55 protein-coding genes and 1 pseudogene (2 of these 56 cut by a window edge) are annotated in these 57,128 nt (G+C 62.1%); 22 read left to right on the top strand and 34 right to left on the bottom strand.

What is annotated here, in order from left to right; translation table 11 throughout:
• The 7 genes from LB541_RS03570 to LB541_RS03540 all read left to right on the top strand — a co-directional run.
• On the top strand, positions 1–1,173 hold the 3' portion of the coding sequence (locus LB541_RS03570; RefSeq protein ID WP_140896942.1) for an amidohydrolase. The gene continues 453 nt to the left of window position 1, outside the view; the window shows 1,173 of its 1,626 coding nt (coding positions 454–1,626); its start codon lies beyond the left edge, outside the window; it ends in the stop codon at positions 1,171–1,173.
• Positions 1,174–1,240: 67 nt separating this feature from the next.
• On the top strand, positions 1,241–2,833 hold the full coding sequence (locus LB541_RS03565) for an ABC transporter substrate-binding protein (RefSeq protein WP_224617850.1): 1,593 nt from the start codon (positions 1,241–1,243) through the stop codon (positions 2,831–2,833).
• A gap of 111 nt (positions 2,834–2,944) precedes the next feature.
• Positions 2,945–3,880: an ABC transporter permease gene (locus tag LB541_RS03560; protein WP_224617848.1), complete on the top strand. Its 936-nt coding sequence runs from the start codon at positions 2,945–2,947 to the stop codon at positions 3,878–3,880.
• Positions 3,881–3,883: 3 nt separating this feature from the next.
• Positions 3,884–4,705 (top strand): ABC transporter permease, encoded by an 822-nt coding sequence (locus tag LB541_RS03555; protein WP_140497347.1) that lies wholly within the window; start codon positions 3,884–3,886, stop codon positions 4,703–4,705.
• 5 nt (positions 4,706–4,710) lie between these two features.
• Positions 4,711–5,619: an ABC transporter ATP-binding protein gene (locus LB541_RS03550; protein ID WP_411969765.1), complete on the top strand. Its 909-nt coding sequence runs from the start codon at positions 4,711–4,713 to the stop codon at positions 5,617–5,619.
• A complete protein-coding gene (locus LB541_RS03545) occupies positions 5,616–6,566 on the top strand; it encodes an ABC transporter ATP-binding protein (protein WP_224617844.1) in 951 nt (316 codons plus the stop codon). The genes LB541_RS03550 and LB541_RS03545 overlap by 4 nt, the downstream gene beginning before the upstream one ends.
• A 9-nt stretch (positions 6,567–6,575) precedes the next feature.
• Positions 6,576–8,102 carry a M81 family metallopeptidase gene (locus LB541_RS03540; RefSeq protein WP_140825658.1) on the top strand — a complete coding sequence of 509 codons (1,527 nt, stop codon included), beginning with the start codon at positions 6,576–6,578 and terminating at the stop codon, positions 8,100–8,102.
• A gap of 143 nt (positions 8,103–8,245) precedes the next feature.
• Here the strand turns inward: LB541_RS03540 and LB541_RS03535 are convergent, their stop codons facing one another.
• The 3 genes from LB541_RS03535 to LB541_RS03525 form a co-directional block, all read right to left on the bottom strand.
• Complete coding sequence (locus tag LB541_RS03535; protein ID WP_140561700.1) at positions 8,246–9,157, bottom strand: alpha/beta fold hydrolase; 912 nt, start codon at positions 9,155–9,157, stop codon at positions 8,246–8,248.
• 395 nt (positions 9,158–9,552) lie between these two features.
• Positions 9,553–10,293: an SDR family oxidoreductase gene (locus tag LB541_RS03530; protein WP_224617842.1), complete on the bottom strand. Its 741-nt coding sequence runs from the start codon at positions 10,291–10,293 to the stop codon at positions 9,553–9,555.
• A 34-nt stretch (positions 10,294–10,327) separates the two neighbouring features.
• Positions 10,328–10,540, bottom strand: coding sequence for a tautomerase family protein (locus tag LB541_RS03525; protein WP_224617840.1), 213 nt, complete (start codon positions 10,538–10,540; stop codon positions 10,328–10,330).
• 133 nt (positions 10,541–10,673) lie between these two features.
• Here LB541_RS03525 and LB541_RS03520 point away from each other — a divergent pair, with 133 nt between their 5' ends.
• A complete protein-coding gene (locus LB541_RS03520) occupies positions 10,674–11,612 on the top strand; it encodes a LysR family transcriptional regulator (RefSeq protein WP_224617837.1) in 939 nt (312 codons plus the stop codon).
• A 52-nt stretch (positions 11,613–11,664) separates the two neighbouring features.
• Here the strand turns inward: LB541_RS03520 and LB541_RS03515 are convergent, their stop codons facing one another.
• From LB541_RS03515 to coxB, 5 genes are all read right to left on the bottom strand, one after another.
• Entirely contained in the window at positions 11,665–13,035 is a 1,371-nt protein-coding gene (locus tag LB541_RS03515; RefSeq protein WP_224617836.1) for a c-type cytochrome, read from the bottom strand.
• Positions 13,036–13,142: 107 nt separating this feature from the next.
• Positions 13,143–13,484, bottom strand: coding sequence for a hypothetical protein (locus LB541_RS03510; RefSeq protein ID WP_140497365.1), 342 nt, complete (start codon positions 13,482–13,484; stop codon positions 13,143–13,145).
• A 1-nt stretch (position 13,485) separates the two neighbouring features.
• Entirely contained in the window at positions 13,486–14,088 is a 603-nt protein-coding gene (locus LB541_RS03505; RefSeq protein ID WP_140497367.1) for a heme-copper oxidase subunit III, read from the bottom strand.
• Complete coding sequence (ctaD, locus tag LB541_RS03500; protein WP_140515192.1) at positions 14,085–16,028, bottom strand: cytochrome c oxidase subunit I; 1,944 nt, start codon at positions 16,026–16,028, stop codon at positions 14,085–14,087. The genes LB541_RS03505 and ctaD overlap by 4 nt, the downstream gene beginning before the upstream one ends.
• Complete coding sequence (gene coxB / locus LB541_RS03495; RefSeq protein ID WP_224617835.1) at positions 16,025–17,239, bottom strand: cytochrome c oxidase subunit II; 1,215 nt, start codon at positions 17,237–17,239, stop codon at positions 16,025–16,027. The genes ctaD and coxB overlap by 4 nt, the downstream gene beginning before the upstream one ends.
• A gap of 128 nt (positions 17,240–17,367) precedes the next feature.
• On the opposite strand from coxB, the gene LB541_RS03490 reads away from it, so the two are divergent.
• The 3 genes from LB541_RS03490 (at position 17,368) to LB541_RS03480 (ending at position 19,956) form a co-directional block, all read left to right on the top strand.
• The gene (locus tag LB541_RS03490; protein WP_140878747.1) at positions 17,368–17,679 is read left to right on the top strand and encodes a hypothetical protein; all 312 of its coding nucleotides are present in this window, start codon (positions 17,368–17,370) and stop codon (positions 17,677–17,679) included.
• Positions 17,680–18,086: 407 nt separating this feature from the next.
• Positions 18,087–19,382: an Nramp family divalent metal transporter gene (locus LB541_RS03485; RefSeq protein ID WP_224617833.1), complete on the top strand. Its 1,296-nt coding sequence runs from the start codon at positions 18,087–18,089 to the stop codon at positions 19,380–19,382.
• 85 nt (positions 19,383–19,467) lie between these two features.
• Positions 19,468–19,956 (top strand): hypothetical protein, encoded by a 489-nt coding sequence (locus tag LB541_RS03480; RefSeq protein WP_140497376.1) that lies wholly within the window; start codon positions 19,468–19,470, stop codon positions 19,954–19,956.
• Between the two features lie 69 nt (positions 19,957–20,025).
• Here LB541_RS03480 and LB541_RS03475 read toward each other — a convergent pair whose 3' ends face one another.
• Positions 20,026–22,137, bottom strand: coding sequence for a catalase (locus LB541_RS03475; protein ID WP_224617832.1), 2,112 nt, complete (start codon positions 22,135–22,137; stop codon positions 20,026–20,028).
• A gap of 293 nt (positions 22,138–22,430) precedes the next feature.
• Here LB541_RS03475 and LB541_RS03470 point away from each other — a divergent pair, with 293 nt between their 5' ends.
• Complete coding sequence (locus tag LB541_RS03470; protein ID WP_140498076.1) at positions 22,431–22,994, top strand: sigma-70 family RNA polymerase sigma factor; 564 nt, start codon at positions 22,431–22,433, stop codon at positions 22,992–22,994.
• On the opposite strand, the gene LB541_RS03465 is transcribed toward LB541_RS03470, so the two are convergent.
• From LB541_RS03465 to LB541_RS03410, 12 genes and pseudogenes are all read right to left on the bottom strand, one after another.
• Entirely contained in the window at positions 22,995–23,147 is a 153-nt protein-coding gene (locus LB541_RS03465) for a hypothetical protein (protein WP_181165412.1), read from the bottom strand.
• Positions 23,148–23,332: 185 nt separating this feature from the next.
• Positions 23,333–23,551, bottom strand: a complete 219-nt coding sequence (locus tag LB541_RS03460; RefSeq protein WP_224519089.1) for a hypothetical protein — start codon at positions 23,549–23,551, stop codon at positions 23,333–23,335.
• A gap of 213 nt (positions 23,552–23,764) precedes the next feature.
• A pseudogene (locus LB541_RS03455) lies at positions 23,765–24,481 on the bottom strand (class I SAM-dependent methyltransferase); the annotation flags it as partial.
• 70 nt (positions 24,482–24,551) lie between these two features.
• The gene (locus tag LB541_RS03450) at positions 24,552–25,532 is read right to left on the bottom strand and encodes a GNAT family N-acetyltransferase (RefSeq protein ID WP_181165408.1); all 981 of its coding nucleotides are present in this window, start codon (positions 25,530–25,532) and stop codon (positions 24,552–24,554) included.
• Positions 25,533–25,540: 8 nt separating this feature from the next.
• Entirely contained in the window at positions 25,541–26,605 is a 1,065-nt protein-coding gene (locus LB541_RS03445) for a glycosyltransferase family 4 protein (RefSeq protein ID WP_140525135.1), read from the bottom strand.
• The gene (locus LB541_RS03440) at positions 26,602–27,438 is read right to left on the bottom strand and encodes a PIG-L deacetylase family protein (RefSeq protein ID WP_140525134.1); all 837 of its coding nucleotides are present in this window, start codon (positions 27,436–27,438) and stop codon (positions 26,602–26,604) included. The genes LB541_RS03445 and LB541_RS03440 overlap by 4 nt, the downstream gene beginning before the upstream one ends.
• Before the next feature lie 7 nt (positions 27,439–27,445).
• Positions 27,446–28,372, bottom strand: a complete 927-nt coding sequence (locus tag LB541_RS03435; protein ID WP_140729449.1) for a beta-xylosidase — start codon at positions 28,370–28,372, stop codon at positions 27,446–27,448.
• Positions 28,365–29,126 (bottom strand): TIGR04290 family methyltransferase, encoded by a 762-nt coding sequence (locus LB541_RS03430; protein WP_140497392.1) that lies wholly within the window; start codon positions 29,124–29,126, stop codon positions 28,365–28,367. The genes LB541_RS03435 and LB541_RS03430 overlap by 8 nt, the downstream gene beginning before the upstream one ends.
• Positions 29,127–29,128: 2 nt before the next feature.
• The gene (locus LB541_RS03425; RefSeq protein ID WP_140497394.1) at positions 29,129–29,926 is read right to left on the bottom strand and encodes a sugar phosphate nucleotidyltransferase; all 798 of its coding nucleotides are present in this window, start codon (positions 29,924–29,926) and stop codon (positions 29,129–29,131) included.
• A complete protein-coding gene (locus LB541_RS03420; protein WP_140497396.1) occupies positions 29,926–31,026 on the bottom strand; it encodes a glycosyltransferase in 1,101 nt (366 codons plus the stop codon). The genes LB541_RS03425 and LB541_RS03420 overlap by 1 nt, the downstream gene beginning before the upstream one ends.
• Positions 31,027–31,040: 14 nt before the next feature.
• A complete protein-coding gene (locus LB541_RS03415) occupies positions 31,041–31,637 on the bottom strand; it encodes a histidine phosphatase family protein (protein ID WP_140515201.1) in 597 nt (198 codons plus the stop codon).
• On the bottom strand, positions 31,634–32,737 hold the full coding sequence (locus LB541_RS03410) for an inositol-3-phosphate synthase (RefSeq protein WP_140515202.1): 1,104 nt from the start codon (positions 32,735–32,737) through the stop codon (positions 31,634–31,636). Before LB541_RS03410 ends, LB541_RS03415 begins: the two co-directional genes overlap by 4 nt.
• Positions 32,738–32,889: 152 nt before the next feature.
• Between LB541_RS03410 and LB541_RS03405 the strand changes: the two genes are divergently transcribed.
• The gene (locus LB541_RS03405) at positions 32,890–34,644 is read left to right on the top strand and encodes a hypothetical protein (RefSeq protein ID WP_140671953.1); all 1,755 of its coding nucleotides are present in this window, start codon (positions 32,890–32,892) and stop codon (positions 34,642–34,644) included.
• Between the two features lie 3 nt (positions 34,645–34,647).
• On the opposite strand, the gene LB541_RS03400 is transcribed toward LB541_RS03405, so the two are convergent.
• The 9 genes from LB541_RS03400 to LB541_RS03360 all read right to left on the bottom strand — a co-directional run bounded on the left by LB541_RS03400 (position 34,648) and on the right by LB541_RS03360 (position 43,917).
• The gene (locus LB541_RS03400) at positions 34,648–34,833 is read right to left on the bottom strand and encodes a hypothetical protein (protein ID WP_140497402.1); all 186 of its coding nucleotides are present in this window, start codon (positions 34,831–34,833) and stop codon (positions 34,648–34,650) included.
• 139 nt (positions 34,834–34,972) lie between these two features.
• A complete protein-coding gene (locus LB541_RS03395; RefSeq protein ID WP_140525130.1) occupies positions 34,973–36,013 on the bottom strand; it encodes a UDP-glucuronic acid decarboxylase family protein in 1,041 nt (346 codons plus the stop codon).
• 23 nt (positions 36,014–36,036) lie between these two features.
• On the bottom strand, positions 36,037–37,140 hold the full coding sequence (locus tag LB541_RS03390) for a glycosyltransferase (RefSeq protein ID WP_140497406.1): 1,104 nt from the start codon (positions 37,138–37,140) through the stop codon (positions 36,037–36,039).
• Complete coding sequence (locus LB541_RS03385) at positions 37,140–38,231, bottom strand: glycosyltransferase (protein ID WP_140555679.1); 1,092 nt, start codon at positions 38,229–38,231, stop codon at positions 37,140–37,142. Before LB541_RS03385 ends, LB541_RS03390 begins: the two co-directional genes overlap by 1 nt.
• A complete protein-coding gene (locus LB541_RS03380) occupies positions 38,228–39,358 on the bottom strand; it encodes a glycosyltransferase (protein WP_140555677.1) in 1,131 nt (376 codons plus the stop codon). Before LB541_RS03380 ends, LB541_RS03385 begins: the two co-directional genes overlap by 4 nt.
• Before the next feature lie 2 nt (positions 39,359–39,360).
• A complete protein-coding gene (locus LB541_RS03375; RefSeq protein ID WP_140564416.1) occupies positions 39,361–40,461 on the bottom strand; it encodes a glycosyltransferase family 4 protein in 1,101 nt (366 codons plus the stop codon).
• Positions 40,446–41,738 (bottom strand): TIGR04295 family B12-binding domain-containing radical SAM protein, encoded by a 1,293-nt coding sequence (locus LB541_RS03370; RefSeq protein ID WP_140497414.1) that lies wholly within the window; start codon positions 41,736–41,738, stop codon positions 40,446–40,448. Before LB541_RS03370 ends, LB541_RS03375 begins: the two co-directional genes overlap by 16 nt.
• Complete coding sequence (locus tag LB541_RS03365) at positions 41,735–42,814, bottom strand: NAD-dependent epimerase/dehydratase family protein (RefSeq protein ID WP_140497416.1); 1,080 nt, start codon at positions 42,812–42,814, stop codon at positions 41,735–41,737. Before LB541_RS03365 ends, LB541_RS03370 begins: the two co-directional genes overlap by 4 nt.
• Positions 42,811–43,917 carry an NAD-dependent epimerase/dehydratase family protein gene (locus LB541_RS03360; protein WP_140497418.1) on the bottom strand — a complete coding sequence of 369 codons (1,107 nt, stop codon included), beginning with the start codon at positions 43,915–43,917 and terminating at the stop codon, positions 42,811–42,813. Before LB541_RS03360 ends, LB541_RS03365 begins: the two co-directional genes overlap by 4 nt.
• Before the next feature lie 216 nt (positions 43,918–44,133).
• Between LB541_RS03360 and LB541_RS03355 the strand changes: the two genes are divergently transcribed.
• Entirely contained in the window at positions 44,134–44,406 is a 273-nt protein-coding gene (locus tag LB541_RS03355; protein ID WP_140497420.1) for a hypothetical protein, read from the top strand.
• A 40-nt stretch (positions 44,407–44,446) separates the two neighbouring features.
• Here the strand turns inward: LB541_RS03355 and LB541_RS03350 are convergent, their stop codons facing one another.
• Positions 44,447–45,145, bottom strand: a complete 699-nt coding sequence (locus LB541_RS03350) for a response regulator (RefSeq protein WP_224617831.1) — start codon at positions 45,143–45,145, stop codon at positions 44,447–44,449.
• Between the two features lie 185 nt (positions 45,146–45,330).
• Between LB541_RS03350 and LB541_RS03345 the strand changes: the two genes are divergently transcribed.
• Together LB541_RS03345 and LB541_RS03340 are read left to right on the top strand one after the other, a co-directional pair.
• Positions 45,331–48,438 (top strand): CheR family methyltransferase, encoded by a 3,108-nt coding sequence (locus LB541_RS03345; RefSeq protein WP_140650290.1) that lies wholly within the window; start codon positions 45,331–45,333, stop codon positions 48,436–48,438.
• Positions 48,435–48,806, top strand: coding sequence for a response regulator (locus tag LB541_RS03340; RefSeq protein WP_140515210.1), 372 nt, complete (start codon positions 48,435–48,437; stop codon positions 48,804–48,806). The genes LB541_RS03345 and LB541_RS03340 overlap by 4 nt, the downstream gene beginning before the upstream one ends.
• A 404-nt stretch (positions 48,807–49,210) precedes the next feature.
• Here LB541_RS03340 and LB541_RS03335 read toward each other — a convergent pair whose 3' ends face one another.
• From LB541_RS03335 to LB541_RS03325, 3 genes are all read right to left on the bottom strand, one after another.
• On the bottom strand, positions 49,211–50,389 hold the full coding sequence (locus LB541_RS03335) for a zinc-dependent alcohol dehydrogenase (RefSeq protein ID WP_140497428.1): 1,179 nt from the start codon (positions 50,387–50,389) through the stop codon (positions 49,211–49,213).
• 80 nt (positions 50,390–50,469) lie between these two features.
• Positions 50,470–51,255, bottom strand: a complete 786-nt coding sequence (locus LB541_RS03330) for an SDR family NAD(P)-dependent oxidoreductase (RefSeq protein ID WP_140497430.1) — start codon at positions 51,253–51,255, stop codon at positions 50,470–50,472.
• An 805-nt stretch (positions 51,256–52,060) separates the two neighbouring features.
• Complete coding sequence (locus LB541_RS03325) at positions 52,061–54,394, bottom strand: FdhF/YdeP family oxidoreductase (protein ID WP_224617830.1); 2,334 nt, start codon at positions 54,392–54,394, stop codon at positions 52,061–52,063.
• Between the two features lie 178 nt (positions 54,395–54,572).
• Here LB541_RS03325 and LB541_RS03320 point away from each other — a divergent pair, with 178 nt between their 5' ends.
• From LB541_RS03320 to LB541_RS03300, 6 genes are all read left to right on the top strand, one after another.
• Positions 54,573–54,791, top strand: coding sequence for a hypothetical protein (locus tag LB541_RS03320; RefSeq protein WP_140555671.1), 219 nt, complete (start codon positions 54,573–54,575; stop codon positions 54,789–54,791).
• Between the two features lie 52 nt (positions 54,792–54,843).
• Positions 54,844–55,308, top strand: coding sequence for a hypothetical protein (locus tag LB541_RS03315; RefSeq protein ID WP_318012593.1), 465 nt, complete (start codon positions 54,844–54,846; stop codon positions 55,306–55,308).
• Positions 55,305–55,457, top strand: coding sequence for a hypothetical protein (locus LB541_RS28600; RefSeq protein WP_318012592.1), 153 nt, complete (start codon positions 55,305–55,307; stop codon positions 55,455–55,457). The genes LB541_RS03315 and LB541_RS28600 overlap by 4 nt, the downstream gene beginning before the upstream one ends.
• A gap of 137 nt (positions 55,458–55,594) precedes the next feature.
• Positions 55,595–55,831, top strand: coding sequence for a hypothetical protein (locus LB541_RS03310; RefSeq protein ID WP_140497440.1), 237 nt, complete (start codon positions 55,595–55,597; stop codon positions 55,829–55,831).
• Between the two features lie 401 nt (positions 55,832–56,232).
• Positions 56,233–56,694 carry a hypothetical protein gene (locus LB541_RS03305; protein WP_224617828.1) on the top strand — a complete coding sequence of 154 codons (462 nt, stop codon included), beginning with the start codon at positions 56,233–56,235 and terminating at the stop codon, positions 56,692–56,694.
• Positions 56,691–57,128, top strand: partial view of an Nramp family divalent metal transporter gene (locus LB541_RS03300; RefSeq protein ID WP_140515217.1) — the beginning only. The gene runs 783 nt beyond the window's last position; 438 of the gene's 1,221 nt are visible here — the first part of the coding sequence; the start codon lies at positions 56,691–56,693; the stop codon falls past the right edge of the window. Before LB541_RS03305 ends, LB541_RS03300 begins: the two co-directional genes overlap by 4 nt.

Genomic DNA, 57,128 nt, shown 5'->3' with positions numbered 1-57,128 from the left:
GTCACTGTCGTGAATTCGCTGGCGCTGGCGCTGGCGGGAATCGATATCGACACGCCCGATCCGGATGGTGGCGTCATTGGGCGCGAGGCCGGGCAACTGACCGGAATGCTGGCTGAGAACGCCCAGAACCTCGTCTACGACGTCCAGCCGACAGCCTCTTTCGCCGAGATACTCGATGCTATCGAAGCGGGGGGCCGTGATCTCCTGCGGTTCGGCATAACGTCCTGCATGGACGCGGCCACTGGCCAGATCGACGGTATGATCGAGATCGAGGCTTATCATGAGGCCGAGCGCAGCGGCCGGCTCCCGGTACGGGTCTGGGCAACACTTCTGGGCGACCCCGGTTCGTCCATCGTCGAGCCTTGCCATGCCGCGGGTCTCGTTACCGGGGTCGGCAGCGACATGTTCCGCATAGGCGGCGTGAAGATATTCACGGACGGCTCGGCCGGCGGACGCACGGCCTGGATGCGCCAGCCATATATTGGCCAGCCTGACAATTTCGGTGTCCGGATGCTGCCAGACGCTCAATTGTTCGAACTGGTCGACCGCTACACCGCAATGGGCTACACCATGGTCTGCCATGGCATTGGCGATGCCGCCATCGACCAGCTCGTGCGCGCTTATGAACGTGTGCGCGCCGCCAGGCCGGATCACAAGCACCGGCACCGGATCGAGCATTGCGGTTATGTCGATGATGCCATCAATCAGCGGATGTTGAAGGCAGGCATCCTGCCTGCGCCGCAGCAGGCCTTCATCTATGATTTCGGCGACGCCTACGTCTCGGTTCTCGGGCCGGAGCGCGGGTTGCGCTCCTATCCGATCGGAACCTGGGATCGCCTCGGCATGAAGCCGTCCACCGGCAGCGACTCGCCGGTCTGTTCGCCCAATCCCTTCCCGGACCTCTACGCCATGCTGACGCGCAAGACGCACAAGGGCACGGTAATGGACGCTTCCGAAATACTGACGTCCGAACAGGCGTTGCGCGCCTATACCGAACATGGTGCCTACTCCCAGGGCGCGGAAATGGTGAAGGGCCGGTTGGAGCCTGGAATGCTCGCGGACATCGCCGTGTTCTCCAACGACCTCCTGACGGCCACACCGGAGACAATCCTGCGTGAAACGCGCTGTGAGATGACAATTCTGGATGGGCGCATCGTCTATGAAGGAAGTTGAGGCGGGATGCCGGTTGGGCCCGTCTCTGACAGGAAATCAACAACGAACCACAGGGAGGAATTGAGGGATGTTGAACAGACTTGGCTTGATCGCGGCGCTTGCGCTTGGAACGGCGACCGCCGCGCTGGCGCAGGACGCCACACCGAAGGATGGGGGGAAATTGGTGTTCACCGCGCCCTATGGCAACTCCATCACATCGCTGGACATCACGGCGACACCGCATACGCAAGACGAGATCGTGGCCAAAGCGATCAACCGCTCCCTCTACAAATGGAACCCGGAAAGCGGCAAGCCTGAGCTCGACCTCGCCGAAACGGTAGAGAAGTCGGCGGATGGCAAGACCTATACCTACAAGCTCCGGGAAGCGACCTTTCACAATGGCGACAAGCTCGACGCCGATGACGTGATCTGGTCCTACAACCGTCTGGCCGATCCCAAGAAGGCCCTGCCGGGCGCCGAGCAGATGTTGCAGATCGCCGGCGTCGCCGAATTTCAGGCAGGCAAGGCCGATCATATTTCCGGGTTGAAGAAGATCGACGACAGGACCATCGAAATCACCTTCATCAACCTGGCCGATCCGGGCTGGAACCTGATGTCCAACTATGCGCCGATCTACTCCAAGGACTATCCGGAGGATCAGCTCGCCTCCAAGCCGAACGGCCTTGGCCCGTTCAAGCTCGCCAATTACGTTGCGGGCTCGAAGGTCGAACTGGAGAAGTTCGACGGCTACTATGAGAAGGGCAAGCCGCATCTCGACAAGCTCGACATCATGCTGATGGGCGAAGCTTCGGCTCGCGACGTTGCCTTCCGCAACGCGGAGATCGATACCAACGTTCTCGGCCCTGTGCAGTACGAGGCCTACAGCCAGGATCCGGCGCTGAAGGATCACATCCTTGAGGTGGCCGAAGTCTACACCCGCAATATCGGCTTCAATCCGAAGGTCGAGGCATTCAAGGACAAGCGCGTCCGGCAGGCGATCAATTATGCGATCAACAAGGACCTGATTGTCGAGAAGCTCTTGAAGAACAAGGCTTATCCTGCGGTCTCTTGGCTGCCGATTTCATCGCCGGCCTTCGACAAGGACGCCAAGCCCTATGCCTATGATCCGGAAAAGGCCAAGGAACTGCTGAAGGAGGCAGGGTTCGAGACCGGTCTGAAGTTCTCGGTCACCGCGACCTCGAACGAAAGCTGGGGCCTGCCGATCGTCGAGGCGATCATCCCGATGCTGGCCAAGGTGGGCGTCACCGTGACGACCGACCCGGTGGAAAGCTCGGTCCTGTCCGACAAGATCCTGTCCGACAATTTTGATGCCTTTATCTGGTCGAACTCGTCGGGCCCGGATCCGCTGAAATATCTGAACTGCTTCTATTCGAAGACATCGCAAACCGCCTGCAACTACGTCAAGTTCAACAATGCCGACTTCGACAAGCTGATCGAGCAGGCAGGCAACGAAACCGATCCGGCCAAACAGAACGATCTTCTGAGGCAAGCCAACAACCTGCTGCAGGACGAGGCTCCGATCTGGTTCTTCAATTACAACAAGGCCGTCATGGCCTACCAGCCATGGGTCCACGGGCTGAAGCCGAACGGCGCGGAACTGGCTATCCAGGATTACGAGGACATCTGGATCGACGACAGCGCACCCGCATCACGCAAGTAGCGCGATGGCATGGCTGGCGGGCGGGACCGGTTTGTACGGCCCCGCCCACCGCATGGCGCCCACTCCTCGCCCGCCGCATGGCGCCCAGTTGTTGAAAGGCAGGATTCGCGGATGTCGCGCTTCATCTTTCGTCGCACGCTGCAGATGATCCCGACCCTGCTGGCGGTCGTGCTGATCATTTTCGTGATATTCAGCGTCGTCCCCGGCAGCTTCATATCGAGCCTGATGTCGGAGGGGCGCAACGCCACGAATGCCGATGTGATGGCGCATCTGAACGAGCAGTTCGGGCTGGACAAGCCTCTGCCGGTCCGCCTGTGGGACTATCTGTGGGGGCTGGCGCATTTCGACCTTGGAATTTCCTACCGCACCCGCGAACCGGTGTGGAACGTGATCGAGCCGCGGCTCTGGCCTTCGATCAAACTGGCGCTGGCGGCGATGGGCTTTGCCGCGGCAGTCGGTATTCCTCTGGGATTTCTGGCCGCGCTGAAGCCCGGCAGCGTGTTGGACACCGGCACGATGATGCTGGCGGTTTCCGGCCTGTCGGTTCCCGAATTCTGGCTAGGCTTGCTGCTAATGTACGTCTTTGCGCTGCAGCTCGGTCTGCTGCCGAGCTTCGGCTACCAGCCCGGCGGCATCCGCTACATCATATTGCCTGCCATCGCGCTCGGCGTATCGCCGATGGCGCTCTTGGCGCGAACCACCCGCGCTGGCGTTCTGGACGTGATGAACGCGGATTTCGTGCGAACGGCGCGAGCCAAAGGGTTGACCGAACCGCGTCTGGTGCGCAGTCACGTCACCCGCAACGTGCTGGTGTTGATCCTGACCACGCTTGGCCTTCAGATCGGTTCGCTCATGGGGCAGGCGATCGTGATCGAGAAACTGTTTTCCTGGCCAGGGATCGGGTCGCTTCTGGTCGACAGCGTGTTGGCACGCGACATTCCCGTGGTTCAGGGTACGGTCATCGTGATCGTGTTGTGGTTCCTTGTCATCAACATGCTGGTCGATATCGCCTATGCCATGATCGACCCGCGCATCAAGGTGGCCTGATCCATGCGGTTGCGTTTCAATTTCGCCCTTGGCCTGGCGCTGGCGTTGCTCGTGGTCGCCGCAGCCGTCAGCGCCGGCTGGATTGCCCCGTACAACCCGATATTCGACGCCGACCTGATGAATTCTGAAATGCCGCCGAGCTGGGACCATCTTTTGGGCACGGACGGGCAGGGTCGCGACGTCTTTTCCCGTATCCTCTACGGCGCCAGGGTGTCGCTGACCGTCGGCCTCGTTTCGCAGTTGATCAACTCGTGCATCGGTATGGCGCTTGGGGTTTCGGCCGGTTATTTCGGAGGCTGGTGGGACGACCTGGTGAACGGGCTGACCAACGTCATGCTGGCGATCCCATCCCTGGTCTTCGCGCTCGCCATCATGGCGGTGTTGGGACCCGGCTTGCCAAGTCTCCTGATCGCATTGGGCCTGACCAACTGGTCCTGGACCTGCCGCATCGCCCGCAGCTCCACCTTGTCGCTCAAGAATCAGGGCTTCGTGCAGGCCGCCAGGGCGGCCGGCTTCAGCGACGCCAACATCATGCGCACGCAGATACTGCCGAATATCGTCGGTCCGGTGCTGGTCATCGCGACACTTGGTATCGGCGGCGCGGTTCTGGCGGAAGCTGCACTGTCTTTCCTCGGCGTCGGCATCCGGCCACCGCAGCCGAGCTGGGGGAACATGCTGACCGACGCGCGCGAACTGATCCGCACCGCCCCCTGGGCCTCGCTGTTCCCCGGCCTCGCAATCTTCGCCACGGTCCTTGGCTTCAATCTGCTCGGTGACGGGCTGCGCGACATGCTGGATCCGCATATGAGGATAAGGCAGGCATGAGCGGCATTCTTCCCGACCCTGTTCTGTCCATCCGCGACTTGCGCATCGGCGTCGGCAAGCGGAACGAAATCCTTCACGGCGTGTCTTTCGATATCCTGCCTGGGGAAACTTACGGACTTGTCGGCGAATCCGGTTCGGGCAAAAGCATCACCGGCCTTTCGGTGATGGGGTTGCTTAAACGCCCGCTGGAGGTGACCGGCGGCTCGATCTTCTTCCGGAGCCAGGACGTGTTGAAGCTTGGCAGCCGCGCCAGGCGCCGTCTGCGCGGCGACCGTATGGCGATGGTGTTTCAAGAGCCCATGACGGCGCTCAATCCGCTGATGGCGATTGGCCGTCAGATCGCGGAAATGTTCGTCGTTCACAGGGGCTTCGGGTGGTCGGATGCGCGCAGGAAAGCCGTCGAGGCACTGGAAAGCGTTCGTGTGCCGGCGCCCGAGGAACGCGCCCTGTCCTACCCCCATCAGCTGTCGGGAGGGATGCGCCAGCGCGTCATGGTCGCCATTGCACTGGCCTGCCGTCCCGACCTGCTGATTGCGGACGAGCCGACCACCGCACTTGATGTGACGGTCCAGGCAGGCGTCCTGGAATTGCTTGCCGAGCTTTGCACGGCTGAAGGAACGGCCGTGCTGCTGGTCAGTCACGATTTGGGCGTGATCGCCAATATGTGCCGGCGCGTCGGGGTCATGGACCGGGGGCGGCTCGTCGAGGAGCAGGACACCAAGGCTCTGTTCGAAAATCCGCTGCATCCCTATACCCGCGGCCTGCTCGCGGCGCGCCCGCGCCTGGGGTCGCGAACGCTGGTGGGACGCGCCCGCCTGACCGAACTGGACCAGGTCGTGACCAGCGAGGAGCGTGGACATGACGCACCGACGCTGATCACGCCGCGCGGCCTTGGTCTGGAGGCGACCGCATGAACCAGCCTCTTCTGGAAATCCGCGACCTCAACGTCCATTTCCCGCTGCCGCGTCGCTCGCTGTTGGGGCCAAAGCGGACGCTTCGTGCCGTTCAGAGCGTGAACCTGACCCTGAACGAAGGAGAGTGCCTGTCCATCGTCGGTGAATCCGGCTGCGGAAAATCCACCACCGCGCTGACCGTGATGGGCCTGCAGGAGCCGACTTCGGGAAAGATACTGTTCCAGGGCAAGCCGTTGGCAGGCCCTGGCGCTCCCGCCCGCAAGGAGCGCGCGCGCATCGCTCAGATGGTGTTTCAGGACCCGTATGCGTCGCTGAATCCGCGCCAGACCATCGGCCGCATGCTGTCCTCGCAGCTTTCCCTTCATGGAATCGCCAAGGGAAGCGAGGCCAGCCACCGCGTCGCCGAGATGCTGACCCGCGTCGGCCTGACGCCCGATCACGCCGACCGTTATCCGCATGAATTCTCCGGTGGACAGCGCCAGCGGATCGGCATCGCGCGGGCGTTGATGCTCGATCCGAAGATCCTGGTGCTGGACGAGCCGGTGTCGGCGTTGGACGTGTCCATCCAGGCGCAGATCATCAACCTGCTGATGGACCTGCAGGAAACGCTGGGCTTGAGCTACATCATGATTTCCCATGATCTGAGCGTGGTCGAGCATGTCAGCGACAGGGTTGCCGTCATGTATTTCGGCCGCGTGGTGGAAGAGGGTGACTGGCATTCGATTTTTAGTCGCCCGACGCATCCCTACACGCGTCGCCTGATCGGTTCGGTTCCCGATCCCGACGCGATCCTGACCGGGGCACGCACCTTGCCGGATGCCGCCTTCGTTCCAGACGCCGCCCGCTTTTCGCCCGACATTTCGCGCCGTCCGGATCCCGACGAAGAACACGAGCCAAGCGAGCTTGTCGAGATCGGCCGCGGTCATCGCGTCCGCCTCGCGCAATAGGAATTGCCGATGACCTTCACCGTCCTTACCTGCGAATTCATGCACGAGAGCAATACGTTCTCGCGCTTCCGCACCGACTTGCCGCAGTTTCAGGTGGACACGCTTCTCCTTGGCGACGAAGCGATCCGCGCCCGCCGCAACGCCAACACCGAACTTGCTGGGTTCATGGATGTGGCGGAACCGGCGGGCTGGAACGTGATCCACGCGATTTCGGCACATGCCGTGCCCGGGGGGCGGGTGACGAAAGCCGCCTATGACCACATCGCCGGTATTATCCTGGAGGCAGCGCGTTCGAACAAGGGCCGCCTCGATGGAGTGCTTCTTGGACTTCATGGCTCGATGGTGCCGGAGTTTTGCCATGACGGTGAAGGGTATCTGCTGGGCCTTCTGCGGGCCGAACTTGGAGCGGACATTCCTGTTGCGGTAACGCTCGACCTTCATGCGATGGTGTCCGAAGACATGGTTCGGGACGCGCAGATCCTTGTTTCCTACAAGACCTATCCGCATGTGGACATGCGCGAAATCGGCGCGCATGCCGCCCGTATCCTGGATCGCGCAATGAAAGGTGAAATCGCGCCCCGGACTGTCAGGGCGCATGTGCCGATGCTGGACGAAGCGAATTCCGGCCGCACCGACATTCCCGAGACGCTGGCCCTTTATGACCGCGCCCGCGAGGCCGAGGCCGAGGGCTTGCTCGCGGTTTCCGTCAATGCAGCCTTCACGGGCGCCGACGTGTCCTGCGTCGGTCCCACCGTGCTCGCAACCTATGACAGCCGTGATCCCGGCGCCAAGCCAGCCGCCATGCGTGTGACAGAGGAACTTGCGGACAGGATCTGGCAGGGCCGGACCAGGAAGCGCAATGTTTTCATCGAGGTCGACGAGGCTGCTGCCGAGGCGCATGCCTGGCGCGGCGACAAACCGCTTGTTATCGCCGATTACGCCGACAATCCCGGCGCCGGTTCCTACGGCGACTCGACCGCGCTGTTGAAGGGCCTGCTTGATGCGGGAGTAAAGGGTGCGGTACTCGCGCCGATGATCGATCCTCAAGCGGCAAATGAATTGCACCGTCACCGGCAAGGCGAGACTGTGACGGTGACGATTGGCGGCAGGGGCGACCCCAATTTCGGCGGTGGCCCGCTAACAGTGACGGGTGTGCTGACCAGGCTTTCGGAGGGCAGCTATGTCGGTGACGGACCGATTCAAGGCGGGCTCACCCATAGTTTCGGACCCACCGCCGTAATCGATGTCGACGGGATCGAAGTCCTGGTCGTTTCAGAAGCGCAGCAGATGGTCGACCTTCAGCAATTGCGGGCCTTCGGAATAGAACCGACGGCTCGCCGCGTGTTGGTCCTGAAGTCGATGCAGCATTTCCGGGCGGCATTCGAGCCGATAGCGGGCAAGGTCATCGTCTGCGATGCGGGCGCGCTGGCAACGCCGCGGGCAGAACGGCGTCCCTATATCCACGCGCCGCGCCCGCTCTGGCCGCTCGACAAGGATTTCGAGCGCTTCGTTCGTCCCTTGGTCGACACATTCTAAATTACCAAAGCGGGCCAGTGCAGACGGCCCCTTCCTGGATGCGAATGCTGACAGCGAGCGCACTCTTCGCAGGCCCTGCGTGGCGACGGCGGTGCGATCGATCATCGACCGTCAAGTCACAGACATCGCCGATACGCTTCAGCTCATCTATTCGCTCCGGCCTGCGGGCCTGCCCGGGCCGTTGTTCGAGGCTCGGAAAACGGCGGCGTCCGCGCTGCATCGTGACGCGCGCCGTCCCGGTGCCAGAAGTCGAGAACGGCTGCGGTAATAGCCTCTGGCGCGTCCTCCTGAACAAGATGCTTCGCATCCGGTACGACAACGAGTGGAGCGTTTGGAATGCGCCGTGCGAGTTCCTCACCATCTTTCAGCGGGATGAATTCATCCTCGGCGCCCCAAAGAATGGTCACGGGGCAGCGGATTTCGCCGTAACGATCTTCGATCTCCTCGCTGTACTTGTCGTCCATCTGCGCCACCTGGCGCCAGAACGCCTTCTTGCCCTCCTCGCTAAGCCAAGGCTGGAGGTAAAGCCGCATCTCCTCTTCGCGCAATTTGTGCTTCGCTGCGGCACCAATATACGCGCGCAGGACGGCTTCATGGATATAAGCCGGTAGACCGGCAAAAACGTCTTGGTGCGTCTTGGCCGCCTGCACCAGCGCGGATCCCTGCGGGCTGATTGCGACAGGATCGATCAGCATGAGGCTGCTGTAGTCGATGCCGTCCATGAGATGGGCGCGCAACGCGGCGGACCCGCCAAAGTCATGCGCGACAACGTCCGGGCGCTCTATACCCCAATGCTTTACCAGCGCCGCGAAAACTCCATTCTGAAGACCATGCAGGACGTCGGCGTCCGGCTTGTCGGACTGCCCGAAACCCAGCAAATCATAATAGAAAACCCGACGGTGCCGCGCGAGCCACGGTGCAATTCGCCGCCACACCAGCGAGGAAAATGGCGAGCCGTGCAGGAGGATCGCAGGCTGTCCTTCGCCGAGCGTGCCCCAGGCGATCGCGTGATCGCCGTAGATGAAGCGTTCAGGCAGAGTCCAGTTCGCAATCATCTCGTCCTCCGTATCCAGAGACTTGTCGAGGAATCCGACAGGAAGCGGGTCGGACCGAAACTCTCAGCCATGGTGCGATGGTGCGAATTCCGGCCCTGGACAATCTCTCGGCGACAGAAACCCAGGTGGTAGCGTCGTCAGGCCAGCCGTGCAGCAGCAAAGCCGCTGTGTCATGCTTCGCGCCTTCCTCCAGAAAGGCGATGTCGAGCATTTGTGGCCGCGGTTGACGGCATGATGAAGCGCGCGTGGGTCTGCATCCCTGCCCAACGAGGACGGCGCGATCGGGTTCCTTGGCATGCGACCATCAGGCCGCTCTTGTCGACCTCCGTCCGAGGCAGCCCGTTCACGGAAAGCCTTCCCCTATCCGAGCCGGACTTGCTTCATGATCCTGTTCCTCAGATGACCCCGCCATTCGCTCGGACGATCTGGCCGTTGATCCAGCCGCTGTCCGGTCCGACCAGCAGGGAGACGACGCGCGCGATGTCGTCGACCTCGCCCAGACGGCCGAGCGGGTTCATATGTTTGATGCGATCGAGCGTCGCCTGATCCTTGCCTTCGAGAAAAAGCTCGGTGGCCACCGGCCCCGGCGCAACCGCGTTGACCGTGATGGCGCGGGATCCCAACTCCTTCGCCAGGATGTGGGTGAGCGCTTCGACGGCGGCCTTGGTGGCCGCATAAACGCCATAGGTCGGCTGGTAGAGTCCGACGACGCTGGTCGAGAAGTTCACGATACGGCCGCCGTCGCGCAGGCGCCTCGCCGCCTCGCGCAGCCCGTTGAACGTGCCCTTGAGATTGATCGCGATGGTCTGATCGAAGCTCGCATCTTCAAACTGAGCGACCGGCGCGAGCTTCATGATGCCGGCATTGTTCACCAGCACGTCGACGCCGCCATGGGCCGCTTCGGCGGAATCGAACATCCGTCTCACAGCTTGGGGGTCGCTGACATCGGCCTGGAAGGAGGTGGCCCGACCGCCGGCCTTTTCGATCTCGTCCACCAGCTTGGCGGCCGTTTTGGCGCTGCCTGCATAGTTGACGACGACCGTGAGGCCGTCGCTCCCCAGCCGGCGGGCGATGGCCGCTCCAATGCCACGAGACGCTCCCGTGACGATTGCAACTTTGTTCGTTGAGGTGGTCATTTGTCGTTGTTCCTTTGCCGTGTTGTTGCCGACATCAATCCTTCGCTCGATATTCCTGCGGGATCACGAAGACCTCGTCGGCGCGGGCGTAACCGCCGTCCTTGACCTCCTCGATCAGGACCATGGAATGCGGCCGAGCGGCCTCGGAGAAATATTCCACGAGCATCGTCGTGGTTCGATGGATGATCTCTTCTTTCTGGGCCCGGCTCAACGCCGCCTCGGGGACCTTGAAATTGACGAAGGGCATGATCTTCACTCCCGTTGGTTGATTGATCTGACGACTTGAATGGTTTGAAAGTAGCCGTTTTTAAAACCAGCACTAGAAGGCCGATTTCAACATCACCATTTCAAAAACCATAACAATCGACTACGAGATGGTCATGGATCGCATCGACGTCATGCGGCTCTTCGTCAGGATCGTCGAGCGTGGGAGCTTTGCTCAGGCCTCGCGGGACCTGCAGGTTCCGCGGCCCACTGCCACTCATGCGATCCAGCGCCTGGAAGCGGATCTCGGCGTTCGGCTCCTCGAACGGACAACTCGAAATGTGAGGCCGACGCTCGATGGCGCACTCTACCATGAACGCTGCATCCGGCTCCTTGCGGACCTGGATGAGGTGGAGAGCGTCTTCAGGAATGCCGAACCCAAGGGTCCGCTTCGTGTGGATATGCAGGGGACCATCGCGCGGTTTTTCGTCATGCCTGTCTTGCCCGAGTTCATCATGCGTTATCCCGGCATCTCACTCAGCCTCAGCGAAGGCGACCGGATGGTCGACCTCATCACTGAAGGTGTCGATTGCGTCGTGCGAGCCGGCGAGCTGTCCGACTCGTCTCTGATCGGTCGCCGCATAACCGCATTCGAGCAACTCACCCTGGCGAGCCCAGCCTATCTTGAACGTCACGGCGTCCCTTCAACACCGGATGATCTCGGCGGCCATCGCATGGTTGCCTATACCGCCTCCGCGACAGGGCAGCCGTACCCGCTGGAATTCTATAAGGACGGCGCGGCAAGGGAGGTTCCACTACCCTACGACATCGTCGTCCGGGGCGCCGAAATCTACACGGCCTCCGGCGTCGCTGGGCTCGGGTTGATACAGGTCCCGCGTTATCGCGTAGAGCATCAGATCGCCACCGGGGAATTGGTTCCGATACTGGAAACCTTCCCACCACCGCCGATACCCGTATCCGTGCTCTATCCCCAGAGCCGCCATCTGTCTTCGCGGATCAGGGTGTTCATCGATTGGCTGGCGGACGTCTTTCGCGCCCCTCGCGGCGTTGCCGGGAGTTCCTCTCAGAAGGGCTTGGTCGAGATGCCAAACTGAAGCAGTTCATCCCGGAAACGCCGAACGGTACGCCACGCTTCGGCACACCGTCTCATGGCCTGCCCCTCGACACGAATGTGAGATGCCTCTGGTGCATTCTCAGGCGAAGGCGTCTGGCGAGCAGAAGCGCCAGACCAAGCGCAAATACGATGCCGCCCGCCACCAGCGCCTGGGCCGCCAGAACCAGCACCGTCTGCTCTGTCGTCGAGCCTGCCCGCATCTGGCGCACATCGGCTGCCGTGACGCTGACTTGCGGGTTTCCGAAGCGCGCTGTCACATAGTTTGCAAGGGCCGCCACCTGGCCGTCGTCCAGCCAGCCGTCAAAGGCCGCCATCGATTTGCGGCCCGCGACGCCGCCTGCCTTGACGCCTTCAAGGATGGTCATGACGACATTCTCAGGCGAGGTTACGCCGAGAGTGCTGTTGTTGGTCAGTGATGGATAGGTGCCATCCGCCGATCCGCCTCCATTCAGGCCATGACATCCCGAGCAGAGCGACCGGTAGAGATCGTCGCCCACCGCGACCCCGCTGCCCTCCACGCTGGTCTTCGTCCCGGCATCGCGGGCGGCTGCGGGCGGATTGGTCCACGCGAAGCGCGGCCGCTTCTCGTCTCCCGATTGGGCGGGCACGGTCCTGAGATAGGCGACGATGGCATGAATGTCGTCGTCCGAAAGATATTGCAGGCTGTTCATGACCGTTTCCGCCATCGGACCGCCCGCATATGCCTTTCCAGGCATGGCGCCGGTCTTGAGAAACCGAAACAGCTCCTCATCGCTCCAGCCGCCTATGCCCGCGATCTTGTCGCTGCTGATGTTGAACGCCTGCCAGATACCGGCGCTGCCGCCGGCAAGCTTGCGATCTTCATCCATGCCGAACGTCGTATTCCTTGGAGTGTGGCAGGCGCCGCAGTGGCCAAGCACCTCCACCAGGTAGGCGCCCCTGTTCCATGCGCCGGTTCGGCTTGGATTTGGTCCGAAGCCGCCGGCGTGGAGGTTGGCAAGTTTCCACAACCAGAGCGTCCAGCGCTGGTTAAATGGAAAGGGCAGTATGTTTGGCGGCGACGGCTGAGAAATCGGCGCGGTCGTGAGCAGGTAGGCTCGGATCGCGAGCACATCCTCGCGGTTCATCCCGACGAAGCTGTCATATGGCATGGCGGGATAGAGATCGGCCCCGTCGCGTCTGACGCCTTTCTGCACGGCTCGCACGAATTCGTCGGCGGAATAGCGCCCGATGCCTGTGTCGGGGTCCGGTGTGATGTTGGTGGAATAGACATCGCCGAACGGCGTCGGCACCCGATAGCCTCCGGCGAAAGCCCGGCTCGGATTGGACGTGTGGCAGCCGACGCAATCGGCGGCTCGGGCAAGATATTCGCCTTTCTGGATCTCGTTCGCCCGCAGCGGCGTGCCAGGCGCCAGCGACGCCATGACGGCCGCGACTACACGTAGGAGAACGGCGAGGAACGGAACGCTCGCAGCAGGCCACCGCAAACGCTGCCCATGGCGGATGACCGCTCGTCGGCTCCGCTGCACAGTCACAGTTCGCATCCGCTGAAGATCAATCCGGCCGCCATTTGCGCCAGCATGACGAGCGTGAACAGGGCCCCGATGCCTACCGAAGTCCTGGCCAGAAACGCGCGCGTGCGCGCCTTCAGGGGCGGGCTCGTGCCGTGCCCTGGATCATGAACGGCGCGCCATGACGACAGGACGCCCAGCGCCGCGACGGCGGCGCCTGTCAGCGAGAACAGAACAGTGGGCCGAAACCCGGCGTCGCATTGCCAATATGCGATTGAATAGTCGAGCTGCAGCGATATCGCCCACGCCGTTGGTCCGGTGGCCATGCCTGCCCAGGAAACGCCCGTGCGGATCGCCTGCATGTTACATCCTCGGAACCCAGTAAATTACGAGATAGAGCACGACCCATGAGACGACCACGAAGTCCCAGTAGAAGGCATTGTCCGACACGTCGCTGAAGTGGCGTCCGGTGTTGCCTTTCTTGGTGAACATGAGAACCGCGAGCACGATCGTGTCCCCGACATCGGTGAGGAGGTGTGTCGTGTGCAGGCCGAGCAGGAGCCAGACGATCGACCCGTAGGCGTTCTGGTCCCAGGAGATCCGGAGCGCGGGAAATTCCCAGATGCGCACGATCAGGGGAAGAATTCCGGCGATCGACATGACGACGATGCCGATGCGCACCTTCACAAGGTCCTGCCGCCGCGCCCAAAGATCGATCAGACGGTTGGGGACGGCGCTGGCAAGCAGAATAATCAATATTGCCGTGCCCGGCAGGAGATCGGGTGCCGGCGCTCCGATCGGCCAATGCCGCGCCTGCACAGCCAGGTAGAAATAGGTACCGATCGCCAGGGCAAAACCGGTTGCTTCAAGGGCGATGAAGGCCACCGTTCCCCACCAGATCGGGCTTGCCGATCCAAAATCATAGGTGGGCAGGTGGCTGACGTCAACGGTTGGCCGGTGTCTCATTCTTCGTCCTCCGGCTCGCCTTTCGGCCAGAACCAGCAGATAAAGCCGATCGAGACCGGTATCGCGCCCCAGACCACCGCCCATGGCGTGTATATTGAGCCCAGAAACGCGCCACCCACGGCGATGGCCGAGAGCAGCGGCCAGATCGAATTGTCGGCCGATGGCACGCGCAGTTGCGGCACCGCATCGGCGACCGTGCCGGCAAGCACTTCGCGCGCATCGACGCGCAGGCCCTCGACCACCGGGAGTATGTCGGGTTCGGCCCAGAGCGGCTCGCGATGGGTCACCACTGGCAGGCGCGAAAAATCGTAGGAAGCCGGCGGTGACGTCGTTGCCCATTCCAGTGTGCTCGCCCCCCAGGGATTGTCTCCCGCGAGGCGACCGTTGCGAAGGCTGAGCAGCATGTTCAGGACGAGAAGCGCGAAGCCGGCGAACACCACCAGCGACGAGATGCTGATGAACAGGTTCGTGCCGCCCCAGCCGCTCGCCGGCGGATAGGTGTAGACGCGCCGCGGCATGCCTTGCAAGCCAAGGATGTGCATCGGGAAGAAGGTGAGATTGAAGCCGATGAAGACAAGCCAGAAATTCCAGCGGCCGAGCCTTTCGGACAGCATGCGGCCAGTGATCTTGGGAAACCAGTAGTAGACGGCGCCGAGCAGGGGGAAGACGGCGCCGCCGACCAGCACATAGTGGAAATGCGCGACGACGAAATAAGTGTCGTGCACCTGCAGGTCGAGCGGCACCGAGGCGACCATGACTCCGGTCAGCCCGCCAATCACGAAGGTGAAAATGAAGCCGAGCACGAAAAGCAGCGGCGTGGCAAAAATCGGCCGGCCGCCCCAGATCGTCGCGATCCAGCAGAAGATCTGGATGCCGCTCGGAATGGCGATCATCATCGAGGAGGCGGTGAAGAAGCTTTCGCCGAGCTGCGGCAGGCCCGTGGCGAACATATGGTGCACCCACAGGCCGAAGGAAAGAAAGCCGATCGCGATCAGCGACAGCACGATCCCGAGATAGCCGAAGACCGGACGGCGCACGAAGCTTGGCAGGATAGCCGAGACGAAGCCGGTCGCGGGAATGAAGATGATATAGACCTCCGGGTGGCCGAAGAACCAGAACAGGTGCTGCCAGAGCAGTGCGTCGCCCCCCGCCACCGGGTCGAAGAACCTGGTGCCGACCAGCCGGTCGAGGATCAGCATGGTGCTCGACACCATCACCGCGGGCATGGCGAACAATATGATGAAAGCCATGACGAGGACTGACCAGACATAGAGCGGGATGCGATCGAGCGACATGCCAGGGGCGCGCTGCTTGAACACAGTCGCGATGATCTCGACGGCGACCGCGAGTGCGGACACTTCGGTGTAGGTCACCATCTGCGCCCAGAAATCGGGGCGCTTGCCGATCCCATATTCAGGTCCGGCGAGCGGCACGTAGGAAAACCAGCCGGCATCCGCGCCGGTGTCGAAAGCGAAGGCGATCCAGATCATCAACCCACCGGAGAGATAGACCCAGTAGCTGAAGGCGTTGAGCCGCGGGAAGGCGACGTTTCGGGTGCCGATCATCAGCGGCACCAGGTAGATGGCGAACGCTTCCATGACCGGTACGGCGAACAGGAACATCATCGTCGTGCCATGCATGGTGAAGAGCTGGTTGTAGAGATCGGGGCCGATATGGCGTGCCTCCGGCGTGGCAAGCTGGAACCGCATGGCAAGTGCCGACAGGCCTGCAAGGGCGAGGAACAGGAAGGCCGTCACCATATAGCGCCGGGCGATCAGCTTGTGGTCGACCGTGACCAGCCAACCATAGAGGCCGTTCGGCGTCCGCCAGGCATGCGCCAGATAGTCGTGCAGTCTTGCCTCGTCGAGCCCGGTGTCGCGGATGCCTTTCAGGGCCGCTTCCTGTTTTCGCCTAGCCGTCTTCCCGGCAACGCCACTCATTCAAGACTTCCAAGATAGGCGACGACCGCACGAAGATCGTCGGCGCTGAGAGCAATGCGCGGCATCTTCGCGCCGGGTTTTATGGATTGCGGATCGGCGATCCACGCGGCGAGCGCGCCGGGTGTCATGGCCAGCGTGTCGGCGGCCAATTCACGCCGGTTTGCGAGATGGGTAAGGTCGGGCCCGACCGCTCCCTTGGCCGGCGTCCCCCTTATCGTGTGGCAGAGCGCGCAACCGGTGGAAAGAAAAGCCCGCTGGCCGCGGCGTTCCTCCTCGCTGGCAGGCGCGATGGCGGCGGCGTCTTGTCTGGACCGCCATGCCTCGAACGCTTCGCGGCTTTCCGCGATGACGGTGACGGCCATGTGAGCATGCTGGTAGCCGCAGAACTCGGCGCACTGGCCGCGATAGATACCAGGCCTGTCGGCAATGAGGGTGATCTCGCTCGGCCGGCCCGGAATGAGGTCCCTTTTACCGGCGAGGCTTGGCACCCAGAAGCTGTGAATGACATCGGTCGAATCGAGTTCCACCTTTACCCGTTCGCCGACGGGAAGATGGATCTCGTTCGCCGTGACAATCATGCGCGACCGATCATCGTTGGGATAGCGTATTTCCCACCACCATTGATGCCCTGTGATGCGGATGGTGAGCGTCTCCTTTCCGCCCAGCGAGGCAATGGATTTGCCGGCGAAGAAGCTCGTTATCGTCAGCGCGGCGAGAACCAGCACGGTCGCCGCGACGGCGCTTCCGACCGCGCGGCTATACCTGTGCTCCTGATGGCTGTCGATGACCAGCGGCGGGGGTCCTGCTTGTGCCCGGCGCTGATGGAAGAGCGCCATTGCCAGGGCCAGCATGACGAGCAGCCAGGTGATGGTCGCCACCGCGCCAAAAGACCAGATGAGATCGAGAATCGCACGGGCATTCGCACCATGTGCGTGGAGTGCGGATTGCCAGCCGCTGCACCCGCTCAGGACCGGTGCCGAGACCACTGTAGACGCGAGGCCGAGCCATTTCAGGACGCCTGGAAGACGGCTGCCGGACGTGCTTCGAGCTGGACGTGCAAAGGCGGACGCAATGGGCCATTGCCGCCGTTGCCGCAGGCGGATGGACGGGCCCGTGCATCTTGCCATGTGAAATCCCCATGGATGCCAAGGCGATAACGCGAATCGCTGTAAAAGGATGCTTGGCAACGATGGCCGGCTTTTCTCCGCCATGCGATTGGCGCCGGGCCGATGCTTGCCCGCCGGGAGCGCAACCAAATGGCGGATATGTCCGTTTCTCCAGGCAAAGGCGCGGGACGCGCATCGGACGGTTCCACGCCGCGAAAGCTTAGGAACTAGCCATGAGCAACACAGACAAAACGGCCGGCGGAAATCGAAGCGTCGCAGGCAAGGACGATCGCAGCCAGGACGCGACGCGCACCGACCGCCGAGGCAGGGAAGAGACGCGGCAGGAACAGGCTGCGGACAGCCATCCGGAAGAGGATCCGGCGGAGGGCTCTCGCCAAACGGTCGAGCACGAGTTGGACAGGCTGGATCGGTCGGGGCGCAGCGCCTCGCAATCCGCGGGCGAGGGCCAGGTGGAACGCGCGCGTGAGGAGCTGCGGAAGCAGGTCAGCGAAGAGACGCAATTACCGGGACGAGGTTCCGCCTGACAGCGGCTGTGGATCGCCCCGCGGTTGGCTTTTTGTTTCGATTCTTCGGTGTCAGACGGCACGCAGGTCGTGTCGGGCCTGCCGCCTTCCGCTTTCCCGGATCCAGAGGGTCGCCATGAGCAGCGCCGCCCCGCCATAGATCAGGCCGGCGAGGGGAAGGTGCGGGTGAAGAGCCTCACCGCACTCTTTTCGACCGTCGGCCCCAGGCATATTCCATGTCGATCTTCAAGGCGATGCGGCTCCAGCCGCATCAACGGCCAAGCCGGGCGCTGCGTTTCATTGGCGGTTGGCTTCCACAGGAACAAAAAGCTTGACCGGAGGTTCGAACCTCAATCTCGGCATCGGCACTTGGTCGGAACAATCGACATGATTTTTTCCCGTGTGGTCTCGTTGGACACGCATCTCCCATGAGTGGAGCAGCTGACGATGCCGGCCGAAGCGAGGGAGAGCGAAAAGACGGCGGCATCACACGCGCTCTCGGGCTCGGACTGATCACTGGGGCGGCTGACGACGATTGCTCGCCCATTGGCACCTATGCGAGTGCCGGAGCCCGGTTCGGGCCCGACCTTTTGTGGACGGCTCCTGTCACTCTCCCGATGATGTACATCGTCGTCTATCTCTCGTCCAAACTTGGCCAGGTGTCGGGCCGTGGTCTTTTCAAGGTCATTTCCGATTTCTATCCGCGTTGGCTGCTGTGGTCCGTGCTGGTGGGCGTGCTGATCGGCAACACGATCGAGGCAGCCGCCGACCTTGGCGCGATGTCGGCGGCTGTCGTGCTGTTCGTTCCGCTGCCTTCAAACTCGGTCGTCATCGGTGTCGCGATGATTATTTTTGCCTTGCAGATGTTCGGATCCTACAAGCTAATCCGCAACATATTCCGATGGTTGGCACTGGCCCTGCTCGCCTATGTGGTCTCCGCTGTGCTCGCCAAGCCGGATGTGGTCTCGGTGCTGCGCGGCACCTTGCTGCCGAAAATCGAGTTCAGCCGCGAATATCTGTCCATCATCGTCGCCATCATCGGCACGACGCTGTCCGCCTATCTCTACACCTGGCAGTCCAATCAGGAGGTGGAGGAGGAGATCGCCAAGGGCAGGACGAGCCTCGAAGAGCGCAAGGGAGCCACCGAGGGTGAACTCCGCCGGTCCCGGCGCGATATCCTGATCGGCATGATCTTTTCCAACCTGATCATGTATTTCATCATCCTTTCGACCGGATCGACGCTGTACGAGGCGGGGCATACCCAGATCGAAACGGCAGCGCAGGCGGCCGAAGCGCTGCGGCCGCTTGCGGGCGACGCGGCCGGAATTCTCTTTGCGGCCGGGGTGATCGGCGTCGGCTTCCTGGCGGTGCCGGTCATGACTGCCGGCGCCGCTTTCGATTTCGCGCAGGCCATGGGGTGGAAGAATGGCTTGAACGCCAAGCCCCGGCATGCGCCCAAATTCTACATCGCGACGGGAGTGATCACCCTGGTGGCGGTCGTTCTCAATTTCTTTGGCTTCAACCCGATGAAAGCCTTGGTCTGGTCCGGCATCGTGCAGGGTTTTTCGACGCCACCTCTGCTGCTTCTCATGCTCATCATGACCAACAATCGCAAGATCATGGGCGACAAGGTCAACAGCAGGGCCACCAACATTCTGGGCGGCGTGACGACCATAGCGGTCTTTGCGGCGTCCGCGGGACTGGTGGCGACCTGGTTCATGTAGTTCGCCGGCGCGGAAGGACGTTCAGGCGCAGTGGAACATCCACGGTCAACTCTCGTTGAAATGCGTGTGAGAGAAAGGGCTGTCCATGTCAAAGCTCCAAGCCGCCACTCAAGAGCATTTAGAGCAACTGAGACTCGAGGCTTCGGCTCGTTTCGCCCCGATGATGCTGCATGAGGCATTGTTGCGTCTTTCCCGGGCCTGCGGGGGTGATAGCCTTGCCCGGTTCGAGAAAGCCATGGTCGATCAGATCGAGGCGACCAAGGACGATCGAGCCGATTTCGAGGCAATCAAGGAATTCGCGATCGAACAGCTTTATGCCTGGATCAGGAACGCGAACGAATCGCCGGATAAGAAGCAACCGCTGGAAAAGATAGAGGACCGCAGAACCCCCGGCCGCTCGGAAGAGCCGCAAACGCTGGAGGATCAGCTGCAGGCCGGTCTGGAAGATTCCTTTCCCGCAAGCGACCCGCCAGCGGTGGTGTCCACCTCCATTCCAGGCGGAGCCAAGAAGCTGGTCGGAACCGACGAAGTGCTGAGAAAACAGCGGGAGGCCAAGGAGCAAGACCGCCCCTAGCCCGCACCGACTGGAATCCCGCTGGCCGAACCGCCGCTCACGGACGGGAATCCGTGCCGGTCGATAGCGTCACAGCTTGACGGCCGCTTCCCGGGCCCACAGCCGCAGCTTGCGGCAAGCCTGCACGAATGTGTTGGCGGAGGCTGCGGAGTCCAGCCGCATCAATCCCTCATCGGCATCGGCTGCGACGCCTGCCTTGGCCAGGAGAGGCGCGGCTCCCGGTGTGAAGCCGATGAATTTGCAATGCGCAAAGGCATCCGACACGAAGTCCTTCGCGGCTGCCTCCTTGACCAGCAACTCGGCGCCCGGCTCGGACAGGAGCAGTACCACGGCGTCGAACAGGACCGACGGACCGCCGTCGATCATGTGTCTGGCTTCGATGTGGGTGCCGTCTGCGGCCTCGACGCCGCCCACCTTGGGCGCTATCACCTCCATGACCGCGCCTTCCGTTTCGATGGCCGAGCGAAGTTGTTCGAAAAGGGCCGTGTCGGCCCCGTCGCTCAGCAAGACGCCGACCTTGCGGCCTTTGAAACTGTCGGGGCCGTTCTCGATAATGCTGAGAGCCGGAGACGGCGGCAGGTCGTCGCGCGGCGGGACGGCGGCCTCGGCGGGGTCGGGCATGTTTCGAATGCCAAGCTTGTCGGCGACTTGAGTCGCCAGCGTTTCGTCTATGTTCAGCAGATGCGCCACCATGCGTTCGCGGATCGCCGGTGCCTGCACCTTGCTCAATTCGAATGTCAGCGCCATGGCGATATGGCGTTGCTCCGGCGCTGTCTGGCTGTTGAAGAATTGCCGCGCCTGGCTGTAGTGGTCGGCGAAGCTCTCCGCCCGCAGACGCACCTTCTGCCCCTCTTCGGCGTCGGCGAAAGAGCGGAAGCCGCGTTGCGGATCCTCGCGGGGACCCGAGCCCCACGAATTCGGCTCATAGTTGGCGCGGCCGACCGGGTTGTGCATGGCCATGTGCCCGTCCTGCTGAAAATGTGCGAAGGGGCATTTCGGAGCGTTGATCGGAATATGGGTGAAGTTCGGGCTGCCCAGCCGCTTCAACTGGGTGTCGAGGTAGGAGAAGTTGCGGCCCTGCAGAAGCGGGTCGTTGGAGAAGTCGATCCCGGGCGGCACGTTCTGGGTCATGAATGCAACCTGCTCGGTCTCGGCGAAGAAATTCTCCGGCATGCGGTCGAGCACCAGCCGCCCGACCGGGATTGGCTCGATGATCTCTTCAGGGATGATCTTCGTGGCGTCCAAGATGTCGAAGTCGAAGCTGTCGGCAAAATCCTGGTCGAACAATTGCACCGTCAGCTCCCATTCCGGGAAGTTTCCTGACTGGATCGCTTCCCACAGGTCGCGGCGGTGGAAGTCGGGATCGGCGCCATTGATCTTGACCGCTTCGTTCCAGATCACCGACTGCATGCCGAGTTTCGGCTTCCAGATGAATTTGACGAATGTGGATTCGTCGTCGGCATTGACGAGGCGGAACGTATGGACGCCAAAGCCTTGCATGAAACGGAAGGAGCGCGGTATCGCTCGATCCGACATGATCCACATGACCATGTGCATCGATTCCGGCATCAGGCTGATGAAATCCCAGAAATTGTCATGTGCGGTCTGGGCCTGCGGGAAAGCCCGGTCTGGCTCCTGCTTGGCAGCATGGATGAGGTCCGGAAATTTGATGGCGTCCTGGATGAAGAACACGGGAATATTGTTGCCGACGAGGTCCCAATTGCCTTCTTTGGTATAGAGCTTGACGGCAAAGCCGCGCACGTCTCGGGCGAGGTCGAACGAGCCCTTGTTGCCGGCAACTGTCGAGAACCGCACGAAGGCAGGCGTCTTTTCGCCGGCGCGCTGGAAAATGTCGGCACGCGTGTATTTGGCCAGCGATTCGTAGGTCTCGAAATAGCCATGAGCGCCGTAACCGCGGGCATGCACCACCCTTTCCGGGATGCGTTCGTGATCGAAGTGGAAGATCTTGTCGCGAAAGTGGGAGTCCTCGATCAGAGACGGTCCGCGCTCGCCAATCCGCAATGTGTTCTGGTCGTCGGAGACAGGCGTTCCCAGGGCAGTCGTGAGAACAGGCGTGTCGGCTTCCGCGATCTGGTGCAATTCGCCGCCATTTCCGCGCGCGGCATTCTGATCGTGCATACGCGCCGATTTGGGAGCTGAACGGTGTGCGGATTTGGCCATGATTTTTTCCTCGATTGACGCCCGTGGGCTGACTTGGCTCAAGGCGCCGAACTGCCGGTGCATGGCTTTGTTCCCGCACAACGGCGCGTCGCGCCTATCCTAAGCCAGCGCGAACACGCTGGTGGACGGCGCGCAAGGGGGGCGCGGCCGCAGCAGGATCGTTCGGCCGCATCAGAATTTTCTGGAGAGTTGTCTTCAACGCCCGGAACGATACAAACGTCCATGCATTTAGCTGGGGTCTGCATTCATACTTCTTTCTGGGAGCTGGACCATTGTCAGGCGAAGGCTATCTTTTGGCCGACCAGGAAACCCATGAAGTTTCCATCGTTGACCTGATACCCGCGCTACGGGCTTTCGCGCGCACCTTCTGCCGTATCCCCGACGATGCCGACGATCTGGTGCAGGAGACGTTGACGAAGGGCCTTGCCAACATCGACAAGTTCGAACCCGGCACGCGCATGAAGTCGTGGCTCTTCACCATCATGCGCAACACCTACTACACCCGGGTCAAGGTCGCGGCCAGGGAAGCGCCTGGCCTGCTCGACTGCGCGTCCTCGAGGCCGATTTCGGAAGCCACACAGGAATGGACCGTTCAGAGCAAGGAAGTTCACGGCGCCATCCAGAGGCTCCCTGAACACCAGCGCGAGGTGCTGATGCTGATCGGCGTCCTAGGTGTCAGCTATGAGGAGACGGCCGAGATATGTGGCTGTGCGGTGGGAACGGTCAAAAGCCGGCTCAACCGTGCCCGCGCCGCCGTTCTTGAGTTCCTGGGGGAGAGTTCGCTGCAGACGCTGATGGAAAGACGAAATCATCTGTCGGACGGGCAGATCGATATCGATGCCGACAGCCGCAGATAGTCAGTTCTTTATGTCGCGCCGGCGTTTCGCAAGGAGCGCGTTTTGCAGTTCGATCGCCAGTCTGGTCAAGCGATCAGGAACCTTTTCCTGCTCGATCGCGATCAGCAGAGAGGCAATCTCCTGATCCATCGCCATTCCTGCGCGCGGGTCCATTCTATCATCGCTCGAACGAGACATCGTATTCCCTGGCTGGATGGATGGCAGTCCGTCATCCTATTGTGATGACAAGCAACCGCCATTACAAGGAGATGCCCGGTGCCGAAACCGTTGCCGGCAGCCCTTGCACAGGTTTTTCTTCCACTCTCGATTGCCGAGGTCACAGATCCACTGCGGCGCTTTCAGTCCTTCGGCAATCGATTTGCGGCATGATCCTGATATTGATCGGACTTGATCTGATTGCCGTCCAGGCCGCGTTCCTCGCTGTGCTGCTTCTTGTCCCTGTTGGATAAAACGGCATTCTCTTCGATCTTGTCCTTGGCCAGTTCGGTCATTGCTCCGGCGCCGGCCCCTTTGCCGTGGCTGCCACGGCCGATATGTTTCTTGCTGCCGGATGCCATGCTGTCCTCCTTCGAATTGGCGCCGCTCTTCAGCGTCGCTGTGTTCGACGCCCGAACTGGCATTGGCTGGTAATGTTCCGTCACGCCGGCAAGCAGGAAGGCGTCGCCGTCCCACAGCCGAAACGCTTTTTCGCCATCGATGACGACCTGCAATCCGTGACGTTGCGCCAGGCGACGTATATCGGAGCGGTCCAAAAACAGTGATTCGCGATATGAGTAGTTCAGCAAGGCCAGCCTGCCCGGCCTTTTGAGGACGCGCGCAATTTCGCCGAAATGCCGCTCCGCCACGCCGGCTAGCACCAGATAGGGGAAACTGTCGACCGCCAGAACGCAGTCGAAACTCGCGTCGCCGAACTCCGCCAGATCCAGGCCTGAGGTCCGCCGCAACTCTACATTGCCAAGCGCTGCGCATTGCTCACGGGCGATCGAGACCATCCTCGACGATATGTCGATACCGACGACCCGCCCACAGGATGCCGACAGCGCGCGTTCGAAACGCCCGATGCCGCAACCGATGTCCAGAATGCTGCGTCCAGCACCGGTGAAGTCTTGCGCTGTCAGCCATGCAACGATTTCGTCGGTCGTGGCTGCCAGCCTTTCCTCATCGCCAAGGGAAGCCAACTGGACACTCGCCACCCGGGAAATCGCTGCCGCGGCATCAAAGCCCGAGGCCAGCCGCGTCACGACATCTGCATCCGTCTCGTCGTCGTCGCGTTCGTGACGAACGGCAGAACCCGTTTTCTGCAACGTGGCAAAAACCTCCGATCCGCGGCGAAGCAGCCCGGCTATCTGCTGGAGCCTTTCCCTGTCTCGAGTATCGACCGGATCGATCTCCGCCACGATCTCCGCCAATTCGACTGCCCCGATGCCTGGGTGGAGATGCAGCGCCAGCCTGGCGATGACGGCCTCGGCACTGACAGCGTCCGCCATACAGCCCTCGACCGCCAGCCTGACCGCTATCCGGCGGCGCACGGATGTTGGTTCCATCGAAACCATGGTCTCATTTCCGCGTCCAAGTCCTTCGCATCGTCCACCTGTCGCCAGCGCCCCAGCCATATTTGTACGGCTCCTGGCCGCGCAGGAAGTCGAACTCGCGCGCACCTTCGCGGATCGATTCGGCGATTGCGTGGCCGACCAGGATCGCGCCTGGACTTTCCTCGGCATAGGCAGGATCGAAACCGCCAAGATAGGCATAGGCACGGCCGCGATGGTGAAATCCGTAGTAGACGCCGATTGGCTTGCCGTCGATGGCGAGCACCCAGCATCGGGTCAGGTCTCGAGCGTCGAGCAGGGGAAGCGAGCACCTGTGGAATTGCTCGACGGCGGGGTCGGCCAGCACGCCGCCTCCGTTTCCGGCCCAGCGCGCCCCGTGCAGGCCTATCAGGTGGTCGAGGAACAGTTGAGGATCGCCTCGTGCCGGCGACAACTCGACCCGGCCGCGTCTGGATGCGGCGCGGCGCGCCCGGCGCAACTGGCGTCTGCGCCGGGCAGGGACGCAGCCCGCCAGCGTTTCATCGCCGTCGGTGGCAAGCACGGGACAAACGGCGTGGCCGACCAGTCCATCGGCTTTCAATTCGGGATGTTCGATCGCCAGACCGGCACTGCCTTGCGGCAGATCCGGCAGGATCCACTGCGACCACTCGATCGAGAGTATCTTCTCTGCAAGGGCAGCGGCGACCTGGGCCTCGCTGCCGGGCACACACAGCACGTCCAGATAGTCGCTGAGGGAAATGCCGATCGGAAGCAGTTTCGAGCCTTCCGTGCCATGTTCGAGATAGAGCGGCGCCAGGCCCACCAGATCGTTGCCGCGCCAGATGGCGACCGTCGCCAGCTCCCCCGGAGCGAATGTGCGCCACCACGGCAGCAGCCAGGCGGGACATTGAAAGGGCGTCGCCGACGAACTCTGCTCCCACAGGTTCCACCAGTGCGGCGCCAGTGCATGCAATTGCTCTGGATCGCCGATGATCTCGCTGCGCAGCATCTGCTCTTTCACCGCACCGCGGCGAGACGCCTGCGGTCGGCGCCGAGCCGGGCCAGCGCCAGATAGGCGCTCATGTAGGACGAGACCATGCGCTCGAGCGAAAACCGCCGGCGCGCCTCGCTTCGGCACGTCTCGGCATCAAGGCTGGGTGCCGCGACAATTGCTTGCGCCATCTCGTCGACATTGTTGACGATAAAGCCGGTCTTGCCGTGCTCGACCACTTCGGGAAGCGCACCATTTGGAAAGGCGATCACCGGTGTGCCGCAGGCGAGTGCTTCCATCGCGACCAGCGAACTGGTCTCGGCGGCGAGGCTCGGAACGACCAGGCAGCGTGCTGCATTGAGCAAGCGCCGCTTGGCGGCGAAGCCGAGCGGACCGAGGAAGCAGCGCCGACGATCGAGGCGAGGTTCGACCTCATCGCGAAAGTACTGGGTATGCGTCTCGTAAGGATAGACCCGCCCGCCGATGACCAGCGGCACATCAGCCTGCCTGGCGGCATCCAATGCCAGGTGTATGCCCTTTTCCGGGCAGATGCGGCTGAGCACGACGGCGAAGTCGCCCCTGGGCCGCGGCTGGTTCAGCGCGTCGATATCGACACCATTCGGGATCGGGGCAACCAAGCTTGCGTCCGGCGGTGCGGTTCTTTGCTGGGCTGACGAGACGGCGTGAAGCCAGAGATCGTCGCGCCCTGGGCGCAGCGCCCCGGCCGGGTACCAGTCGAGCGGCAGGTGAAGCGTCACCAGGGTCGGACCGTCGGCAGGCAGGTAGGCGTCGAAGTCGATGCCATGCAGGTGAACCACGTCGATCGGCCATTGGGCGCGGGCAGCGGCGATCGCGGCGCGATGGGACTCCTGTGCCCGGTTTTTTGCTGACTGGTCGAGCACGCCGGCTTCGGCGGGCGTTTCCACCAGAATGCCGCTTGCACTGGAACCCTGGCAGCCGATGACGATGGACCGGTGACCGGCGCGGGTCAGGGCCTGATCGAGCATTGACAGCACCTGCTCGGCGCCGCCAACGGCGTTCGGTCCCACCGGCGCGAGAGGATAGGCAACATTGAGCACTGTGAGCGTCATGGCTGGTCGAGCCGGAGCGCCTCGTGAGCACGGGCGCTTGCATGCAGCCAGGTGCCGGGCTCGAAACCCAGCGGCAGCGATTCATAGTAGAGCCTGCCATCGTTGGGCAGCTTCAGGAAATCATAGGTCGGCGCCAGCCGGAAACGCTCGGTGTGGGTCGAGAACGGCGCCAGCGTCCGCTGCTGCGTCAGGTGGCTGGCCAGCATGCGCTGCTTTTGCTGAAAGGCCGCTTCGGTCAGGCAGACCTCTATGCAATCACTGCCGGTGCCGCTGGCGAAATCCTGAAATACCGGGCCGTCCGGGCCAGCCGAATAAAAGGCCATTTCGATGATGGTGGGCACGGGCCGGCGGTCACGGCGCAGAAGATGGCAGGCCGCGTGAACGGCAAAAGCGGTCGCGTCGTGGTCGGGATGGCCTCCCTCGAAAGGATGTGTGCAGACGAAGCGGATGTCGGGTTCGCAAACAAGGCAGGCGAGTTCCTGCGCGAGCGCCACGAGATTCGCCGCAGCCTCCTTGTCGGGATAGCCAAGAGCGGTCAGGCCCGATGGCGATATGCCGGCCGCGGCCAAGGCTTCCGTCAGTTCCGCACGGCGGGCATCGGCATAGTCCTGCCATGTCTCGAAACCATGCGCTTGCGCGTCGGCAAGATCGCGTGGTGCCCCGTCCGTGACATGGACGATGCGGCATGACCGCAGTCCGGCAAGATGCCCGCCGATGCCGATTGTCTCGTCGTCCGGATGCGCGACGACGACCATGATGGCGGAGCCATGTGCTGCGTCACTGCCCGTCAACAGGGCCGCGAATTCGCCCAGGGTTGCCGACGGTTGATGCATGGGAGCCTCACGCTGCCGAGGCTCGCCGCTTCGACGTGGAAGCCACGCCGGGCGCGTAGCGGCGGATCATGGTTGCACAGAATTCGGCGAATTCCTCCGGCACCAGCGGCGGACTGGTGTGGTGAGGCATCATCCCGCGATGCTCTGGCGTGAAGCAGAAGGTGACGGTCACGTCGAAATCGGCGAGCGCTTCCATCTGTCGGTCGAACCAGTTCAATGCATTCGGCCTGAAACTGTCGGCCCAGGAAAGTCCGGTCCGCATATTGGTGACCCCGAGCCGCTTCATCCAGGCGACGGCGTCGTCCAGCCGCGGGTCCTCGAAATGAAACCACTGCACCAGCCCCATCTCGGGCGTATGGCGCAGGAATTCCTCCAGTGCCGGTTTTGGCGTGCCGTCCTGGCGCAGCAGCCCCATATGGAAGTGACGATAGTAGGAGGAGCCTTCCGCTTCGCGATGGCGCGTTGTTGCTTCCCATTCGCGCGGGAGATCATAAAGGCTGTACCACTGGATGCGCGGAGCGTTGCCGAGCAGCAATTCAGCGGTGCGCCTGAGGCCCCAGACCTGGATCTCGTCGGCGCCGAAGGTCGATACGCCAACTTCGCTGACCCAGATCGGGAGATCGGTGACGGCCGCGATCTCACCGATCTTCTGTGGCCATTCCTGGATCTGCCACAGGTTCCAGTCGAGCGGAAAGCCATGCACCGCGACGGCATCGACGTGGTCCAGCAATCCGAGTTCCTTCATGCGCGTGATGAAGCCGGGGTCGATCGGAGAGATGCCGCCGAGCACCTTGGTCAGGGCCGGGTTCTCGGACGCTATCGCATCCGCCGACAACATTGCCATGGCGGCGAAGCGGCTCCAATCGGGGTCGAGCTCGGGATCCCAATGCGATTTGTTGTTGGGCTCGTTCCAGATCATCGCGGCTTCAATCATGGATCTGTCCTTTCGACGGGTAGACGGCGCCGCCGCCGGCCGGATCGCCGGCGGAACGGCAAAAATAAACCTCCTGCTCGGGGTGCAAAAAAATCTCGAAGCCGGCGCTGCGCAACATCGCTTCGGTGCAGGCGCGGTTGGGAATCCACCAATTGGTCGGATCGTCGGCATATCGATGTTCGATGAAATGCAGTTTCGGAAATTCCGGCCGCTCGAACAGGTCGTGCGTCCAGAAATGATAATTCTGCTCAAGCGCAGGCAGATCGGCGCTGCCGCGTTGCATGGACTGGAAGATCATCAGGTCGCCGGCGACATGCCCGCGGATCAGGTCGAGCGCGAGCAGGGGATGGCGCAGGTGGTAAAGAACCCCCATGAACAGCACGATGTCGAATGTCTCGCGCAGGGCGCCGACGTCATAAACCGAAAGCTTCTGGAACTCGATGTCGCAGTCCGCGATCTCGGCGGCAAAGCGCGCCTGTGCCAGATAGGCCTCGTCGAAATCGATGCCGAGGACGCGACCGGCGCCGCGCCGTTTCATTTCGATGGAATAGAAACCGGCATTGCAGCCGATATCGAGCACGGACTTGCCGGACAGGTCGGCTGGAATAGCATAGGCGAACTTGCGCCATTTGACCAGCGGGTAGTTACCGAGAAAATGGTCCGGAGCAGTTTCGACGCCGGCCAGTTCCATGTTGTGGAACCATGGGCCGAGGGCATCGATACGGCGTTGGATTTCAGCATGGGAATGCAGCATGGCTAAGCTCCTTCGCCCGGAACGGCATGCGAATGTGCCGTAGGCGCGATCATCGTGGGCCGGTGCTGTTTGGACGCAGCATCGTCGTCGAGCAGCCGAAGGGCCGCGCGATAACCGTTGAAAGTGCCGACATCGACGTAGGCGGCCCCTGCCTTCACCCCATACGCCTGACCGCCCGCCGTCAGGTAGGCGTTGATCAACGTGCCGATATATTCGTCATAGCAATCCCGCTCGCGCCAGAGTGCCGCGAGCTGGTGCAGGACATGGCCCGGCATCTTGAACGCGCCCCATATCCAGTTCGTCGCCGCGTCCTGCCGCTTGACCTGGATTTCCCGCACCCGGCCCTCCTCGTCGAGAACCACGGCATCGAAGAATTCCGGCCGATCCACCGGGAAGAGCAGGAATGACAGCCGGTCGTCCGGCAGACGGCAGAAGCCGTCTTCGGGAAACCAGATCGTATCGGGAAGCCCGATCAACACCGTCTCGTCCGGTGCGACGAGGGGTGCTGCCCGGAAGATGGCGTCGCAAAGGCCAACAGGGTTGGGTTGTACCACGAACAGAGCGGTCGCCGCTCCGTAGCCCGCGGCATAGTATTCGAGAATGTCGGATTTACCCGATCCGATGATGAAACAGACCTTGTCGACGCCGGCGCGCACCATCCGCCGCACCAGGTACTCGCTTACGGCACATGGGCGCTCTGTCTGTCCATCGATCCGGCTCCCGACCGGCAGCAGCTCTTTCGAGAAGCCGAGCGGTTGAATGCGGCTGCCGCGTCCGGCAGCGGGCACGATGCCCAACATCAGACTGCTTCCTTCATCGGTTCGCCGGCCGACCTCTGCAAGGCTTCGTTCAGGATGCGATCCAGTTCCGCCGCGCGCCGCGTGGATGTGTGTTCGTCCAGAACCCGTTCACGCGCACGGCTTCGAATTGCATCGAGCTCGTGCGATGGCAGTTTGAGCGCCGCGATCACGTCGTCTGTGTCGTACGCCAGCAGGATCTCGCTACCGGGTTCGAAGAAACTGCTGAGGCCCGGCCAGGTGTCGGTGACGATCGGCACGCCGCATGCCGCTGCTTCGAACAGCCGGCCCGAAGGGCACCACCCCTTTTGCGCCATCGCCTCGCGCGTCACATTCAGCGTCAGGCGGGACGACGAAAAGAAGGCTGGATGATCTGCCGGCGGAAGATGCCTGACGAAGAAGATGTTGTCGCTCCACGGGAATTCCTGTGGATATTGTGCACCGCCGATGATGAAGCGGTGGTCAGGCAGGAGTGCGGCCGGACGGACCAGCAGTTTCTCGACGCCGGCCTGGCGATCTGCCGCATAGGTCCCGAGATAGGACAGATCGCCCGCAAATTCCGGCCTAGGTACTGCCGGCCGGTGTTGGTCGGGATCGACATGGCCATAGAGCGGCACCACGTGGCGTGCACCGAGGACCGACTTGAGTGCATCGATTGCCGAGCCGCCCGTGTAACTCAGGACGAGATCGAAATCGGCAAGGCCCTCGGGCCCGAAATAGGGTGGGCGTTCACCTTGATCGAGGCGCGCCAGAGTGACCGGAGTGTCCAAGTCGTAAAAGACGCGCAGCCCGCGGCATGCCTGCTGCGCCAGGCGCGAAGCGTCCACGGCGTCGGGACAGTAGGAGGTAATGATGACGACGTCGGATTGCTTGATCGTCTGCTCCGCGACCCTCCGGATGTCCTCCCAGTCGGGGTAGAGCACGATATTGCCGCCATCCAGTTGATCGAGGTCCCGCGCACCGGCATAGTAGGGGGTGTTGCGCTCGAAAAAGGTGATGGACCAGCCGTGCCGGGCCAGCGCGCGGATCAGGCCACGCCACAGGGTGGCGTGGCCGTTTCCCCATGAAGACGTGACGGTGAGACCGAAAATGACCATCTGCATCCGGCAAGTCCTCGTCAGGCAAGTTCGTTCAGACGGATGAGCTTTGCTCCCCAGTCTCCGGACACGATCGTCGTGATTGAGGCGGGGTCGATATCGAAGCGAAAACTGTCGCCGACGGGCAGACCAAGCACATGGCAGATGGCTGCCTTGATCACGTCGGCATGGCTGATCAGCGCGACGCATTGATTCTGATGCCGCTCGCGAGCCTGATCCATCAGCGAGACGATACGCTGTTGGACATCCAGCATGGTTTCGCCGCTTGGGGTGCTTGCTTCCTGCCGCCGGCTGTTCCACGCCTGCCAGCCGGCATCGCCGTTCAGCTCCTCGAACGTCTTTCCCGACCAGATGCCGAAGTCGATCTCGTCGAGTTCGGCGCAGATCGCGATTTCGCCGACATTACAGGCAGTCGCGATCGGCTTGGCGGTTTCCTGCGTGCGCTCGCGTGGGCTGCACCAGATAGCGGCAATCGGCTCGCGGGCCATGCGGCGGCCAAGATGCGCCGCCTGAGCCCTGCCGGATTCGCCAAGGCGAACTCCGCCCATCCGTCCGGCCAGATAGGAGCCGACATTGTCGTGTGCCGCGTGCCGGATCAGGAAGAAGGTCGTCGTCATTCCGCGGCATCGAGCATAGGCTCGTCCCTGCCTGTGATGAATGCGAGCGTGCGCTGCCGAGCTTCGGCATCGGTGAACTGCTCAGGCGGAGACTTCATGAAATAGCTGCACGGACCGGTCAGCGCGCCGGCGATGCCGCGGTCAAGCGCCAGCTTGGCGCAGCGCACGGCGTCGATGACCACGCCGGCCGAATTGGGCGAATCCCAGACTTCCAGCTTGAGTTCGGCGTTGAGCGGCACTCCACCGAAGGTCGTGCCTTCAACCCGGATGTAGGCCCATTTGCGATCGGTGAGCCATGGCACATGGTCACTGGGGCCGACATGAATGTTGCCCGGCTCCAGGGGAACATCGAACTGGCTGGTCACGGACTGCGTCTTCGAGATCTTCTTCGATTCCAGCCGCTCGCGTTCCAGCATGTTGAGGAAATCGGTGTTGCCGCCGAAGTTCAACTGATAAGTGCGGTCGATGCGGACGCCGCGCTCGCGGAAGAGATTGGCCAGCAACCGATGCACGATTGTCGCGCCGACCTGGCTCTTGATATCGTCGCCGACCAGCGGCAGCCCGCGTTCCTCGAAACGCAGGCGCCATTCGGGCCGTGACGCGATGAAAACCGGTATGCAGTTGACGAAGGCGCAGCCGGCCTCGAGGGCGCATTCGGCATAAAAGCGCGTCGCTTCCTCCGACCCCACCGGCAGGTACGAGACGAGCACATCGGCACCGCTGTTCCGCAGGATTTCGCTGACATTGGCAACCGGCTCCGGCGCTTCCTCGATTTCCGTGCGCAGATATTTGCCGATGCCGTCCAACGTGGGGCCACGCTCCACGCGAACCCCGGTTGCAACCGCATCGGCAAAACGGAACGTGTTGTTCGGGGCGCTGTAGATCGCTTCGGCCACGTCGCACCCGACCTTGCCCTTGGCGACGTCGAACGCACAGACGACCTCGATGTCATCGACGTGGTACCCGCCGAGATCGGCGTGCATCAGCCCGGGGATCGGCTCGTTGCCTTTTGCGTCTCGGTAATAGGAAAGGCCTTGCACCAGGGAGGATGCGCAATTGCCTACACCGACGATACCGACACGAACTTTCTTCGATCCCACGAAACTGCCGTCCTGTGCTGTCCAAGGTAAGTTCCTGGGCCCGAACCGTCAGCTTGCCGGAATGTTCCTTGGCATGTGGAAAAATTGCGCGCGGCAGGATGGATCAAAGCCGCGCATGCCGCGTTGGCGCACGGCGAGCTTGGAATCGGTGGATGATCGTCTACGGCGACCACAAACGAACGGAAGACGCGCGACAGCTTCGCGAGGCTGCAAGCGAAATGGCTGAAAGCCTCGATTGCAGGCCCTGCGGCATTCAACGCCACGCTGCGCTGGTAGGGTTGTTCGTCAAGGTCTCGGAACTGGTCCAGGCACTGGCCGATGTCGAGTTCGAGGCCCGCGGCGGGGACACCCCTTCGCCGAGGCAGCGGCAAGGTGCCAAGCTGCTGGTCGGCCTTGCGGCGGAAGTGGCGAGGTCCTGGCGAAGCGGCTTCACAGTGACCGGCGCCGTCGATCCCATGCTGAGGCATATGCTGGCCGCGCTCGACTGCCGGGGCGAGGTTCTTACCGGCGCGGCCGAGGGATACGCCCATTATGCGCTCTATCCTGAAAGCTATCTCGGCGCGGGGCGGGCATCAGGCCTCGACTCGAATACATGCGTCATCGGCATCCGCAGCATTGGCCTCGGGCTTGCCGCCTTGGTCGCCGCGGCGATCGACGCGCCGGCACCCATCAGCGTGCGCCCGATCGGCCATCCTTTCCGCAGGTATGTCAACGCCGATCCGGAATTGATCGGCGCCTGGAGGGGCAAGCCGTCGGCTTGCTTCGCTGTCGTCGACGAGGGCCCCGGCCTGTCGGGCAGTTCAATGCACGCCGTCGTCGCATGGCTGCGGCGGCTGGGCATCGATAGGGATCGCATTCACCTGTTCCCGAGCCATTCCGGCGGCCCGGGTGCCGAAGCCTCTAAGGAGGTTCGTGAGACATGGTCGGGTTGCCGAAAACATGTGGCGCGGGCCTTCGAACGCACCTTCCCGGGCGGCGCGCAAATGCCGACGCTGCGCGATTGGGTGGCGGAGGCTGCCGGCAGCCCGCACTTGGCCCTGACCGAAATATCCGCTGGAGAGTGGCGAAACCTCCACTACGCCGAGGAGAGGCTCTGGCCGCCGAGTCAACGCGGCATCGAGCGGCGAAAATTCCTGGCGTCCGCGGGACGCGATCGGTGGCTCGTCAAATTTGCCGGCCTCGGTCAAACCGGGCAGCGCAAGATGCAAACCGCGGAGATGCTGCACGAAGCCGGCTTCGGACCGCAGGTCGTCGGGCTTTGTCACGGTTTTCTGGTTGAACGGTGGATCGAGGGAAAGACAATGGATCAGGCAAGCCTGTCGAGAGACAGGCTTGCCGCGGAGCTCGCACGCTATCTCGCTTGGCGTGCGGCCAATCTCAGAACTCCGGAACTGGGTGCTAGATTGCCGGAACTCGCTGAGATGGCCGTCCACAATGGCGCCGAAGCCCTGGGTGAGCGGCGCGCGGCGGAGCTGCGGAACTGGTTCTCGAAGCGTGCCCCTGCGCAAGCGCTGCCACGGGTCGAGATCGACGGAAGGCTTCACCCGTGGGAGTTTCTCGTTTCTGCCGACGGGATGTTGATCAAGACGGATGCCGTCGATCACTGCCGCGGGCATGATTTGATCGGCTGCCAGCCCATAGAATGGGACATTGCCGGCGCTCGCGTCGAACATGGATTTTCCGACAGCGAGCTAGCGACGTTGGTCCACCGCATGGAAGCCGGGGAGCGGCTCAATATCGATACCGGCCTCATTGACTATCTCGAACCTTGCTACCTGGCGTTTCAATTGGGACTCTGGAACGTTGCTGCCCGATCCGAGCATGGCCCGGAGAAGCCAAGGCTGGTAGCTGCGGCAACGCGGTACAAGAAAGGGCTGCTACGCTTCCTGGAGAGGTCCGGGCCGTGACGATCAGTCCAGTCTTCGCAGCATGTCCGCTTCGCGTTCGAGAATGGTGGCCACTTCCTCGCGCTGCAGATGCGTCATCATCAGGCTGACGCAGCACTCGAGATAGGTGATGGAGGCCCGTCGCAGAAAGGCAGCCGTCTCTCTTTCCGCAATCTGCTCGATATCCTTTGCGGATCGTTTGGGTTGCACAGGTCCGTTCTCCATAGCGGGATCTCATCGTCAAACCCCGAGCTTGCCAGGATGTTCCGCGCAATCCGCAAAAGTGCGGCAGGAGGCATGACCGTGCTTAAGCGGTCATGCCGGAACACGTGGCTGCGGCGGCCTGGCCTCAGGCCGGAAGGTCCTGCAACCTGCCCGATCTTGCGTTTGTCGCAATAGCTGTCATCCGGCCGTCGATCTCGCTGGTTTCGAGATTGGAGAAGTATCCGATCGTCTGCATCAGCCCTTGCCTGAGGGGCACTTTCGGCGTCCAGCCGAGCAGCGCCTTTGCACGCGAGATGTCGGGCTGCCTGCGGCGGGGATCGTCTTGCGGCAAGGGCAGGAATTTCAGATCCGATTTGGTTCCGGTCATGTCTCTCACCATGGATGCCAGTCGCATGATGGTGAATTCTCCGGGATTGCCCAGGTTGACAGGTTTTCCGGGATTGGGGTCGAGATCCATCAGGCGCATCATACCTTCGATCAGATCGGAGACGTAGCAGAAGGACCTTGTCTGCAACCCATCACCGAATATCGTCATCGAGCGCTTCTCAAGCGCCTGCATGATCAGGTTCGAGACGATGCGGCCGTCGGCGGGGTCCATCCTGGGACCGTAGGTATTGAAGATGCGAGCCACGCGAATATCGGCTTTTGCTGCTCTCAGATAATCGAAGCAAAGCGTTTCGGCGGTGCGCTTGCCTTCGTCGTAGCAGGCGCGCGGGCCGGTGAAGTTCACATGGCCAACATAGTCTTCCCGTTGCGGATGTTGTTCCGGGTCGCCATAAACTTCACTTGTCGACGCCTGCAGGAATCGCGCATTGTTGCGGGCGGCGAGTTCGAGCAGGTTGAGCGTTCCGATGACGCAGGTGCGTGTCGTGTGTATCGGATCGGCCTGGTAGCGCGGCGGCGAAGCAGCGCATGCCAGGTTGAAAACGCGATCGACCGGCTCGCCGAGGTTCAGCGGCCGGCAGATATCCTGCTCGATCAGCCGGAAGCGCGGCTGGTCCATGATCGAGACGATGTTGTCCATGCGGCCGGTAAGGAAATTGTCGACGCAGATCACACGCCAGCCGTTGCGGAACAACGTTTCGCAAAGATGCGAGCCGAGGAAACCCGCGCCGCCGGCGACAAGCACTGTCTTCGCCCTTCGCGCTTTTCTTGTTTGCCGCATCGCTGTTTTCTCCTGTCTTTCAGTCATGCTGCGGTTCCGATATCGAGATCGATCATCGCCGCTCTCGGTCGTGTCAGCAGCGACACGAATTCGCGGGCCCTGGCCGCACCGGTATGTGCTGCCAGGACGAGTTCGCGCGCCCGGCCGGCCATGGCGAGCCGGGCGCGCTCGGATTCCCTGAGCAGGATATCGACGATGTCATCCGCCTTGTCGGCCGTGCGGATCGCCGAAGCAGGAAAGAAGCTGTCGAGACCCGGCCAGCGATCGCTGATAATCGGCGTGCCGCAAGCGGCAGCCTCGAAAAGCCGTACGCTGGGCGACCATCCGGCGGCGATCATCGATCTGCGCGTGACGTTCAGCGTGTAGCGCTGGCGGCTATAGAATGCGGCATGGTCGGCCGGCGGCAAATGTTCGATTCGTTCGACATTCTCAGGCCAGACGATGTCGGACGGATATTGCGAGCCGGCGACGACGAAACGGCGCTCCGGCATGCGCCGTGCGGGCTCGAGCAACAGCGCGTTGAGCGTTGCCTGCCGGTCGGTGCTGTAGGTGCCGAGATAACCGAGGTCCCAGCCGACTGGGTCGGCGGTTCGGTGATGCCGTTGCGGATCGACCGAACAGTAGAGCGGTTCGGCACGGCGCGCACCGAAATCCTGCGCCAGTCGGCCAAGCGTCGGCCCGCCGGTGAAGGAGAAATAGACATCGAAATACGGAATCTGCCGCCGACTAAGATAGTCGCATTCATCCGTCGAAAGCTTTGCCAGGGTCACCGGCGTGTCGATGTCATAAAAGCAGAGCGCCCCTTTGCAGAGCGCCACGGCAATGTCGATGACCGCGCGCCCCTCCGGAACGAAGGACCCGACGACCACGACATCGGCCTGTTGCAGGCATCGTGCCCAGTCCTGTTGCAACTCCTGCGTCGTTTCGTAGTAGCGCAGAGTGCAGAAATCGGGATCGCGCAAGTCGCGGTGATTGGCATACCACGGCACGTTGCGCTCCAGGAAGGTCACGCGGTGACCGAGTTCATGCAGGCCTTTCAGCAGGCCTCGAAATGTCGTGGCGTGGCCGTTTCCCCAGGACGAGGAGAGGGACAGGCCGAGAAAGACGATGTTGAGCCGCTTGGTCATTACGCCGCCTCCACGGTCCCGCGCTCGAAGTGCTGCCTCAAGACCGTATCGGTCACGGCCGCTCTCATGGCGTAGGTATGTTCACCGCGGACGCGGCGCAGCGCGGACGCGCCGATCGCCTTTGCCCGATTGGGGGTCAAGGTGCGCATGATTTCGGCGACATCGCCGCCGTCGCGCGCGACCAGGATCTCCTCGCCGGGTTTCAGGAACAGTTCGACGCCCAGCCACGCATCCGTGATGAGGCAGGCACCGGCGCCCGCCGCCTCGAAAACCCGGGTGGCGGGCGAAAAGCCGTTTGCGGCCATGCTGTCGCGGCTGATGTTCAACACGGCCTTCGGGGTGACGTTGAAGGCGTTGTGGTCACGGGTGCCGACGTGGCCGAGCCAACCGACATTGGCGGGAAGCGGCTTGTCGCCCCAGCCCGATCCGCCAAGCAGGAAACGCTGCTCCTGCAAACGGCTGGCCGGATCGAGAAAAAACGCCTCGACGCGCGCCTCACGGTCCGGCAGCCGGTTTCCGAGGAAAGCGAGGTCGCAAGCAAAACGCGCCTGACTGGCGACTGGATAATGCGTTTCAGGATCGAGCGCATTGTAGATCGGCACGCATTCCTTCGCTCCCATGGCGCGATAGGCCCAGACCACGGGGTCGCCGCCGCCATAGGTCAACACAAGATCGATTTGCCGCAGCGCGGCATGCAGCGGATGGTCCGGTTCATCGCGCAATTGGCCGAGCGTCGCTGGAGCATCCACGTCCCAGAACACGACGAGCGCGTCAGGACGCGCGTGATCGAGCACGGCGCGCAGCAGCGCCTCATCCTCGAAACCGACGCCGCTCGCCTTGACGACGATATCCGCCTCGGCGGCGCACGCCGCCACCTGCATCAGCGCGTGCTGGGTCGCCTCGTACACGACGACGGCGCACCAATCCGGCGCCTCGATGTCGCGGTTGTTCCGGCGGTCATAGACGTCAGGTTCATAGAAGGTGATTTCGTAGCCGAGTTGGGAAAGCGCCTTGAGCAACCCACGGTAATAGGTAGCGGCGCCGTTCCAGTAGGACGACAACAGGCTCGATCCATAAAAAGCGATCTTCATTCAGCAGCTTCCTTTGCGGCGGTCGGATTGGTGATGTGTTGAGGTCCGCATTCGGCGAGCACGCCGAACAACTCGTCCACGCGGTGCCGGCATGTGTGCCGCAGGCGGATGGTCTCGAGACCAGACGCCGCCAGGGAGGCAGCGAAATCCGCGTCGCCGAGTACGGCCCGGAGGTGTCGCCGCATCTGGGAGCCATTGTCCGCGAACAGGAAATCGACGCCTGGCCTGAACAGTTGCTCGGTGTCGGACCACGGGGCCGAAATCAGCGGAATGCCGCAGGCGAGCGCCTCGAACACGCGGATGGTCGGAATGCCGGGCAGGCCTTCCCGATAGGGGCGGCGCGGAACATGCACCGTGACACGATGCGCTGCGAACGCCTTCGGCACGTCGGCATTGGCGATCCAGCCTTCATGGCGCAGGCCGGCGGCTGCGAGATCGGCGAGCGCCTGCCTGGGGTAGCGCACGCCATGAACGGTGGCATCGAGGCCGAGTTCGTGCACCGGCTCGATCAGAAATTCCTTGAGCTCCGCGGTACGCTCGTCGTCGCCCCAGTTTCCAATCCAGATCAGATCGGAGGTCGGGCGGATCTCAGGATGCGGTCTGAACAGGCGGTCGTCAGCCGCCTCGTGCCAGGTGAAGACGCGTTTGCCCCACCCGGCGCGCAGGTAGCTCTCGCGCAGGGCTTCGCCAAAGGCGAGGACGCCGTCGTAATGCTCCAGCCGGAGCGCCGAGATCGCCTCGGTCGCCGACACGGCGCGGTGGTGGGTGTCGTGAAACAGGAGGATAAAGTTGCCGCCGTTGGCCCTGGCGCGACCAAGGCGCGCGACGAGGTCCGGCTCGGTCCATTCATGGACGACCACCACGTCCGCATCGGCGATCCAGGCCTCGTGGTCAAAGCCGGCATCGTAGGTCACCGGCATCAGCTCGGGGAAATCATTCCTGAAGCGCTCGATGGCGAAGGAGCCCTTCTCGGCCAGCAGATTCGAGCGGCTCCAGCCGTCCGCCGGCTCCAGCGCGATCGCCTGATGCTGGCGTGCGACCAGCTCCCGCATGACGCCGCGCAGGAAATGTGCGTTGCCGTGGTTCCAGTCGGAAACGACCGAATGGGTATAGAACAGAAAGCGCATGATCAGCGCTCCGCCATCGCTAAGGCCGCTTTGTCGTAGACGTCGCGCATGGCCGCTGCCTGCCTCGCCAACGAAAACCTGCGGCTCCGGCGCAGGGCTGCCCGTCCGAGCTCCCGCCTGTGCTGCGCATCCGCGGAGAGACGGTTGATGCAGGTGGCGAGATCATGCGGATCGCGCGCGTCGTAGAATAGCGCGGCCCCGTCCCATAACTCGCGGTAGGTGGCGATGTCGGATAGAACCAGCGGCGTCGCCGACATGGCCGCTTCCAGCGTCGCCAGGCCGAACGGCTCGTAGAGCGATGGCGACACGAAGATTCCGGCGCGTGCCATCAGGGAGCGCATCTCGTCATGCGGTAGCGCTCCGAGAGCGACGGCATGGCTGAAGCCGGCGTGCTGGCCGTCCGGACCTAGCGTGGAACCGGCTGCAAAGACGGGCCATTGCGTTATCGACGCGGCCTGGTCGATCACCGTGGCGTTCTTGGCTTCGTCCCACCAGCGGGCGGCGGCGAAGACGAGCGGTTGACGTTTTTCGGCTTTCGCAACCGGGCGGGCGCCGTTGGCGACGACATTGAGACGCGCGATTTGTCCATAGCAGGTTTCGAGCATGCCGGCGTGGCTGTGGCTCGGCGCGATGACGGCGTCGGCCGTGTCGAAGCCGCGCCTGTTGCGCTGCTTCTGCCAATCCCATGCGCTGTCCACCGCCTGTCCCTTGACGGCATGGAACCATGTGACCACGCAGGAATGCGAGACCACCACGATAGGGCAGGGCGCATCGAGCCCCACTGCCTGCGTCGGGGCATTGAGATGAACAAGGTCGATGGCGTGGTCACGAATGGGCGCATGCAACTCCCCCGGCAACGCATCGAGGTCGCTGGCATTGCGGGTCATCCAATCCGGCGGCGTGTTCAGCCAGGTCAGTGTCGCCAAGGACTGTGCTTCTTCGGCCTGTTGCGTGGATGGTTCCGGACCGAGACCGGCGAGCAAAACGCTGTCCCCGCCGTCCACGAATTCCCGCGCCAGATCAAGCGCGTACCGCCACACGCCGCCCACGGCATCGACCGTCATCAGGATGCGCCGCGAACGCGGGGTCAGTGTCCGCAACATGTCGCCTCCAGTTCCGCCAGCGGACGCGGGCGCTTCTCCTGGATGTCGCTGAATTTTTGGAACGAGGCGAGATAGTGTTCATGCGCGCGCTCCCACGCGATGTCATCGGGCTCGCCCCAAAGCTCGCGATAGCTGGGCGAACTCGGGTAGGGATAGAGCGGTACCGGCTCATTGGCCCATACGCCGTTGTCGATTAGGTGGTTTCGCCAGTAGTCGACCAGGGCAGGGTCATCTTCGACCACGCCGATCAGATTGGCCTGGACGAACGGAACATGGCGTCTTGCATCGACGAGCAGCGCGGCGAGTTCCTCCGTGCCCAGGCGGCAGCGCTTGGCCAGCATGGCCCGGCCCTCCACTGTCAGGCTTTCGAGGCCCGCTTCGATTGACACGCAACCGGCCGCGCCAAGCAATTCCAGCAGTTCGGGCTTCCACAGGTCGATGCGGGTCTGTACGCCGAATTTCACGTCACGGTCGACCAGTGCCTCTAGCAAGGCTTTCTGCGGCAGGAAAATCTCGTCGATGAAGTAGATATAGCCGACACCTTGGGCGATCAGCCGGTCTATTTCCGTCACGACCGCCTCGTGATTTCGGCGGCGATAGGCATCGCGGAAATCCATCTTGGCGCAGAAGCTGCAATTGTAAGGGCAGCCGCGCGACGCCTCGACTTCCGCGCCGAACCCCACCTGGTGGTCGTCGAACCTGTGATGGTGGTGCGCGTGCGCGGCGATCCAGTCCGATGGCCATTCGAGCGGCGGATGGTCGATGAACGAACTGGCGTGAACGCCGCCGTTCGAGATCAGCCTTGCTTCGCTAAAGTAGGCGGTTGACGACACCGCACTCCAATCATCGCGCCGTGCAAGGTCGGCCACGACCTCCTCGCATTCGCCGCGCACGATGATGTCGACGCCGAGCTTGCGCAGCGTTGGCGCCGGTGTCGCCGAGCCATGCGGCCCGACCGCGACGGTGCGCCCGCCCCGCCCGGCAAGGCGGTTGAGAAAATCGGCCGGCACGCGCAATTCCGGCGGCGCGCAGCGCCAGAACAGATAGGTCGGCGCTGTGGTGACGACCGTCATTGCCGGCGCGAACTCGGCCACCCGTTCGGAAAGGCTGGAATTGTCAAGCTTCTGAAGCTGTCCGTCCAGCATCAGCACCTCATGGCCAGCCCGTTCGAGCAAGGCTTTCGAGTAGCCGAGTTCCAGGGGTAGATGCGGTTGGCGGCAGCCGAAATAGATGCTGTCGTCGTAGGTCCAGAATGGGTTGACCAACGCGATTTTCATGCGACGTACCTCTCGGCTTCGGCGTGGGGTTCGAGCCGGTGACGCTGCAACCATTCGGCGAGGTCGCGGATGCCTTCTCGCCACGAAACATGCGCCGTCCAGCCAAGCGTGGTTTGCATCTTTCTCGTATCGGCGACGAAGAAGGGCTGGTCGCCCGTCCGCTCTGCCTCATAGCGGATCGACAGTGCTCGATCCGTCAGGCTGCCGATCTCGCTCAACAGCATGCGCAGGCTGAGCGCATTTTTCGGTCCGCCGCCGAGATTGAACGCCTGGCCCGTGATCGTCTCGATCCGGTCGAGCACGGCCCTGTAGGCTGCAACTGCATCGGAGACGTGCAGGATGTCGCGCACCTGCCTGCCGTCGCCGTAAATGGTTATCGGCCGCCCCGAAAGCGCGCAAAGGAGGAAGTGCGCAACCCAGCCCTGGTCCTCCGTTCCGAACTGGCGCGGGCCGTAGATGCAGCTCATCCGCAGGACCGCCGTCGGCAAGCCATAGGACTTGGCGTAGTCGAGCACGTACTGGTCGGCCGCGCCTTTGGAGCAGCCATAGGGTGTGCAAAAGTCCAGGCTGCGGCCCTCGCCGATGCCCTCGGTGCGGATCGCAGGGTCGCAGGGCACATAGCGCTCGCCCTCCGGGCGAACCGCAATGTCGGGGAGGCTGCCGTACACCTTGTTGGTGCTGGCGAAGATCACCGGGATTCGTTCGCCGCTCTGTCGCGCCGCCTCCAGGACGTTGAAAGTTCCTCTAAGGTTAATGTCGAAATCCTCGCCCGGCCGAACCAGGCTGGTGGTAACGGCGGTCTGCGCGGCCAGGTGGAATATGGCTTTCGACCCCGTGAGGGCCGAAGCCAAGGCGTTGGCGTCGCGCACATCGACGGTTTCCACGGTGAGGCGGCTTCCATGCTTGTGCGACAACCATTCAAGGTTCTGTTCGACACCAGCGCGACTGAGATTGTCGATCACCAGCACCGGCTCGCCGTCCGACAACAGGCTGTCGGCAAGATTGGACCCGATGAAGCCGCTGCCGCCGACGATGGCGACAGGTGCTTCGCGACGGTTGCGCCTACCCGGCTTCATGACACCAGCCCGCGTTCTTCGAGTTCGCGTTTCATGTCGGCGCCGCGATCGATGGCAATCGTGTTGCGCACCCAGGAAACGAAGTCGCCGAGGGAATTCTCCAACTGCCGCCCTGGTTCGAAACCCAGCAGTTCGCGCGCCTTGGAAATGTCGGCGAAGCAGTTGCGAATGTCACCGGAACGCGCTTTGCCGAGCAGCTCGGGCGAGCGGTCCGGCGTTCCCATGGCCTCGGCCAGCAGCCGCGCGACATCGCGGATCGCATAAGCCCGGCCGCTTCCGATGTTGATGACGTGGCCTTTTGCCTGGCGTTGCTCCAGTGCCAGGCGAAAGGCGCGGGCGACGTCACGTACATGAACGAAATCGCGCTTCTGCTGGCCATCTTCGAAGATCATCGGCCGCTTGCCGTTGGCCAGACGCGAGGCGAAGTTGGCCAGCACGCCGGTATAGGGGTTTGAAAGCGCCTGTCCGGCGCCGAAAACGTTGAACAGGCGCAGCGCCACCGCATCGACGCCATAGGCTTCGCCGAAGATCAGCACGGCGCGTTCCTGGGCATATTTCGTCAATGCATAGATGGAGGCGAGATCGATCGGCTTTTCTTCGTCTGTCGGCAACGGCGAGAGAGGTTCACCGTCCGCCGACAAGGGATCCCACTGTCCGCCTTTGAGGTCGTTGGCCTTGCGCCGGGCGTTGCCGACGCGCCGGCCGTCGGGCGTGGCATACAGACCTTCGCCGTAGACGCTCATCGAAGACGCGACGACGATCCGCTCGACCGGGTGCTTGATCAACACCTCGAGCAGTGTTGCAGTGCCGAGATCGTTGGCGCCGACATAGCGGGCGATCTCGTACATGGATTGGCCGACGCCGACTTCCGCAGCCAGGTGAACCACCCCGTCGACGCCCTTCAGCGCCTTGGTGACGGCTTCGCGATCGCGCACGTCGCCCTTGATCAGTTCGGCTCCAGCGGGAAGGTTGACCGCTTCGCCGGCATGCACCTGATCCAGCAATGCATCTAGGATGCAAACCGAATAACCGTGATCGGCGAATTCTTGTGCGACGTGGCGACCAATGAAACCACAGCCCCCTGTGACCAGTATACGTTTCACGACAACTCCTCGGACTGGTGACCTCGGCGCCCCCAACTTCTCGGCAAAAGCTTTGTTCCCTGCGCATCAACAAAGTTCTCCTGGCGGTTTCATTCGACAGCAGGCGCATCGCACCGCGCGACGGGTGCTGGAACATTGCCTGCCGTGTGCTGTTAGGACGCTCAACAGTTGCCGCGGTGCGTGCGCGGCGAGAGAGCAGGTCCAAAGGAGATTTCGATGTCGCAATCGCAGACGACCACCAATCACGAGGAGATTCGCAAATGGGCCGAGGAGCGGAACGGCCGGCCGGCAGTGGTGCGAACCAAGGGCGAGGGCGGCATCCTGCGGATCGATTTCGGCGAGCCCGAGGAGGCATTCGAACCAGTCGAATGGGATGAGTTCTTTCGGATATTCGATGAGAACCGTCTGGCTTTTCTTTACCAGGCCAACACCGGCGGCGGGCAGACCAGCCGTTTCAACAAGTTCGTCGAGCGTGACCAAAAGGGCTGACCGAGGCCCGGCCGGCGATCAATCGGAAACCTGGTTCGGCTCAGTTCAGAAGCCTTGCGCCGCTGGACTTTGCCAAATCGCGCATGATGGCGTTAAGCCAGTCTTCGGTGGACTGGCCGATCCGCCTTTGGTCGATGTCACGGATCGCTCGCTCAAGCGTCCTTTCGACAAGCCGGTCGGAGGCTTCCACATCCCCCAGCAACAGACGTGCCGCAAGCCTGAGTTTGGGCAGGAGCGAAAACACGTCGTCCGGCGAACTTGGCACAAAGCCGCTCGCCGCAGCCGGGCTTTGCGGCGGGAAAAGAGCATTGAATACAGCCCCGCTGCCCGAGGATTTTCGCAGGTTGCTGGCATGCCGGAGATGTTCGGGAATGGCGATATCGCTGTCACCGCTGAAAAACACGAACGGCACGCCGCGGCGCATCAGTTCGTCCGCGATCGGAAAGACGCGTCGCCCGTTGAGGTTGACGTCGAGGATGGCAGCCTCGGCCGATTCAGTGTGCAATGATGCTTGTTCGACCGTCGCTGCCGGTCCCAGGATGATCGCACCCATATTGCTGAAATAACGGGCGAGATCTCCGGCTACCATCCATTCGTCTTCGACGATCAGAAGATGCACCCCTTGCAGATCGCGCACCTCGTCATCCTTTCTCGACCAGTATCTCGTGGAAACAGTCTCCCTGGCCGAGCCTGCTGGCGTGTCGGCACGAGCCCGGCCGAAATCGTCGAGCAATTCCACGCCGCTGACTCCATGTGCGTCGGGAGCTTTGTTTCAGAATGGACGTTTGGTCATTGAACACGTGAACTCCAAATTCAACGCCATCCGTCGCGACTTGTTCCGTATCTCCGCCGCGCCTATGCTTACCTGCTGTCCGCCTGCTTCATAAGTGATTTCGCACACAGGTGCCGAAAGGGGAACTTCCAGTGACAGCCCAGTCGAAAAGATTTCCCATCGTTGGCGTCGGCGCGTCCGCCGGCGGGATTCCGGCGATGGAAGGGCTGTTCAAGGGTATGGCCGATCAGCCCGGCATGGCGTTCGTCGTCATCACTCATCTCAGCCCCAAGCGAGAGAGCCTGTTGCACGAGGTCGTCGGCCGCTACACCGAAATGGCGGTCGAAATCGCGGCGGACGGCATGATCGTTCAACCAAACCACGTCTATGTCATGCCGCAGAACGTGACCATGACCATCGACAAGGGAATGCTGCGCCTGCGCCGGCCCAATGGGTTCAGCCAGGAGCGCAAACCCATAGACATCTTCTTCAGCGCACTTGCCGAAGACCAGGGCGAACATGCCGTCGGCGTCATCCTGTCGGGCGGAGATTCCGATGGAACCTTGGGCGCCAAGGCGATCAAGGAGCATGGCGGGCTCACCGTCGCGCAGATCTCCGACGGCTACGGCCCGCGCAACCCCGATATGCCGCAGAGCGCCATCACCAGCGGACTTATCGATATAGCCGCGCCCGCCGAGGAGATCGGCACGAAACTGGAAGCCTTCACGCGCGGCTTCGACGCGTTGAATGGGTTGGCGGAGGAGGATAGCGTCCGCACGGCGGGTATGGAAAAGGTCCTGTCCCAGATCTACGGCATCCTGCGCAGCCACTCAGGCCATGATTTCTCGGGCTACAAGACCAAGACGTTCCTGCGACGCATCAAGCGGCGCATGCAGATCGCGCAGATGCAATCCATTGGCGCATACGTGGAATGGCTGCAGAAGGACCCTCGCGAGGTGATGAACCTTTTTCGCGACCTGCTGATCAACGTCACCAACTTCTTTCGCGATCCCGAGGCCTTCGAACTGCTCGAGCGAAAGATCGTACCGCAACTCTTCGAAGGCAAGACCGCCAACGACATCATCAGGGTGTGGATTCCCGGCTGCGCCACAGGCGAAGAGGTGTTCTCCATCGGCATCCTGCTGCGCGAACATGTGGAAAAGCTCCCGGTCGTTCCGCGAATCCAGATATTCGCGACCGATATCGACGAACCGGCGCTGGCGGTGGCGCGGGCAGGGCGCTATCCTGAAGCCCTGCTGCAGGGACTTTCCCCCGAACGCCGCCAGCGGTTTTTCAATGGCGACGGGGACACCTATGTCATCAGCAACGAGATACGGGAGCTGTGCATCTTTTCGCCGCACAGCGTCGTTCGCGACCCGCCTTTCTCACGCATGGACCTGGTGTCGTGCCGTAACCTGCTGATCTATTTCGGCCCCGCCATTCAGAACCGGGTCATTCCTATTTTCCATTACGCCCTGAAGCCCGGCGGTTATCTTTTCCTCGGCACCTCGGAGAGCGTCGGACAGAACGACGATCTGTTCGCTACCGTCGACAAGAAACATCGCATCTTCCAGGCGCGGGAGCATGCCTCGCCGCATGTCAGGCTGCCGGCCCTGATCGGCGATGGCCGTTCAGGCGCATTCCCGTCCGAGAGCACTGGCTTGAGGAAGGGAGCCGCCGGTTATCCCCTACGCCAGGCGGTCGAGGCGCAGGTGCTGGAGCGCTTCGCCCCCCCGCATGTGCTGGTCAACGCCGAGGGCGATGTCGTCTACTACTCAGCTCGCACCGGCAAATATCTCGAAGCGCCGCAAGGCATTCCCAGCCGGCAACTGTTGACAATGGCGCGCCGTGGGCTGCGACTCGACCTGCGCGCCGCGCTGCGGGAAGCGACGTCGACGCGCCGGACCGTCATACGGGAAAATCTCACGGTCGAGGAGGATGATGAGCGGATCCAGCCGATCAAGCTCACCATTGAGCCGCTGGCGGAACGCGACAATGGCGAGCCGCTCTATCTCGTCCTGTTCGAACCGTCGGGACCTACGCAGATCCGCACAGACGAAGGCGGCAGCCATGACACCGACAGCACCGCCGATCTGGAGCGAGAACTGCGCGATGCGAGGGAGCGCCTGCAATCGACGATCGAGGAATATGAGACCGCACTGGAAGAGGTGAAATCGTCCAACGAGGAACTCGTCTCTGTCAACGAGGAGGCCCAGTCGACCAATGAGGAACTTGAGGCCTCGAAGGAGGAAATGCAGTCGCTCAATGAGGAACTGAACACTATCAATGCCGAGTTGACGAACAAGATCGAGGAACTCGATCACGCCAACAGCGATCTGCGCAACCTGTTCGAAAGCACGGAGATCGCGACCATTTTCCTCGATCGCAATCTAGTGGTGCGGACCTTCACGCCCGCGGCTTCGTCGTTCTTCAGTCTGCGACCCTCCGACGTCGGCCGGCCGCTGACGGACCTGTCGAGCCAGTTGGAGTATCCCGAGTTGAAGCAGCATATCGCCGAGGTGTTCGAGACAGGCGAGACCCTGAACCACCACCTTGCGCGCGACAGCGCCGGGCGGTTTCACATGGTCCATATCAATCCCTATCGGGACAAGAGCAACCGCGTTCAGGGTGTGGTCGTGACACTGGTCGACGTCACCACTCTGGCTCAGGCGGAAGAACATCAGCAGGTTCTCATCTCTGAGCTCAACCACCGGGTCAAGAACATGTTGGCGGTGATCGTCAGCATTGCGAGCCGCACGCGGGAGAAATCCGTCTCGAAGGATGAATTCGCAGAAGCCTTGATCGGACGCTTGCATGCGATGTCGCGGGCCTATGGATTGTTGAGCCGGAAAAGCTGGAAGGAAGCTTCGGTCAGCGAGCTGCTTCACCAGGAGCTCGAGCCGTTTGGCATTGAACGGTTCGAACTGAACGGCCAGGAGATAGAACTTGGACCGCAACAGGGTCTTTCCCTTAGCATGGCCGTCCACGAACTGGCCACCAACGCGGCCAAATATGGCGCTCTTTCCAAACCTCGTGGCAAGGTGGTGGTGATGTGGTCGATCGCTGACGACATGTTTACGCTTACCTGGCGCGAGAAGGACGGTCCCCCTGTCAATGAACCCGTCGGCAGCGGCTTCGGCCTCACGCTGCTGCAGGGAGAGATCGGCTACAGGCTTGGCGGCCATGTCGAAACCGTTTTTCGCAAGGAAGGCCTCAACGTTCAGATCGCATTTCCCGTTAACCGGAAGGAGGGGTCGTGAACGACGGACCGCGCGTCCTGGTTGTCGAGGATGAATGGCTAATCGCGGAAGACACCGCGTTAGTCCTGCGTAGCGCCGGTTACCAGGTGGTCGGTCCCGCGCCTTCGGTAGCCGCGGCGCTTCGTCTCGTCGGCTCGGACAAGATCGACATGGCGTTGCTGGACATTCAGTTGAACGGTGAAACGAGCCTGCCCCTCGCGGAGACATTGCAGGCGCAGGGTGTTCCCTTCGCCCTCATGACGGGATTTGGCGCGCGCGACCTACCGGCATCCTTTCGCGACTGCAAATTCGTGCCCAAGCCGGCGACTGAAGCAGCTATCCTGGCTGCGCTGGCCGACCTGGGGTCGCTGCGCGACGTTTCGCGTTGACGGGCACTCGAAGAGCGCCACAGGATCAGTCCAAGGGCTTGTCCGTCGGTCGCGGAGTCGTGCTGGGCTGACGGGGACGACCGGCATTTCGATTGGCTGTGGGATTGTCCAGGGGAGGGGCTGAAGGGTGAGATCCTCCGGCAGTCTTCGGCGTCGGCGATTTCGCCCCTGCGTCCGTATCACCGGCGTCTCGCCTCGGGTGTGGCAAACCATCGGTGTTCGGAGACCGAATAACGGGTTTCGAGCGAGAATTCTCGTTGGCCATGGCGGCACCCTTCTTCCGAACCGAACTCAGCGGGTCAATCGCCGACACAACAGAAAGTTCCGAACTGCCAATGCCGATCGGGCGGGCGTCCAACGGATGCCGGGAATGAGACAGCTCTTGCATCTGGAATTGCGACATCTCAGCCATGCGGCCGCATAACCACCTTGATGCAACCATCCTGCTTGTCTCGGAAGGTCTTGTAGAGGTCCGGCCCGGCTTCGAGCTCGGCTCTGTGGGTGATGACGAAAGACGGGTCGATCTCGCCATTCTGGACCTTGGCCAGAAGTGGTTCGAGATAGCGCTGGGTATGGGTTTGGCCCATTCGGAAGGTCAGCCCCTTGTTCATCGCGGCGCCGAACGGGATGTGATCGACCAGGCCGATATAGACGCCGGGAACCGAGATGGTGCCGCCCTTGCGGCAGCAATAGATCGCCTCTCGCAGCACATGCGGCCGATCGGTGCCGAGATAGACGGCGGCCTTCACCTTGTCGAGCATGGCGTCGGCGCTGGCGCCGGGGTCGGATTCAGTGCCGACGCAGTCGATGCAGCGATCCGGGCCGCGGCCGTCGGTCATCGCCATCAGTGCGTCGTAGATATTGGAATTGCTGAAGTCGAGCGTCTCTGCTTTGCCGTGTTCACGCGCCATGGCCAGCCGCTCCGGCACCTTGTCGATGGCGATGACGCGGCCGGCGCCGAGCATCCACGCGCTCTGGATGGCGAATTGGCCAACCGGGCCGCAACCCCATATCGCGACCGTATCGCCCGGCTCGATGCCGGCGTTCTCTGCCGCCATGTAGCCGGTCGGGAAGATGTCGGAGAGAAACAGCACCTGTTCATCTTCCATTCCCTCCGGCACCTTGATCGGACCGACATCGGCGAACGGAACCCGCAGATATTCCGCTTGTCCGCCCCAATAGCCGCCGACAAGATGCGAATATCCGAAAAGGCCGGCCGGCGATTGACCCATCGCTTCGGCGGCCTGTTTTGCGTTGGGATTCGAGCGGTCGCAAAGCGAAAACAGCCCGTTCTGGCAAAACCAGCACTCGCCGCAGGAAATGTTGAACGGCACCACCACCCGGTCACCCTTCTTGAATTTCGAATGGCCCTGACCAACCTCCACCACTTCGCCCATCGTCTCGTGGCCAAGCACGTCGCCCGATTTCATCGTCGGCATGTAACCGTTCATCAGGTGGAGGTCGGAGCCGCATATGGCGCAGCAGGTAACCTTGATGATCACGTCGCGGTCATCCTCGATGACGGGATCGGCCACTTGGTCGCAGCGTATGTCGCCTTTGCCGTGCCATGTAAGGGCTTTCACGATGTTGCTCCTGAGTTTCGAGGGTGCGTTTCATTGGTGAGACGCGCGTTTCTCGTGCGTGGCGCCGGAGATGCCGCCGGTCAGTCCTGGGACGCCGAGCCCGGCGCAGCCATCTCGCGGTGCTGTTCGGCCAGCGTACCCGCTGGCGTGACATGCGCAGCGGCGACCTGCAGCTTGTTCTTCCAGCCGCTGACCACCTGTTCTTCGCCAGTCATCATCGCTTCGTAGCCGGCCTTGGCAACGTCGGCCGGATTGTCCTTCTCGTCGGTGCCGACCTTGGTGTCCATCATCTCGGCGCGTTCGAAGAAGCGTGTCTGCGTGGCGCCGGGCATCAACACGGTCACCGTGACGCCGGTGTCCTGCAATTCGTGACGCAAGGCGATCGCGAAGGAATCGATGAATGCCTTGGTGCCGTTGTAGACGGCTTGGAAAGTCCCGGGCATGAAACCGGCGATCGACCCGGTGAAAAGAATGCGCCCGCGCCCGCGGCGAGCCATCTTGGCGCCGAGTTCATGCGCGAGATACACCGTTCCGGTGATATTGGTGTCGATGATGCGCCGGATCTTCCCCCAGTCCTGGTCGACGAAGCCATTGCCGAGCCCGCGTCCAGCGTTGAGAAACAGCAGGTCGATGTCACGCTCGCCAATTCGGGAGATCAGCCGATCCACGCCTTCGACGGTCGCGAGATCGGCCTCGACGGCTTCGACTGCGATATTATGTGAGCCGAGTGCCTCGGCGGCCTGCTGGATTGCCGGTTCATCAGCCGCAACGACGAGATTGTAGCCATCCTTCGCGCAGAGTTTCGCAAGTTCCTTGCCTATGCCGCTCGAGGCGCCGGTGACCACTGCGAGTTTTGCATCCGTCATGATTTCCTCCGTCGTGCCGGCCGAACCAGCAGAGGAGATGATTGTTCCGTGGATCGGTATCGTCCGGTCGGCGCCTGTCGGGAGTCTGACTTCTGCTCTTGGCCGGGCGATGGATTTTCGGAATTCGGGCGGGAACAACCGGATGGTCCCGCAGTTCGGCGCGTGCAGGAGGAACATGATGCAACATGCTGATAAGATCGCGCTCCGGCGTGTGAAAATGCTGGTCGAGCAATATGTGCTGACCAGGAGCAGGCGATATGATTTCGTGTCGACGGAGTTGGCTTGCAGGGCCATTCGTGAGGTGATGCGCAGCCCGATCGAAGATGCCGAACTGGATCGGATGTTGGCCAGAAGCGCGGCCAGGCAGGGGCTTTCGGTGCGATTCGACCGGATGGAAGCTTGGCAGGCTGCTTCGCCATCTCCCACCGAAGGAGTATCGATATGAGAGCCGTGTTGCTGATGCTGGCACTGGTCTGTCTGGCCGGGTGCAACAATCCCGATCCCGACAAATCCAAAGCGGATACGAACAGTCAGCCGGTCGACAAAAACCCCACAACCGACACGAACCCCACCCCACAAACCACCACCGGCGGAGATCAGCAAGGCACCCAACCGGCCCAGCCGGCATCCCCTAAGCCGGCTGGCGGCTAGCTACGGCCTGGCCCACCAGACTGGGACCGCCATAGAGCAGTTCATCGTCTGCGGAAACGGCTAACCACTCTGTGTTGTTGTTTTTGCGCAATTCCTAAGGGAAAGCGCACCGCGCTTTTCCCTGGAAAGCCGTACACACTTTTCCTGGATTGCTTTAGTGGCGCGCCGAGCTTCTCGTTTTGGGTTCCCTGGCAACAATTCTGACGGGAACCGACTTTACGGCGGGGACGTGAGCCTTCTTGGCCCGGTGCCACAGAGGAACCAGGGGATTGAGTTCCGGATAATAACCGGCGCAGTTGCCTTCGGGCACGGAGTAGGGGGTGATGCGCAAACCTCGAACCCGCCGCTCCACGCCATCGTCGGCATGGGTTTCCAGATCGATTTCCTGCCCGGCGCTCAATCCGAACCGCTGAATGTCGGCCTCGTTCATCAACAGGACCATGCGTGTGCCGTGTATGCCGCGCAGTCTGTCATTGTACCCATAGACGGTGGTATTGAACTGGTCATTGGAGCGCACCGTTATCAGCGTCAGCACATTGTGACCCGAAACACCGATGTCCGGGTCTGTTTCAAGCGTCGTCGGCAGCTTGAAATTGGCTTTCTTGTTCGGCGTCTCCCAGACCCGTTTCGAGGCCTTGATATCGCGGTGAAAGCCTCCCGGCGTCAGGAACCGCTTGTTGAACTCACGAAAATGCTGCGGGTAACAACGCTCGATCTCATCGCGGATAAGGGAATAATCGGCGACCCATTTATCCCACGGGATCGAACTCACCCCCGATACGGTGGCCTTGGCCAGTTCCGCCACGATCTTCGGTTCGGAAAGCAGATGCGGTGAAGCCGGCGGACGCGAACCGAAGGAGCCGTGGATACAGGCGGTGGAGTCCTCCATCGAAACGGTCTGGTCGCCGCTCGCCTGATGGTCCCTTTCCAGCCGCGACAGGCAGGGCAGCAGATAGGTCACCGCCCCCGGCAGGAGATGACTGCGGTTGAGCTTGGTGGCGACTTCGACATGCAGCCCAAGCCGACGCCATGCTTTCTCGATCAGGCCGGTTTCGGGCACGGCGCGAACGAAATTGCCGCCGAGTCCGATGAAGCCTTTCACCGAGCCGGCGATGACGCCCTCGCAGGCCTCGACCGTGTCGAGACCCTTCTCGCGTGGCGGCTCGAAATCATAGAACCGGGCGAACTTGTCGAGCGGAACGAGCTCGGGTTTTTCGGATATGCCGACAGTGCGCTGGCCCTGTACATTGGAATGGCCGCGCAGCGGTGAAATGCCGGCGCCGGGCTTTCCCATGTTGCCGCGCATGAGCAGCAGATTGCATAGCATCTGGACGTTCTCGGTACCGTGCCGGTGCTGTGTCAAACCCATGCCGTAATTGCCGATCACCGCGTTGGAGCGGCTGTAGACCTCGGCAACATGTTCGAGATCCGCCTGCGCAATTCCCGAGCGCCTGACGATGTCCTCCCACCTGGCGGCCCGCAGGTAAGCCTCGAATTCGGCAAAACCATCCGTGTGCTCGGCAATGAAATCGCCGTCGAGGACACGCGGATCCCCGTGTTCCCGTGCCGCGTCGTCGAGCGCCAGCACCGCCTTGGCGATGCCGGTCATGGCGGCGATATCGCCGCCGCTGCGGACCTGGAAGAAGTCGCTGGACATCTTCGTGCCGGGGCCCGGCGACAGCATCTCAAGGGGATCTTGCGGATTCTTGAAGCGCTTCAGCCCCCTTTCCGGCAAGGGATTGAAGGTGAACACCGGCACCCCACGTTGACGAGCCTCTTGCAGCGGATGCAGCAGCCGCGGCGCCGTCACCCCGGTGTTGTGGCCAAAAAAGAACATCATGTCGCACTGGGAGAAGTCCTCGAGCTGCACGGTTCCAACCGGCGAGCCGATCGATTCGGGCAGCCCGACCGATGTCGATTCGTGGCACATGTTGGAAGAATCGGGCAGGTTCGATGAGCCATAGATACGCGCAAAGAGCTGATACATGAACGAAGCCTCCAGCGAGGCCCGGCCGGATGTGTAGAAGACGACCGATTTCGGATCGAGCCGCCGGAGCTCCATGCCGATCTCGAGGAATGCGTCATCCCAGGAAACCGGTTCATAGCGGTCAGTGACGGCATTGTAGCGCAGGGGATCCGTAAGCCTGCCTTGTTTTTCGAGGTCACGATCCGGCCAGTCGAGCAGTTCGGTGACCGTATGTCGCGCGAAGAAATCGGGGCCGCAACGCAGCTTCGTCTGATCCCACATGGTCGCCTTCGCGCCATTTTCGCAGAACTCGAAGGGCCGCGGATCGGCCGGCTTGGCCCATGAACAGGAAACGCACATGTAGCCATCGGCTTTGTTCTGCTTGAGCAGCGTGCTCCATATGCCCGACATCAGCAGGCCTTCGCCGTATGCCTTGCGGACCAATGACCTCAGGGATCCCCATCCGCCTGTGGGATGGTTGTATTTTTTTGTTTCGATACGGTCGGTTACGGCAGGTTTCATCGAGATCGTCCTTGAAGAACCGATACCGAACCTCGCCCGTCACCGATTGTTCCCGCGGCTCCGTGCAGAGTTGGCGTCGAATCTTGCGTGTCGAAGCCGACGCGGCCGAGGAGCGATCGCGGCCGGTCGTGGAACTATTTTCGTGATCGGCTGTTCGGCTTGGGAAGGGAGCCTGGCAATGGTGCGACGCAATGCAGTGCTTTCGCTCGTGATAGCCGCCATCATCATCATCGGCTTCCTCATAGGCTTTCTCTATGCCGACATGGGCTGGCATACCTCGCCACTGAAGCGGGCGCCTGAACAGAACCGGGGCGGTAACGCGCCGACGGATACTTCGCCAGCCGCGGGCGTCCGGAAAAGTCCCCAGGAAAACACCGAAATGCCGGGGCAGCAGTAGCGACCTCGAACGGGATTCCGCGCGAAAGGATGTCATGCTGTCAGATCCTACCGTGCTGATCTTGATGTATTTCCTGCTGCCGGTCTGGTTGGCCGCCGGATTTGCCGACTGGCTCTGCCATCGCGCGTCTCACATCGAATCGACGACAGGCGCCAAGGAGTCGTTGATCCACCTTCTGATGTTCGCCGAGGTCGGAATACCTTTGCTGGCCGCCATGTTTCTTGACGTGAATGCTCTCATCATTCTCATCATGATCGTCACCTTCTTCGTCCACGAGGCGACAGCGATGTGGGACGTCAGCTACGCCACCACCGCCCGCACCGTCACGCCGATCGAGCAGCACGTTCACAGCTTCCTGGAGATGATCCCGCTGATGGGGCTGGTCAGCGTCATTTCCCTCCACTGGGGACAGTTCCTCGCCTTTCCCTCCACTGGGGACAGTTCCTCGCCTTGTTCGGGGCGGGGACGGAAACCGCGCGCTTCGAACTTGTCTGGAAATCGCAGCAGCTGCCGGTGACCTACATTGCCTGCGTGATGGCCGTGATCCTGATTTTCGAACTGCTTCCCTATCTGGAAGAGCTCGTCAGGGGATTGCGGGCCAATGCCGGGAAACTGATCCCGTCGAAGGCCAGGCGAGGGGATCCGGGCCAGACGACATTGCGTTGACGTGATCGCGCAGCGACACTCCTCCGGCCACTGGCATCGGAATCCAGCCGGTCTGCAATGCCAGGATCGTTGTGCGGAACATTTCTGTCGGGCGAGCCATTGAGAGAGCGGGCATGGCAGCGATGGGGAGTGCGACGATGGGATTTCTATCCGACCTCGACAAGAAACTGACGGACAATGTCTACGAACATGGCAGCCAGCTCACCGATTCCGCCGCGGATCTCCCGCAGACGGTCGGCGAAATTGTCGAACGGCTGATGCCTTTCGTCCAACCTGAGGCGCGCGAGACGGTCAAGGCTCAGATTCTGGGCCTGATCCACGAGTACAAAGCCGAGCGCACCCGGAGCGCCGCCGAGCAGGATCATCCAGACTAAACTACCCGTTCTGGTCTATCGCGTGAGGCGCCGGCTGGCTGCCGCCCCCGCTGCCCGATGTATCGCGACCGAACCATATCCAAGCCGCGACAAGCACAATCACCACGATGGCTATCCAGGCAATGAGACGGGGCATCGAGGGGTCCTTCCCTGCCAGTCGATCGTTCGGGCGGCGCGGCGATCAGGATGGAAGTCGAACCGCCCGACTCCTCGTTAATCCGATTGCCGATCCTTTGTTCCGCTCGAGCTGGTCCCCGTCGCTGCCGCTTGGCACCTGCCGCGGCCGACAGAATTGCACTCCGTGCTGGGCTCGATCGTGGCCTCGGTTGACGGGGAGGGCGGGCGCGCTAGATCAAAACTTGCGCCGAACATGGTTCTCGTTGGTGGGGGAGGTCATTCGTGTGGCGGATCCAACGCCGGCTCTAACCCTTAGCAGCTATCGCCTTGGCCGCAACAGCGCGTGCCTGCTGTTGCTCATGGCCATGTCGACCGCGTGCTCGTCCTCGGACCAGATCGAACAGCAATCCCGAACTGCCGCCTCGACGGCGCAGACCGTATCAATGACGCTTGATGCCTGGGCGGCGGGAGCTGCCCCTTCCAAATATGCTTCGGGCACGCTGCACTCGGCCGGCACGACGCTGGCCGATATCGACGCGAAGATCCGATCGGCCACTACGGCTGAACCTGCCGAGCAGGCTGCGTTGGCGGCGGCGGTCAAGGACCTGTCGATCGCGGTGGACCGCGCCCAGGCGGGAGTGCAAGCGGACCGCCCCCCGCAAGTGCAGGAGGCTCAAGAAGATATTCGGACGGCCACGCGCTCCCTGGCCGCCGCTTACTTCAGATATTTCGCGCCGAAGCCATGAAGAAGCTCCTGGAAATATCGCTGGGCATCGTCACCAGTGTTGGCGGTTTCCTGGAAGTCGGATCGATGGCGACGGCAGCCCAGGCAGGTGCGACCTTCGGGTTCCAGCTGATCTGGGCGGTGGTTCTCGGCACCATCTGCATCATTTTTCTGGTCGAGATGGCCGGCCGGTTTGCCGCCGTGAGCCATCACACCATCTCCGACGGGATCCGGGAACGATTTGGCTTCAACGTTTCGCTATGGCCATTGCTTGCCGCCCTGCTGGTCAATTTCATGGTGCTGTCCGCCGAGATCGGTGGTGTTGCCATCGCGCTCGAACTTGCCACCGGCATTGGCTTCCAATGGTGGGCTTTACCCGTGGCTTTGATGGCATGGCTGTTGCTGTGGAAAGGCACGTTCGGGCTGATCGAGAAAGGCGTGTCGATACTCGGCCTC

Source organism: Mesorhizobium sp. BR1-1-15 (assembly GCF_020165475.1).
Taxonomy (GTDB): Bacteria; Pseudomonadota; Alphaproteobacteria; order Rhizobiales; family Rhizobiaceae; genus Mesorhizobium.
This window is presented reverse-complemented; position numbering and strand designations above follow the sequence as displayed.

Excerpts from the sequence above, each read along its gene's own strand:
- LB541_RS03565 (WP_224617850.1), top strand. The coding sequence starts at position 1,241 with ATGTTGAACAGACTTGGCTTGATCGCGGCGCTTGCGCTTGGAACGGCG.
- LB541_RS03560 (WP_224617848.1), top strand. The coding sequence starts at position 2,945 with ATGTCGCGCTTCATCTTTCGTCGCACGCTGCAGATGATCCCGACCCTG.
- LB541_RS03555 (WP_140497347.1), top strand. The coding sequence starts at position 3,884 with ATGCGGTTGCGTTTCAATTTCGCCCTTGGCCTGGCGCTGGCGTTGCTC.
- LB541_RS03545 (WP_224617844.1), top strand. The coding sequence starts at position 5,616 with ATGAACCAGCCTCTTCTGGAAATCCGCGACCTCAACGTCCATTTCCCG.
- LB541_RS03540 (WP_140825658.1), top strand. The coding sequence starts at position 6,576 with ATGACCTTCACCGTCCTTACCTGCGAATTCATGCACGAGAGCAATACG.
- LB541_RS03535 (WP_140561700.1), bottom strand. The coding sequence starts at position 9,157 with ATGATTGCGAACTGGACTCTGCCTGAACGCTTCATCTACGGCGATCAC.
- LB541_RS03530 (WP_224617842.1), bottom strand. The coding sequence starts at position 10,293 with ATGACCACCTCAACGAACAAAGTTGCAATCGTCACGGGAGCGTCTCGT.
- LB541_RS03525 (WP_224617840.1), bottom strand. The coding sequence starts at position 10,540 with ATGCCCTTCGTCAATTTCAAGGTCCCCGAGGCGGCGTTGAGCCGGGCC.
- LB541_RS03520 (WP_224617837.1), top strand. The coding sequence starts at position 10,674 with ATGGATCGCATCGACGTCATGCGGCTCTTCGTCAGGATCGTCGAGCGT.
- LB541_RS03515 (WP_224617836.1), bottom strand. The coding sequence starts at position 13,035 with ATGGCGTCGCTGGCGCCTGGCACGCCGCTGCGGGCGAACGAGATCCAG.
- LB541_RS03510 (WP_140497365.1), bottom strand. The coding sequence starts at position 13,484 with ATGCAGGCGATCCGCACGGGCGTTTCCTGGGCAGGCATGGCCACCGGA.
- LB541_RS03505 (WP_140497367.1), bottom strand. The coding sequence starts at position 14,088 with ATGAGACACCGGCCAACCGTTGACGTCAGCCACCTGCCCACCTATGAT.
- ctaD (WP_140515192.1), bottom strand. The coding sequence starts at position 16,028 with ATGAGTGGCGTTGCCGGGAAGACGGCTAGGCGAAAACAGGAAGCGGCC.
- coxB (WP_224617835.1), bottom strand. The coding sequence starts at position 17,239 with ATGGCGGAGAAAAGCCGGCCATCGTTGCCAAGCATCCTTTTACAGCGA.
- LB541_RS03490 (WP_140878747.1), top strand. The coding sequence starts at position 17,368 with ATGAGCAACACAGACAAAACGGCCGGCGGAAATCGAAGCGTCGCAGGC.
- LB541_RS03485 (WP_224617833.1), top strand. The coding sequence starts at position 18,087 with ATGAGTGGAGCAGCTGACGATGCCGGCCGAAGCGAGGGAGAGCGAAAA.
- LB541_RS03480 (WP_140497376.1), top strand. The coding sequence starts at position 19,468 with ATGTCAAAGCTCCAAGCCGCCACTCAAGAGCATTTAGAGCAACTGAGA.
- LB541_RS03475 (WP_224617832.1), bottom strand. The coding sequence starts at position 22,137 with ATGGCCAAATCCGCACACCGTTCAGCTCCCAAATCGGCGCGTATGCAC.
- LB541_RS03465 (WP_181165412.1), bottom strand. The coding sequence starts at position 23,147 with ATGGACCCGCGCGCAGGAATGGCGATGGATCAGGAGATTGCCTCTCTG.
- LB541_RS03460 (WP_224519089.1), bottom strand. The coding sequence starts at position 23,551 with ATGGCATCCGGCAGCAAGAAACATATCGGCCGTGGCAGCCACGGCAAA.
- LB541_RS03450 (WP_181165408.1), bottom strand. The coding sequence starts at position 25,532 with ATGCTGCGCAGCGAGATCATCGGCGATCCAGAGCAATTGCATGCACTG.
- LB541_RS03445 (WP_140525135.1), bottom strand. The coding sequence starts at position 26,605 with ATGACGCTCACAGTGCTCAATGTTGCCTATCCTCTCGCGCCGGTGGGA.
- LB541_RS03440 (WP_140525134.1), bottom strand. The coding sequence starts at position 27,438 with ATGCATCAACCGTCGGCAACCCTGGGCGAATTCGCGGCCCTGTTGACG.
- LB541_RS03435 (WP_140729449.1), bottom strand. The coding sequence starts at position 28,372 with ATGATTGAAGCCGCGATGATCTGGAACGAGCCCAACAACAAATCGCAT.
- LB541_RS03430 (WP_140497392.1), bottom strand. The coding sequence starts at position 29,126 with ATGCTGCATTCCCATGCTGAAATCCAACGCCGTATCGATGCCCTCGGC.
- LB541_RS03425 (WP_140497394.1), bottom strand. The coding sequence starts at position 29,926 with ATGTTGGGCATCGTGCCCGCTGCCGGACGCGGCAGCCGCATTCAACCG.
- LB541_RS03420 (WP_140497396.1), bottom strand. The coding sequence starts at position 31,026 with ATGCAGATGGTCATTTTCGGTCTCACCGTCACGTCTTCATGGGGAAAC.
- LB541_RS03415 (WP_140515201.1), bottom strand. The coding sequence starts at position 31,637 with ATGACGACGACCTTCTTCCTGATCCGGCACGCGGCACACGACAATGTC.
- LB541_RS03405 (WP_140671953.1), top strand. The coding sequence starts at position 32,890 with ATGATCGTCTACGGCGACCACAAACGAACGGAAGACGCGCGACAGCTT.
- LB541_RS03395 (WP_140525130.1), bottom strand. The coding sequence starts at position 36,013 with ATGCGGCAAACAAGAAAAGCGCGAAGGGCGAAGACAGTGCTTGTCGCC.
- LB541_RS03390 (WP_140497406.1), bottom strand. The coding sequence starts at position 37,140 with ATGACCAAGCGGCTCAACATCGTCTTTCTCGGCCTGTCCCTCTCCTCG.
- LB541_RS03385 (WP_140555679.1), bottom strand. The coding sequence starts at position 38,231 with ATGAAGATCGCTTTTTATGGATCGAGCCTGTTGTCGTCCTACTGGAAC.
- LB541_RS03380 (WP_140555677.1), bottom strand. The coding sequence starts at position 39,358 with ATGCGCTTTCTGTTCTATACCCATTCGGTCGTTTCCGACTGGAACCAC.
- LB541_RS03375 (WP_140564416.1), bottom strand. The coding sequence starts at position 40,461 with ATGTTGCGGACACTGACCCCGCGTTCGCGGCGCATCCTGATGACGGTC.
- LB541_RS03370 (WP_140497414.1), bottom strand. The coding sequence starts at position 41,738 with ATGAAAATCGCGTTGGTCAACCCATTCTGGACCTACGACGACAGCATC.
- LB541_RS03365 (WP_140497416.1), bottom strand. The coding sequence starts at position 42,814 with ATGAAGCCGGGTAGGCGCAACCGTCGCGAAGCACCTGTCGCCATCGTC.
- LB541_RS03355 (WP_140497420.1), top strand. The coding sequence starts at position 44,134 with ATGTCGCAATCGCAGACGACCACCAATCACGAGGAGATTCGCAAATGG.
- LB541_RS03330 (WP_140497430.1), bottom strand. The coding sequence starts at position 51,255 with ATGACGGATGCAAAACTCGCAGTGGTCACCGGCGCCTCGAGCGGCATA.
- LB541_RS03325 (WP_224617830.1), bottom strand. The coding sequence starts at position 54,394 with ATGAAACCTGCCGTAACCGACCGTATCGAAACAAAAAAATACAACCAT.
- LB541_RS03320 (WP_140555671.1), top strand. The coding sequence starts at position 54,573 with ATGGTGCGACGCAATGCAGTGCTTTCGCTCGTGATAGCCGCCATCATC.
- LB541_RS03310 (WP_140497440.1), top strand. The coding sequence starts at position 55,595 with ATGGGATTTCTATCCGACCTCGACAAGAAACTGACGGACAATGTCTAC.